Genomic DNA, 55076 nt, shown 5'->3' with positions numbered 1-55076 from the left:
CGGATCTTGAGTTGGACCAGGCGCTGGTCACCTGGCTGCAGGAGCAGGGTTTGCTGAGCGTGGATGTAAGCGTCGAGGGCCAGAACCTGCGCTTTGCCAACGGCCAGATGATTGTCGCCGACCTGGCCAACCCAGCCTGTGTTGCGGCGCTGCAACCTTACCTGCAGCCGTGCACGAGCGGCGTGTGCATCCACGGGGGTTTTTTCCTCGGACCACAAGCCTTCTACCGTCGCTTGCAGCAGCTCAGCGACGAGCGCCGTTCGCGTATCGGCATGACCGGCATCAGCTATATCAACCGCCTGTACGGCCAGGAAGACCTCAAACGTTTGCAGCGCACTCAGGCGCGGTTTATCAACAGCGCCTTTTGCATCACCTTGCTCGGCGCGAGCGCGGCCGACCAGTTGGAAGACGGTCGGGTGATCAGCGGCGTCGGCGGGCAATACGACTTCTTTGCCCAGGCCCATGAGTTGGACGATGCCCGTGCCATTCTGATGCTGCGCAGCTGGCGCGAGGCCGACGGTGAGGTGAGCTCGAATATCCGTTGGCAGTACGCCCACACCACCATTCCCCGCCACCTGCGCGACATCGTGATCACCGAATACGGCATCGCCGATCTGCGCGGCAAGAACGATGCGCAGGTGATCACTGCGTTGTTGCAGATTGCCGATTCACGCTTTCAGGACGAGCTGATTCAGCAGGCGCAGGACGCCGGAAAACTGGCCGAGGATTTTGTGTTGGATGAGGCGTACCGCAATAACACGCCGGAGCGTTTGCAGGCTTGCTACGAAAAGCATCGTCAGCTGTTTGCCGAATACCCGCTGGGGTGTGACTTTACCGAGGAGGAGCAGGACCTGCTGCGGGCGCTGCGCTGGCTGAAGAGCAAACTCAAGCTCAGCGAGATTCTCGAGCTGGGCAAGGCGGCGCTGTTCGATCAGCCGCAGCCCGAGGTGTTCAGCAAACACCTGGAGCGGCTGCAACTGGCGCAGCCGGATGGGCTCAAGGAGCAGCTGTATCAGAAGCTGGTGCTGGCTGGATTGCAGGCCACCTCGCCCTGACTAGGATCAGTGTGGGAGGGGCTTTAGCCGCGATGCTTTTGATCTTAAGAGCGTCGCGGTTGAAGCCCTCCCACCGTAGCCGGTTGGCGTTACTCGAGAAACTCGACCTTGCCGCCTTCCAGCGATTTGATTCGCGCCAGCGACTCGACCCAGTAGCCTTGCTGGTCGAGTTCTTCGCGGCCTTTCTGGAACGACTTTTCGATCACCACGCCGATACCGACGATGGTCGCACCGGATTGCTTGATCAGGTCGATCAGGCCGTGGGCGGCGCGGCCGTTGGCCAGGAAGTCGTCGATCAGCAGCACGCGGTCGCTGGCCAGCAGGTGCTTGGCGGAAACGGCGATGGTGCTTTCGGTCTGCTTGGTGAAGGAGAACACCTTGGACACCAGCAGGTTGTCGGTGAGGGTCAGCGACTGGTACTTGCGGGCAAAAATCACCGGCACACCCAGTTCCAGACCGGCCATGATCGAGGGGGCGATACCCGACGCTTCAATGGTCACGATCTTGGTAATACCCTGATCCTTGAACAGTTCGGCAAAGGCCGAACCGATCTGTTGCATCAGGCGCGGGTCGATCTGGTGGTTGAGAAAGGCATCGACCTTGAGCACCTGGTCGGACAGCACCACGCCTTCTTCGATAATCTTGTTTTTCAGCGCTTCCATCTCAGGGCTCTCATTTCAACTGTTGCTGGGTTTAGTAAAGGATTGGCGGGTGGGCAAGCGCGCCCGCTCACTTTTTCATCATGGCGCGAATATCGGCCAGGGCGGCGTTACCGCGTACCGCTTTGACTTCCACGGGGGTGTCTTCCAGGCCTTCCCAGGCCAGGTCTTCGGGCGGCAATTCATCGAGGAACCGGCTTGGTGAGCAGTCGATGATTTCGCCGTATTGTTTGCGCCGTGCGGCGAAGGTGAAGGCCAGCGTTTGCCGCGCGCGGGTGATGCCCACGTAGGCCAGGCGGCGTTCTTCTTCGATGGTGTCGGCTTCGATGCTGGAGCGGTGCGGAAGAATTTCCTCCTCCATACCGATGATGAACACGTAGGGGAACTCCAGGCCTTTGGAGGCATGCAGGGTCAGCATCTGCACGCCGTCGGCGCCTTCTTCTTCCTCTTGCTGGCGTTCCAGCATGTCGCGCAACACCAGCTTGCCGATCGCGTCTTCGATGGTCATGTCGCCATCTTCGTCGCGCTCCAGGGTGTTCTTCAGCGCGTCGATGAGAAACCAGACGTTACCCATCCGCGCCTCGGCGACCTTGTCGCTGGAGGCGTTCTGGCGCAGCCAGTTCTCGTAGTCGATGTCCATGACCATGCTGCGCAGCACGGCGATGGGCTCGTTCTCGGCGCATTGCTGGCGGATCTTGTCCATCCAGCGCTTGAACCGTTGCAGTCGCTCACTGTAGCGGCTGTCCAGGTGCTCGCCGAGGCCGATTTCATCGGCCGCGTTGTACATGGAAATTTTCCGCTCGGTGGCGTAGTTGCCGAGTTTTTCCAGGGTGGTGGAGCCGATCTCGCGGCGCGGCACGTTGATCACGCGCAGGAAGGCGTTGTCGTCGTCGGGGTTCACCAGCAGGCGGAAGTAGGCCATCAGGTCCTTCACTTCCTGGCGAGCGAAGAAGCTGGTGCCGCCCGACAGGCGATAGGGAATCTGGTGGTGCTGCAGCTTCAGCTCCATCAGTTTGGCCTGGTAGTTACCGCGGTAGAGAATGGCGAAATCGCTGTACGGCCGGTCGGTGCGCAGGTGCAGGCTGAGGATTTCCATGGCCACGCGTTCGCACTCGGCGTCTTCGTTCTTGCAGCGGATCACGCGAATCTCATCGCCATGGCCCATCTCGCTCCACAGCTTCTTTTCGAAGGCGTGGGGGTTGTTGGCGATCAGGGTGTTGGCGCACTTGAGGATGCGGCTTGTAGAGCGGTAGTTCTGCTCGAGCATCACCACCTTGAGCGAGGGGAAATCCTCTTTCAGCAGCATCAGGTTTTCCGGGCGGGCGCCGCGCCAGGCGTAGATCGACTGGTCGTCGTCGCCGACCACGGTGAACTGGTTGCGCTGACCGACGAGCATTTTCACCAGCAGATACTGGCTGGCGTTGGTGTCCTGGTATTCGTCCACCAGCAGGTAACGGACCTTGTTCTGCCACTTTTCCAGAATGTCGGCGTGTTCCTGGAACAGTTTTACCGGGAGCAGAATCAGGTCGTCGAAGTCCACCGCGTTGTAGGCTTTGAGCGTGCGCTGGTAGTGCATGTAGACGATGGCGGCGGTTTGCTCTTTCGGGTTGCGTGCCGCTTCCAGGGCTTCGGGCGGCAGGATCAGGTCGTTTTTCCAAGAGCCGATATAGCCCTTGATCTCGTCGATGCCGTCGTCGCCCGAGTACTCCTTCTGCATGATGTCGCTGAGCAGCGCCTTGATATCGCCGTCATCGAAAATCGAGAAACCCGGCTTGTAACCCAGGCGCGCGCCTTCTTTGCGGATGATGTTCATGCCCAGATTGTGGAAGGTGCACACCGTCAGGCCGCGGCCTTCGGCGCCTTTGAGCAGAGTGCCGACGCGCTCTTTCATTTCCCGCGCGGCCTTGTTGGTGAAGGTCATCGCGACGATATGCTGGGCGCGGATGCCACACTGCTGCACCAAGTGGGCAATCTTGCGGGTAATCACGCTGGTTTTGCCGGAGCCGGCGCCAGCGAGCACCAATAGTGGGCCGCCGACGTAGTTCACGGCTTCTTGCTGCCGGGGGTTGAGTCGGGACATCGTCGTGTATCAAAAGAAGTGGGCGCGCATTTTAGCAGGCCTGATGCAGAATGCCGTAACCGTCTGGATACTGTGACGTACACCTTGTTGGCTGCGTGATGGCCTTGGATATTTCGGCTAATGCAGTACGCTAGTGCCGCATCAGCGGGGGCTGATGGGGAAAGACATCGCACAGGACGTGCGCGAAGAGACGCCGATAACGGCGCGAAAGGGCGGTAGAACCGCCATGTGTGTTGCTTTGGGGGAAGTCGCTTGTCCGCGCGTGTCGAAACCTTGCGTATAGTCCTGCTGGCGGAAACGCCGGAATGGGCCGTGGTATTGCGTGAGCATCTGGCCGCGTCCGGCAACTCGTCGGCGTTGATTACCGCTCCGTCCTGGACGGCCGCCAGCGGTCTGTTCGATGACCAGACGCCCGGCCTGCTCCTGACCACCCCCCGCCTGCAGCCGGAACCGGGCAGTTGCCCGTTGCCCACCGTGCTGTTGCTTGAGCAGGAACCTGAAGAGCCGCCAGTCGGTGTCAGCGACTGGCTGGTGCGCGGCAGCCTGAATGCCGACCAGTTACGCCGTTGCCTGCGTTACGTGCGTGAACACGGTGTACTCAAAGACACCCTGCAGCGTCTGGCCGAACAGGACCCGCTGACCGGCATTGCCAACCGCCAAGGCTTCCAGACCCTGCTCACCGCCCAACTTGCCGAATTCAAAGGCCGTGGCCTGGCGCTAGGGCACCTGGACCTCGACAACTTCCGCCACGCCAACGACGCCCTCGGCCACCAGGCCGGCGACCGCCTGATTCTGCAGGTGGTGGCGCGCTTGAAAGGCCAGCTCTCGGTGGACGATCACCTGGCCCGCCTGGGTAGCGACGAGTTCGCCTTGTTGCTGGATATTCGCCGCGACCCCGAGCGCGCCGAGCGCATTGCTGTACGGATTACCGAAGCACTGTCCGAGCCCTATTGGGTGGACGGCGAAAGCCTGTTGATTGGCTGCAGCCTGGGCGTCGCCCATGCCCGCGCCGATGCCGGTGCCGACCCGCTGATGTGGCACGCGCATATCGCCATGCAGCAGGCCAAGAGTCAGCAGGGCTGCACCTTTCACGTGTTTGATGAGCGCATCAACCGCAATGCCCGCAGCCTCGCCGACCTGGAAAGCGAGCTGCGCCGGGCCTTGCGCCGAGATGAGCTGGAGCTGCATTACCAGCCGCGCCTGTGCCTTAAAACCGGGCATATCCTTGGCCTAGAAGCCCTGGTGCGCTGGCGCCACGCCGAGCGGGGCCTGCTGGCGCCCAACGAATTTGTGCCGCTGGCCGAAGAGAGCGGCTTGATCGTGCCGCTGGGCTACTGGGTGATTTCCCGCGCCCTGCGCGACATGCAGTGGCTGCGCGGCCGCGGCCTGCCGGCGTTGCATATGGCGGTGAACCTGTCGTTCCGCCAGTTCCAGGACAGCCAGTTGCTGCCGACCCTCAGTCGCTTGATCGATGAGCGTGGTGTGGATGCGCAATGGCTGGAGTTCGAGCTGACCGAAACCGCCGTGATGCGCCGCAGCGACCACGTGCAGCAAACCATGAAGGCCCTGGGCAAGCTGGGCGTGCGCTTCTCCCTGGACGACTTCGGCACTGGTTTTTCCTCGTTCGTGCACCTCAATAATCTGCCGATCACCATGCTGAAGATCGACAAGAGTTTTGTCGGCGGCATGGACGATCGGCCGGAGAACCGCCAGTTGGTGCGGGCGATGATCAACCTGGCGCACAACCTCGAACTGGCCGTGGTTGCCGAAGGCGTGGAGAACGCCGAACAGCTGGCGCTGCTGCGCCAGTTCGGCTGCGACCAGGTACAGGGTTACCTGGTCAGCAAGCCTCTGCCGCTGGCCGAGCTGGCGCGTTTCCTGGTGTTTGGCACGCGCCAGGCGATGCTGTCGAGCCCCATGACGGTCTGAGCTTCAGCAGGCGCGCGGTCTTCCATTCAAAACCCAGGGTCAGCCCCAGCGCTGCACAGGCCAAGCCGGCCGCCAGCCCCCACCACACGCCTTGGGCGCCCCAGCCCAGGTGAAACGCCAGCAGCCAGGCCGCCGGTGCGCCCACCAGCCAGTAGCAGACGATGCCCACCACGAAGGTGGTCTTGGCGTCCTTGAGCCCGCGAATGGCGCCCATGGCGATGGTCTGGATGCCGTCGAACAGCTCGAACAGCGCGGCAATCGCCAACAAGCTGACGGCCAGGGCGATGACGTCGGCGAAAGCCGGGTCGCTGGCATCCAGAAACAGATCGACCACCGCTTCTGGCGCCAGCCAGAACAGCAGGGCAAAGCCCAGCATGCACAAACCGCCCACGGCGATGCCCAGCCGCCCGGCTCTGCGCGCTTCTTCCAGGCGTCCGGCACCGAAATGCTGACCGATGCGGAAGGTCACCGCGTAGGAAATACCCACCGGCACCATAAAGGCGACGTACACCGATTGCAGCGCGATCTGGTGCGCGGCCAACTGCGTGCTGCCTAGCGCGCCCATGCACAGCGCAGCAAAGGCGAACAGGCCGGACTCCACTGCATAGGTGCCGCCAATCGGCAGGCCCAGGCGCAGCAGGTCTTTCATCGCGGCGCGGCCCGGTCTTAGCAGGCCGGTAAAGAGGGGGTAGGGGCTGTAAGCGCGATGACGCATTACATGCAGGGCGAGTAGCAATGCCATCAAGGTGCTGACAATAGCGGTTACCAGGCCGATGCCGGCCAGACCCAGGTGCGGAAGGCCGAACATGCCGTGGATCAGCACATAGTTGAGTGCCAGGTTGGCAACGGCGCCGCCAATACTAATGGCCATCACCGGGCCTGCGCGGCCGATGGCGCTGGTAAAGCCACGAAGGGCCATGAACGTCATGTAGCCAGGCAGGGCGAACACCAGCGTCGAGAGAAACTGCCCGGCGCCGTGCACGTTGTTGGGTGTCTGGCCAAACAGCAGCAGAATCGGGCCGAGGTTCCACAGCAGCAAACCTGCCGCCAATGCCAGTGCCCAACCCAGCCATAAGCCGTTTTGGGTGATCTGCAGCACGCCATGGTGATCGTTGCTGCCGTGCCTGATCGCCACCAGGTTACCCACCGCAGCTATAACGCCGACGCAGAAAATCGACACGAACGAATAGCTCGCCGCGCCAAGGCCGCCGCCAGCCAGCGCCGCAGGACCGAGCAGGCCCATCATCACGGTGTCGGTGAACACCATCATCACATGCGCCAGTTGCGCCGCAATCAAGGGGCCGGCAAGGCGCAGGATGGCTTTCAGTTCGGCGCGCGTGGCAGTTGGCATGATGAGTTTGGCTCAAGACAGGTGAGCGCCAGACTTTGCGGTCATGGCGTGAGAAGGTTAATTCTCATGGTTTACCCAGGTGCGCACAAAAGGATAAAAATGATGCTAGGCATGATTTAAACTCATGCCTTGTTTTCTGGAGTAATGCCATGCCACAGCGGCTTCCCGGTTTGTATGCCTTACGCGCCTTTGAGGCGGCGGCCCGTTATGCCTCGTTTACCCGGGCTGCCGAGGAGTTGGCCATTACCCAGAGCGCGGTGAGCCGGCATATCCGCACCCTTGAAGAGCACTTTGGTTGCCGCTTGTTCCAACGCGCTGGGCGCTCGCTACAGCTAACTGAGGCGGCGCGCATGTTATTGCCCGGAATCAGCGACGGCTTTGCGGCCCTGGAGCGCGCTTGCGCCACCCTGAGCGCGGACGACAGCGTGTTGCGCCTGAAAGCGCCCTCCACCTTGACCATGCGTTGGCTGCTGGCGCGGCTGTCGCGGTTTCGCCTGCTGGGCGATGGCATGGAAGTGCAGCTCACCAGTGCCTGGATGGATGTTGATCGGGTCGACTTTCATCACGAGCCCTTCGACTGTGCCGTGCTCTTGGGCAAGGGCGGCTTCCCCGAAGAGTGGGAGTGCGTAGAGCTTTTTGCCGAATGGCTGATTCCCGTGTGCGCCCCGGAAGCGGTTGCCCAGGGGCCATGGGACTTGCCCCGCCTGCAGCAAGCAGAGCTGCTGCACCCCACCCCGGACCGTCGTGACTGGCGCCGTTGGCTGCAGGCCACTGGCCTGACCGAGCAGGTCCCCCTCAAGGGCGGGCAAGTCTTCGACACGCTGGAGCTGGGTATGGTCGCGGCGGCGCGCGGTTATGGCGTGTCGATTGGTGATCTGGTGATGGTGGCCGAGGATGTCGCCCAAGGCAGACTCGGTCTGCCATGGCCCAGCGCGGTAGCCAGCGGCGATAGCTATTACCTGGTCTGGCCCAGGGCCCGGCGCGGGCAAGCGCGTTTTGAACGGTTACGCGATTACCTGCTGGCCGAGGTCGCGGCGATGAAGTTGCCGGACGTCGTACATCTTCGGTAACGTTTCTGTGTTCTATTTCCGACAGAGTACTGGCTAAATGCCGCGTTTTAATTGACGCACGAATTTACTCAAGTATTCTGCGCGCCCCGCCGAACACCTATTCAGCAGGCTGCCTTCCACAAGCGGGCGGCCTTATTTCTGCTTGTATTAGGAAAATGGCCTTCTCACAGCCGTATTACCCGACGGAGATGTAAATGTCCCAGCCCCGCTCTCGCATCGCCTGGCAGCTCGCGTCTGCCCTAGCGGTCATTTTGGTGTTGTTGATTGGTCTGAGCACCTTGTTCGCCTTGCGCTCCTTGAGCAATGCCACCTTGGCTACACGCGAAGAGCACCTGGGCAGCGAAGCACGCCTGCTGGCCGACCAGTTGAGCACCTTCCATGACAGCCTGCGTGAAAGCACCCAGCGCCTGGCGGGGTTGTTCGAGCAGCGTTTTCGCGATGGTTTGAATGTGCACGTCGACGAACGTGTGGCGGTGGGGCCTCTGCAGACGCCCGCGCTGTACCTGGGTGATACGCGTCTGAACAACGAATTCAACGAAGTCGATGAATTCCGCCACCTGACTGCCGGCGTGGCCACGGTGTTCGTGCGCGATGGCGATGAATTCGTGCGCGTCACCACCTCGCTGACCAAGCAAGACGGTAGCCGGGCAATCGGCACGGCATTGGATCACGCCCACCCGGCCTACCAGCGTTTGTTGGGCGGGCAGAATTATGTCGGCCGGGCGCTGCTGTTCGACCGCTTCTACATGACCCAGTACACCCCGGTTACCGATCCGTCAGGCCGGGTGATTGCGGTGCTGTTTGTCGGTTTCGACTACACCGACGCGCAGAACGCACAGTTCGATAACCTCAAACGCTTCCGCATCGGCTCTACTGGCTCGCTGGCCTTGCTCGACGAGCAAAAGCACTGGCTGGTGGCCCCAGCGGGTGCCAAGCAACCTGAGAAGTTCATCGACAGCGTGGTGACGCTGGCAGCTAAACCAGGGCAGGGCGAGTTCTGGGAAGATGGCGAGCAGACCTTCTATAGCGTTGCCATGCCGTTTGCCGGCGGGCCATGGACCGTGTTGGCGAGCATGCCCAAAGCGGAAATCCAGGCGGTGACCTGGCATGTCGGCAGCCAGTTGGCGATCGGCAGCCTGATCACCTTGCTGTTGGCAGTGGGCGCAGTGATCTGGCTTCTGCGGCGCAAGCTGCGGCCGTTGGGCGACTTGGTCGAGCAAGCTCAAGCGCTTGGCAACGGTGATCTCAGCGTGCGTCTGAACATTACCAGCCACGATGAAATCGGCGAGTTGGCTCGCAGCTTCAACCAGATGGGTGAGGCGCTGTCGACCATGGTGTCGCGCATTCGTGGTGCGGCGGAAAACGTCAGCAGCCGTGCCCAGGCATTGGCCGGGTTGTCCTCGGGTGCCTACGAGGGCATCGAGCAGCAATCCGGTGAGATCAGCAGTATGGCGGGCGCGGTGGAAGAGTTCAGCGCGACCTCGCTGAACATTGCCGACAACATGCGCCACACCGAACGCCTGGCCAATGAAAACTCTCAGCAAACCCGGATCGGTCGCACCTCCATGGAAGAGGCTTCGGCCGCGCTGGAGCAGATTTCCAGCTCGCTCAACGGTACTGCCGACGTCATCAACATTCTGGGCCAACGCTCGCAGGAAATTGGCGGCATCGTCAGCGTGATTACCTCCATCGCCGACCAGACCAACTTGCTCGCGCTTAACGCCGCCATTGAAGCGGCTCGCGCCGGCGAACAAGGCCGCGGCTTTGCCGTAGTGGCCGATGAAGTGCGTAGCCTGGCGGGCCGCACCCGCGATGCAACCAATGAAATCTCGGCGATGATCCAGAGTATCCAGGGCGAAACCAGCAGCGCCATTGCCACCATGGAGCAAGGCAAACTGCAGATGCAGGATGGCCTGCAACGCAACGCCAAGGTCGCCCAGGCCCTGACGCAGATTGCAGAGCAAAGCCAGGCCGCCGGTGAGCAGTTCGCTGCCATTACCACTGCAACTGGCGAGCAGAGCAGCACGGCGACCATGCTTAGCAGCAACCTGCAGAGCATCGCGCTGGCCAACAGCGAGCAGCATGAGGTGATCACCAACCTCGCAGAGACCGCCAAGGAGCTGGATAAGCTGGCAGCGGACCTGCGGGCAGAGGTCGGGCGTTTTCAATAGTTCCATGGCAGGCCGGCGCTACGTTGCGCTAAGCCATCAGTAAAAAACTCCCCGGCATCGTCCGGGGATTTTTTATGCCGCTGTAATCACTAGGCAACCCTTAATGATCCGCACGCGGATGGTGTCATTTACCTCGAACCCCGCTTGCTGGAGCCATAGCCCCTTGAGCTGGATCCACGGGATTTGCTTCGGTAGGGCATAGAGATTGTCGCGTTTGCCGGGGCGGGCGTAGTCGGCTGTTACTTTCAGGTGCCGTTCGGTGAAAGCGGGTACTAACGAAACTTCGTGGATGGTCATGGTTGGATCCTCTGCAGCGACTGGATGTGAAGGGAGCCTTGCGGCCCTGCAGCTGCAGTGTGCTCGGCTTAATACTGTATATCCATCCATGTTGTTCTTGTCTTGGTGCGGCAACAACTGAAAAACGGCTGGAGAAATCCCACACGCTTTTGTGGGCGCTCAGCCTTGTGGGGCGCCACGATATTGAAGCGCTTCGGCCAAGTGTGGGCGGGCTATGGCGCTGCTTTGTTCCAGATCGGCCAGGGTGCGCGCGACCTTCAGAATGCGGTGGGCTGCACGTAGTGACAGACCCAGGCGTTCACAAGCGTTCTCCAGCCAGGCTTGGTCGGTAGCCAGTAGCCCGCAGTGCTCGCGCAATCCTGGTAGATCGAGAAAGGCATTGGCCACGCCTTGCCGGCGCACTTGCAGGGCTCTGGCGGCCGCCACTTGCGCCGCGGCGCTAGCGCTATCGGCACCGCTTGGCGGGGCATGCAGTACGGTGGTTTCCCGCGCCACGGTGACTTGCAAATCGATTCGGTCCAGCAGCGGGCCGGACAACTTGCCGCGGTAGCGTTGCAGCTGCTCGGTGCTGCACCGGCAGCGGCCGCTGGGGTCGCCCAGATAGCCGCAAGGGCAGGGGTTCATGGCCGCCACCAGTTGGAAACGTGCTGGAAAATGCACTTTGTCTTTGGCTCGCGCGATGACGATCTGGCCGCTTTCCAACGGTTCGCGCAGCACCTCCAAAACGCGTCGATCGAATTCGGGCAGCTCATCGAGAAACAGCACGCCATGGTGGGCCAGGGTGATCTCGCCGGGTTGTGGACGACTACCGCCGCCGACTAACGCCGGACCCGACGCCGTATGGTGCGGGTGACGAAAAGGGCGCTGCGGCCAGGCGCTCATGGGCGTGTGGCTGGCCACCGACTGGATCGCCGCCACCTCCAGTGCTTCCTGTTCCTCCAGCGGCGGCAGAAGGCCTGGCAAGCGGCTTGCGAGTAAGGTCTTGCCGGTGCCGGGCGGCCCGGTAAACAACAGGTTATGCGAGCCGGCAGCAGCGACCAACAAGGCTCGTTTGGCAGCGGCCTGGCCTTGCACTTCGCTGAGGTCCGGATAGGGCGCACATTGGCGCAACAGGCCTTGGGCCTGATACGGCGCCAGGGTAGTCACGCCATTGAAGTGCGCGGTGAGCTCCAGCAGGTGATCCACCGCCAGTACGCTCAGGCCGGACGCCAGGCTGGCTTCTTCGGCATTGCTGCGAGGCACCACCAAGGTGCGTCCCGCTGCGCGCGCCGCCAGTGCTGCAGGCAATACGCCCTGCACCGGTCTGAGTTCGCCGGAAAGTGCCAGCTCTCCCAGGCATTCCATCTGGGCCAAGGCTGCTGCGGGTACCTGGCCGCTGGCAGCCAGAATGCCGAGAGCAATGGCCAGGTCAAAACGCCCGCCGTCTTTGGGTAAGTCGGCTGGAGCGAGGTTCAAGGTGATGCGACGTTGGGGGAATTCGAAGGCGCAATTCAGAATCGCGCTACGCACGCGGTCTTTGCTTTCCTTGACCGCGGCCTCAGGTAAACCCACCAGAGTGAACGTGGGCAGGCCGTTGGCCAGGTGAGCTTCGACGATGACGGCAGGGGCTTGCACGCCCACTTGGGCGCGACTGTGGACGATGGCCAGAGACATGGATCACTCCTTTGATCACATGCCGCTCAAGCGGAGTGGTTCACTCGCTCGGCGGCGATACCTTTGCTTCCAGATCCGCGACCTTGGCTTCCAGTGCTTCAAGGCGGGCTCGGGTGCGGGCGAGGACGGCCATCTGGCTATCGAACTCTTCGCGGCTGACCAGATCGAGCTTGCTGAAACCACTTTGCAGCAGGGCTTTGAACTGGGTCTCGAATTCACTGCGCGGCAACGGCGTTTCACCATTGAACAGGCGCGAGGCATGGGTGCTTAGGGCGTCGAGCAGGGCTTTAGGCGGCAGCATAAAAGGGTTCCGGAAAAGTCGGCTGGCAGTGTACCACGCAGCATCTAGGCTAACGGCTGAAGGGTTTTGCACGGTTTTGGCGCGTCGCTCACGCGGCGCTTGCACTGTTGTTGCGCGTGACTCGTGTGTGCCCTCTGGTCACGTTGCCGCTTGGGCGCAATAACTCGCTGAATTTCAAGCTTTTCGGCGAGCTGGCAAGGTTTCTGCTTAGTGGCCTATGACGCATGCACCGATGCAGTTCGGATGCGTAAGGCGAAGCGGGGGAGTCGTTTCGTCAGGAGCGATTGGTTGTGTCGAGAGCCCTCCCTGAGGACGTTCGATGCGTTACAAAGCCAGACACTGCGCTTAGACTTGAGCCGGGTTCGTTTTTCCTGGGGCAAGTCCACCAATACGGGAGAGAGTTTCATGAAGTTAGTAACTGCCATCATCAAACCGTTCAAGCTGGACGATGTGCGCGAGTCGCTATCGGAGATCGGCGTGCAGGGCATCACTGTCACTGAAGTCAAAGGCTTCGGTCGTCAGAAAGGCCATACCGAGTTGTATCGCGGCGCCGAATACGTGGTCGACTTCCTGCCCAAGGTGAAGATCGACGTGGCCATTGCTGATGATCAGCTGGACCGCGTTATCGAAGCCATCACCAAGGCGGCCAACACCGGCAAGATCGGTGACGGCAAGATCTTCGTGGTCAATCTGGAACAGGCAATTCGCATCCGTACCGGTGAAACCGGCACCGACGCAATCTAAGCCGCCGAACCCAACGCCCCAGGAGAAAACAATATGACTCTGCGTAAGCTCGCAGGGCTAGGAGCCCTTTTGTCCCTCGTTACCCCCGGCCTTGCAATGGCCGCTGACGAGGTAGTGCTAAATAGCGGTGACACGGCGTGGATGCTCACCGCCACCGCGTTGGTGTTGTTCATGACCATTCCCGGCCTGGCGCTGTTCTATGGCGGCATGGTTCGCTCGAAAAACATCCTGTCGGTAATGATGCAATGCTTCGCCATCACTGGCCTGATCAGCATTCTGTGGGTCGTTTACGGCTACAGCATGACGTTCGATGTCACTGGCATGGAACAGGGCGTTGTTAACTTCAATTCCTTCGTAGGTGGCCTGTCCAAGGCATTCCTCGCCGGCGTAACCCCAGCTAGCCTGACTTACGCTGTGCCGGAAGCTGTGTTCATCACCTTCCAGATGACCTTCGCGATCATCACCCCAGCCCTGATCGTTGGCGCCTTCGCAGAACGCATGAAGTTCTCCGCGATGCTGATCTTCATGGGCGTGTGGTTCACCCTGGTTTACGCACCAATCGCTCACATGGTCTGGAGCGGTAACGGCGGCCTGCTGTGGGACTGGGGCGTACTGGACTTCGCCGGCGGCACCGTGGTGCACATCAACGCCGGTATTGCTGGTCTGGTTGCCTGCGTAGTGATGGGCAAGCGTAAAGGCTACCCAACCACTCCGATGGCTCCGCACAACCTGGGCTACACCCTGGTCGGCGCCGCCATGCTGTGGATCGGCTGGTTCGGCTTCAACGCCGGTTCCGCTGTTGCCTCTAACGGCACTGCCGGTATGGCCATGCTGGTTACCCAGATCGCTACCGCCGCCGCTGCACTGGGCTGGATGTTCGCTGAGTGGATCACCCACGGTAAGCCAAGTGCCTTGGGCATCGCTTCGGGTGTGGTCGCTGGCCTGGTCGGCATCACTCCGGCTGCTGGTACCGTAGGCCCAATGGGTGCTCTGGTTATCGGTCTGGCTGCTGGCGTGATCTGCTTCTTCTGCGCCACCACACTGAAACGCAAACTGGGCTACGACGACTCCCTGGACGCATTCGGCGTACACGGTATCGGCGGTATCGTTGGCGCACTGCTGACCGGCGTTTTCGCAGCTCCGGCACTTGGCGGCTTCGGCACTGTGACCGATATCGGCGCACAGGTTTTCACCCAGTTCAAAGGCGTTGCCTTCACCGTTGTCTACACCGCGATCGTCACCTTCGTGATCCTCAAAGTGCTGGACCTGGTGATCGGCCTGCGTGTCAGCGAAGAGGAAGAGACTGTTGGTCTGGACCTCGCGCAACACAACGAGCGTGGCTACAACCTGTAAGACTTTCTTATAGGCTGCACCCGCACAAAAAATGCCCGGCTCTGCCGGGCATTTTGCATTTTGCGCTACCTTGAATTTACGACCTTTGTCGAGCCCGCTTAGGCTTGAAAACAGCGTTCGCTGAAATAAACTCAAACGCTCTGGCCTGCGCTCTTTGCTTTTTCTGGGAGCACGCTAGAATGCGCGCCGAAACGCCGGAGATGCTTATGTGGCAGCAACGCGAATTCAGCCTGCAAGCACGGCCTCGCGGCTTTCATTTGGTGACCGATGAAGTGACGGCGAAATTGCCGGAACTGCGCAGTTGTCGGGTTGGTCTGTTACATCTGTGGCTGTTGCACACCTCGGCTTCACTGACCATCAACGAGAATGCCGACCCGGCTGTGCGACGCGACTTTGAGCGTTTCTTCAATCGTCTTGCGCCTCAAGCCGACGGCAGTCATGCCGATAGCGGTTACGAGCACAACGATGAGGGCCCGGACGATTTACCGGCGCACTTCAAGGCCAGCGTGCTGGGCTGCCAACTGATACTGCCGATCACGGCCGGACAGTTGGCGCTGGGCACCTGGCAAGGGATTTACCTGGGGGAACACCGTGATTGCGGCGGCCCCAGAAGAGTGCTTGCGACCCTGCAGGGCGAGCCTCTTTGAATTTTTTCTGGCAATGCGCGACAGCGTGCGTTGCTGGGCTATAACTAATCTGCTTTTCGCAAGTCATGAGGTTAAACATGAGCGACGAAGATCTGGAACAAGACGAGCTGGAAGGTGGTGCAGAAGACGACGGCGAAGAGCTGGCGGCTGCTGATGATGGCGTGGCCGATGATGGCGATGACAGCGACAGTGACAGCGATGTCCCGGTAAAGGCTGGCAAGAAAGCCAAGGCTGCCGTCGATATCGATGAGCTGCCGAGCATCGAAGCCAAGCAGAAGGAGCGCGATGCGCTGGAGCGTGCCATGCAGGAGTTCCTGTCCCGTGGCGGCAAGGTGCAGGAAGTCGAGCCCAACGTGGTGGCCGATCCGCCCAAGAAGCCTGACAGTAAATACGGCAGCCGCCCTATTTAAGGTTTAGGCCAACAAAAAGCCCGCCAAATTGGCGGGCTTTTTGTTGGCCTTGCACTTCTGTAGCTCGCTCGATTTCGAGATGTGTCGCGGCTGAAGTCGCACAGATCAAAAGAATCGAGGCTGAAGCCTCCCACAATAAGCCAAGTTTTTCTGTGGGAGAGGAGGACGGCCCTCCGATTCAGCCTCGATTGGTTTTACGCCTCAATAGACGCGTCAGCCCCACTGATCCAGCACGCCTGGCAATTGCGCCAACGCCCGAATCTCTGCATCCGGGCAGCCTTCGCCTTCCCAGCTTTTCCCCTGCGGGTTGAACCAGATTGCCCGCATTCCGGCGTTCTGCGCGCCGCGAATATCGTCGGCCGGATGGTCGCCCACATGCACACCGGCACGTGCTTCTACGCCTGCGTGTTGCAGGGCTGTCACGAACGGCAGCGGGTCCGGTTTGCCGATGCCGAGGTCCTCGGCACACAGGGCGAAGCGGAAATAATCGGCCAGGCCCAGGCGGCGCACGTCGGCGTTGCCGTTGGTTATCACGCCCAGGGTGTAGCGCTCGGTGAGGTGCTCAAGGGTCGGCACCGTGTCGTCGAAAAAAGTGATGCGGTGGCGTGCGTCGAGCATGGCGTGGAAGGCTTGTTCGGCCATGTGCTGTGATTGTTCGGCGCTGTAACCAACCCCCTCCATCGCCAGAAACAACGTGCGTTTGCGCAGTTCGCTGAGGCGATAGCGCAGCGTCGGTTCAGCGGCCAGTACCTGGCTGCGAATTTCCCACAAATGCTCCACTGGCAGCGCCGCCAACAACGGAGCGTTTTCGGCCAGCCAGGTGCGCATGGCGGCCTCGGCGCCAGTGATCACGGGGAGGTTGTCCCACAGGGTGTCGTCGAGGTCGAAGGTGATCAGCTCAATGCTCATGGCTCACTGCTTTTGCGTTTGGCGCGGGGGTGGGCACCGTCGTAGACCGTGGCCAGGTGCTGGAAGTCCAGGTGGGTGTAGATCTGCGTGGTGGCGATGTCGGCGTGCCCGAGCAGTTCCTGGACCGCACGCAGGTCCTGGGAGGATTCGAGCATATGGCTGGCAAAGGAGTGGCGCAGCATATGCGGGTGCAGGTGTTGGCCCAGCTCGCGCACGCCGGCTTGGCCGACGCGTTTTTGAATGGCGCGCGGGCCGAGGCGTTGGCCTTTCGCACTGATGAATACGGCGTCGTCCATCGGGTTGGCCAGGGCGCGTTGCGCCAGCCAGTTTTCGATGGCTTCGCGGGCTTTGCGGCCCAGGGGCAATACGCGGGTTTTGCTGCCTTTGCCGAATACTTCCACCAGCCCGCCGGGCAGGTCCAACTGCTGCAGGTTCAGGCCGGCCAGTTCGGCCAGGCGCAAGCCGGAGGAGTAGAACAATTCGAGCATGGCTTGGTCGCGCAGGCCGATGAAGTCGTCTTCCACCGCACCATCAAGTAGCTGCGCGGTACGGTCGGCATCCAGGGTGCGCGGCAGGCGTCGTTCCCGTTTGGGCGGGGCGATGCCGGTGGCAGGGTCGTGCTGGCAAAGGCCTTCGCCGAGCAGATAGCTGTACAGCCCACGTGTGGCCGAGAGCAAGCGCGCCAGGCTGCGGGCCGACAACCCTTGCTGGTGCAGACGGGCAACGAAGCTGCGCAATTGGCGCACGTCGAGTGTGGCCCAGGAACTGATGCCTTGTTTCTCGCACAGGGCCAGCAGTTTCAGCAGGTCGCGCTGATAAGCTTCGAGGGTATGCGGCGACATCTGCCGCTCGCTGCGCAGGTGTTGCAGGTAGGCATCCAGGGCCGCTTGCATCAAACCGTGCTCCTGCCGACCAGGCGGGTTAGCGTACCGAACGCAGCGGGGTGGCGAAGCGCGGCAATACGCGGGCGAGAACTTCGGCGATGTAGCCGAGGAAGAGGGTCCCGAGGGAGCTTTTGTAGTGCTGGGGGTCTGGGCTGCCGATTGCCAGTACACCGTGCAAGCCTTGGTGGCTGAGGGCAACCACCGCTGCTGAGCCGACGGCGTCACGCTCTTCTTCGCCGAACAGGAAGGCCAGCTCGTGGCTACGCAGCACACCACAAATGGTCTTGCCGTCGGCCAGTAAACCACCGATGGCCTGGTGGGCTTCGGCAAAGCTTACCGAGCGGCCCACGCCGGTTGGGGTTTCGCTGAACAGGGTGAGACTGACGAAGGGCACCTGGAATTCATGGCGCAGGCTGTCTTCGACAGCGCTGACCACTTCTTCCAGGGTGCCGGCGTCGAGCAAGTCGAGGACCAGGCGACGGGTCTTGTCGAACAGCCGATCGTTGTCGCGGGCGACATCCATCAGTTGCGAAAGACGGTGGCGCATTTCGATATTGCGCTCACGCAGCAGCTTGACCTGACGCTCCACCAGCGACACAGACTCACCGCGCTGATGGGGAATGCGCAGTTCGGGAATCAGCTCGTCGTGGTCGACGAAAAACTCCGGGTGGGCCCGCAGGTAGGCGGCCACCGCTTCGGCGTCCAGAGGTGCGATAGGGTCTTGCTGCTTGTCGGTCATAGGCGAACCTGCCCTTCATAAACCCGGACCGCCGGCCCGGTCATCATTACGGGGTGCCCTGGGCCGGCCCATTCAATGAACAGACGGCCTCCAGGCAGTTCGAGTTGCAGGGGTGAATCCATCCAGCCCTGGCTGATAGCGGCTACCGCCGCAGCGCAGGCACCGGTACCGCAGGCCTGGGTTTCCCCGGCGCCACGTTCCCAGACGCGCAGCTTGGCATGCTGACGGTCGATAACTTGCAGAAAACCGACGTTCACGCGCTGCGGGAAACGGGGGTGGTGTTCCAGTTTCGGCCCCAGACTGTGCACGGGTGCATTGGCGACGTCGTCGACGCGCAACACGGCGTGCGGGTTGCCCATGGAGACGGCGGCCAGCGTCACGGCTGTGCCCTCGACATCCACTTGATAGTTCAGCGCCTGGCTGTCGGCCTGGAACGGAATGCGCGCCGGCTCAAGGATCGGTGCGCCCATATTGACGCTGATCTGGCCGTCTGCCCGGACATCCAGCTCGATGATGCCGCCGGAGGTTTCCACGCGGATCTGGCGTTTCATGGTCAGGCGCTTGTCCAGCACGAAGCGCGCGAAGCAGCGCGCACCGTTGCCGCATTGCTCCACTTCCGAACCGTCGGAGTTGAAGATGCGGTAGCGGAAGTCCACCTCAGGGTTGGTCGGGGGCTCCACCAGCAGCAGTTGGTCGAAACCCACGCCGGTGTTGCGGTCGCCCCATTGCTTGGCGTGTTTGGGCTGGATATGCGCGTGCTGGCTGACCAGGTCAAGGACCATGAAGTCATTGCCCAGCCCGTGCATTTTGGTGAATCGCAGCAGCATGACCGTTACTCCGGCAGCAGGCTTTCGCCAGCATAGAGTTCTTGCACGGTCTCGCGGCGACGCACTTCATAAGCCTGTTCGCCGTCGACCAGCACTTCGGCGCAACGGCCACGGGTGTTGTAGTTGGAGCTCATGGCAAAACCATAGGCGCCCGCCGAACACACCGCCAGCAAATCACCTTCTTGCAATGCCAGCTCGCGGCCTTTGGCCAGGAAGTCGCCGGTTTCGCAGATCGGGCCGACGATGTCGTAAGCGCGCGCGGCACCCTCGCGTGGCTGCACGGCCACCACGTCCATCCAGGCCTGGTACAGGGCCGGGCGGATCAGGTCGTTCATGGCCGCATCGACGATGGCGAAGTCTTTGTGTTCGGTGTGCTTGAGGTATTCCACCTGGGTCAGCAGCACGCCGCCATTGGCGACGATGTAGCGGCCAGGCTCGAACACCAGCTTCAGGTCGCGGCCGGCGGTGCGTTCACGCACGGCTTTGATGTAGTCGCTAACCAGCGGTGGCGTTTCGTCTTTGTAACGCACGCCAACACCGCCACCCAGGTCCAGGTGCTGAATCTGGATGCCACGTGCGGCGAGGCGGTCGATCAACGCCAGCAGGCGGTCGAGGGCGTCGAGGAACGGCGGCAGGCTGGTCAGTTGCGAACCGATATGGCAGTCCACCCCCAGCACTTTCAGGTTCGGCAGCTCTTGAGCGCGGGCGTATACCGCTTCGGCATCAGCAATGGCGATGCCGAATTTGTTTTCTTTGAGGCCGGTGGAAATGTACGGGTGGGTGCCGGCGTCGACATCCGGGTTGACCCGCAGGGAGATCGGCGCGATCAGGTCCTGCTCGGCAGCCACCTGTTGCAGGCGCTCCAGCTCATCGGTGGACTCGACGTTGAAGCAATGCACGCCCACTTCCAGCGCGCGGCGCATGTCGTCACGGCTTTTGCCAACGCCGGAGAACACGATTTTGCCTGGCTCGCCACCTGCCGCCAGCACGCGTTCCAGTTCGCCCGAGGAGACGATGTCGAACCCGGCGCCCAGACGGGCCAGCAGGTTCAGAACGGCCAGGTTGGAGTTGGCTTTTACCGCGTAGCAGACCAGATGCGGTACGCCTTGCAGGGCGTCGGCATAGGCATTGAATTGCGCGCTGATGTGCGCCCGCGAGTAAACGTAGGTGGGAGTACCAAAACGCTCGGCAATGGCGGACAACGCCACACCCTCCGCAAACAGTTCGCCTGTGCGGTAATTGAAGGCGTGCATACCGCCTCCTTAATGGGTGTGTTCAGCAGACGGTTGATCTTCGCCTGGCAGGTACAGCGGGCCTTTCTGGCCGCAGCCGCCGAGCAGAGACGAAATAGCGACGAGCGCGATAAGGGCAGTCAGTAGCCGCTTCATGGCGGATTCCTTGTAAAAGCAGTGATTGCGCCCGAGTATACCGGCCCCCCGGCGCCTTGCCTATGCGCCAGCCACTCAACCAGGACTCCCGTGCAGCGGGCTCTGGCGCTATCGTAGGGGGCTATGTTGTTGCCACTTCCGGTCCATTCAGGAGCTACGATGGATACCCCCACGCCCCTCGCCGGCTCAGTCTCGGTCGCCTATTTGCAGGGGCTGCTGGACTATCTGGGCCGCCAGGGCATCGCCGCCGAGACGCTACTGGAACCCTTGCAACTGAGCCCGGGGTTGTTGGCTCAGCGCGACCAGCGGGTGGCCGCCTCGGTGTATCTGGAGTTGATGGCGCGTGGCGTGGCACTGACCGGCGATGAGTTTTTCGGCCTTCACCTGGGCGAGGCGGTGCGCCCCGGTTACTACGGCGTGCTCGGTTACCTGTTGATGAGCTGCGCCACCCTTGGCGATGCCCTGCACCGGCAGGCGCGCTACGCCACGTTGGTGGGCAGCCTGGGGCATGTCGATCTGGCCGATGAACCTGCTCGCCCAGGCCTGGAGCCGCAGGTGGCGCACAGCTGGCAGCCGCTGTTGCCGCAACAGCAGCGCCAATTGAGCGAAGAAACCCTGGCCGGCTGGACCACCTTTGGCCACTGGATCAGTGGTCTGGACATCCCGCCCACCGAGGTGCGCTTCCAGCATCCAGCACCGGCCGATACCACGGAGTACCAGCGCATCTTCCGCTGCCCGGTGCTTTTTTCTCAGGCCGACAACGCCCTGGTATTCCCCAAACGTTTGCTCCAAGCGCCGCTCGGTCAGGCCGATGCGCAGGTGCGGCAAATGCTCGATGGCTACGCCGACCGCCTGCTCAGCGAATTACGCCAAGGTCAGCAGGTTCTCGACCGCGCGCGCCTGGAGCTGGCCAAACAACTGGCAGACGAGGGGCCGGACCTGGAGCGCCTGGCGCAGATTCTGGCACTCAGTCCACGCACCTTGCAGCGCCGTCTGCGCGAGACCGGGTTATCATTCAGCCAACTGGTCGACGAGACCCGTCAGCAGCTGGTACTTCAATACTTGCGCGATCCGACGCTGGAATTGGCTGACATCGCCTTTTTTGTCGGTTTCAGCGAGGCCGGTTCGCTGGCTCGCGCGTTCCGCCGCTGGACCGGGCAGAGTCCCGCCGAATACCGCCGTGCGCTGCTGAGCTGACACCCTATAACTGCTGCAACGCACACTGTGACGTTGCCTTATTTTTTGCCTGAGGTGCCCGTTATGAGTTTGACCGAAGCGCGTTTTCACGACCTGGTGGATGCCACCCAGGAATCGGTAGAAGACATTTTCGATGACAGCGGCCTGGACCTCGACCTGGAAAACTCCGCCGGCATCCTCACCGTGCGTTTCGCCAATGGCACGCAACTGATCCTCAGCCGCCAGGTGCCGATTCGTCAGCTCTGGGTGGCGGCTCGCTCCGGTGGTTTCCACTTCGATTACGACAGCGCCACCGATCGCTGGATCTGCGACACCAGCGATGAACTGCTCGGTGAAATGCTCGCGCGCATCACCCTGGAGCAAGCCGAAGAGGCGATCGAGTTCGATGAGCTCTGAGAACGCCAGCAGCGCGGTGCTGTTCCAGCCGGTCGCCGGCACCCAGGCGCCGGCTGAAGATATCGTGCTGTCGCCTTGCCGCCGCCAATGCTGCCTGGATGATGAGGACGTGTGCGTGGGGTGCGGTCGCCTGCTGTCGGAGATACGTGAATGGAAAGCCGCCGACAGCCCGCGGCGCCGCGAAATTATCGAGCTTGCGCTGACGCGGGTGAAACCCTCGCCTTTTGATCAGTCTTGACCAACGGGTCATGTCTTGTGCTACGGTCAGCCCAACCTCGTCCATACGAGGTGGCTAAAAACCCCGGCTTCGGTCGGGGTTTTTCTTTATTACCGCCTAGGGTTTGTCGCCTTGCACGCCATTGTTGGCGGCGGCATGCCTGCTGATTGTGAGTACCGTATTCATGACTGCTCCTGCGATCACCATTACCCGTCTGGACCTGCAACGCCTGGAACGGCTGCTTGATAACCTGGACGACTTCGGCCCCGGTGCCCAGGCCCTGGAGGCCGAACTGGCGCGCGCCCAGGTCGTCGGCCATGACGAAGTGCCGGCCGGCGTGGTGACCATGAATTCGCGAGTGTTCTGCCGCGAAGAAGGCAGCGGCAAGGAATATCACCTGACCCTGGTTTATCCCCAGGACGCTGGCGGCGAAGGTACCGTGTCGATCCTCGCGCCGGTCGGCAGCGCCTTGCTGGGGTTGTCGGTAGGCCAACACATCGACTGGCCGACGCCGGCCGGCAAGCTGATCCAGCTGACGTTGCTGGCCGTCGAATACCAACCCGAAGCGGCCGGCGCCTATAGTCAGTGATCGACGCGGGTTTTTAGAGTAGCGGCTCATTTACTGACAAGGAGGTCGAAATGCCCAGCTTACCGATGTACTTTCCCCCGGCGTTTTCCCTGTCCCAGGCGTTGCTTTGCGCTGATCTGGTGAACTACGGCTATGCCCAGTACGACCAGTGGGTGACCCAGGGCAAACCGCGCAAGCCTGAAGACTTCACCTGGCAACTGCCGCCACTGGATGGCTGGCAGTTTTCCGTGCCCGTGTGGAGCGTGCTCAGCGAGCTGCACTTTCTCAATGAGTCGGAACCCTTCGGCTTCGCCGCGCGCGACCCTGAGGGTGCGGTGTACCTGGTGTTTCGCGGCACCGATACGGTGCAGGACTGGCTCGATGACCTTGACCTGCCGCAGCGCAGCTACCCCTGGTTAAACGATGTCGGTCTGGTCCACGACGGTTTCCTCAAACTCTATACCTCGTTGCGCGACCTGGCCTTGCAGGCCGTCGACGAACTGCGCCCGCAAGGGCCTCTGTGGGTTTGCGGCCACAGTTTGGGCAGCACGCTGTCGAGCCTGGCGGTACTGGATATGCGTGAGCGCTGGCCGGGCCTGAGCTTGCAGCACTACAACTTCGCCAGCCCGCGCCTGGCCTCACCCGCCTTTGCCAGTTACTACAACGCGCTGGAGGTGCCGACGTATCGGGTGGTGAACGACAGCGATCTGGTGCCCGAAGTGCCGCCGGGGGTCAGCGACAATTGGCTCTACCAGCACCTGGGCCAAGCCATTACTTTTACCGCCAGCTATGCCAGCGTGGCGGGCGATCACAGCTTGGCCGATTGTTACCTGTATGCGTTGAACAACCCGCAGGCGCCGATGAAGAGTTGATCCAATCCCACGTCGGCGTTTTCAGGTCCGGCGCATCGCGGCTGAAGCCAGTTCTGCAGTCGCGTCAGGCGCGCTGCAACGCGCTGTTCAGCGCCGCTTCCAGGCGGGTTTTGTAGCGCAGGTAATGGATGGTCTGCGTCTGGCTTTCGCCGAGTACGCGGGACAGGTCCAGGTCGGTGATGTAGCACGGATAGCGCTCATGGCCGCTGCGTTGCGAGAGGATGTGGCGGGCCACGGCGCTGAACAGTTCGTTGCCGTATTCCAGTTCGGAAAATTCGCGGTGGTTACAAAACAGGGTGACGTGCACGCGGCCCTGTTCGGCCGGTTCGACGATTGCTTGTACGTCATAGAACGGGTGGCTGACGGCCGTCTGCGGTGGCGCGCGGCGCTCGAGGAACTGTGCGCGCATTGGCGCCGGCGGCAGCACCTCGTAGTAGAGAATGTCCAACGCCTCGGTCTGGGTCAGGTCGGCGTCCAACGGCAGCTGCGCATTGCGGCGGTAGAACACGGACTGCAGGAAACGCTGCAGCGGAGTCAGCAGGCTTTGTTCGTCGCGGAACGGCAGGCGCTGCCTCCAGAGCGCATTGCGCTCGTCCAGCACGGTCAGCTCGGCCACTTCTTCGTGCAGACGGTAGAACACCTGGATGCAATCCGGGCGGCCCAGGGGGAGGATCAACGCCAGGTCTTCGCCTTCCAGGGCGTGGCGGTCGAGGTGCAGTGGGCTGTAGCTGTTCTGCTCGCTGCCCAGTTGCTCCAGCAGCGCCGGCAGGTTGTTCAGAGCCACGTGGTCGACTTGCCCTGGCGTGAGTTTCAGCACGTGGTACTGCTGTTGAATCTGTACCAGGTAACGCTGGCCGCGCTCGCCGACAAAATGCGAAAGAATGTCGCGGAACAGTTCTTCCACCCGCTCGGCAATCGCCTGCGCACGGTTGCGGCAGAAGCAGCGCACTTTCAGCGTCGGCAATTTGCCGCCGGGCGGCAGGCTGTTGAGAAAATCGCGCAGGCAATCGAGCAGGGCGTTGGGGCCGTCGTAGCGGCTGACGGACAACTCGTTCCAGCTGTTGAGGCTGACCTGGTCGAGGGTCAGCACCAGGTTTTCCCGTACCCCGGAATAACCCAGCGAATCGGTGCGGCCGGTGGTCATGTGCACATTGAGCTGGCTGTGCTGCTTGAGCGGGTCGATGCCGACGTTGACCAACAGCAGCACCTCGTTCGGCGCGCTGCTGTGCAGCAGGGCGTCTTCGCTCACCGCCGGCAATGGCAAAGGCACGGCCTGTTGCAGGCTGCCGAGCAGGTTGGACAGCTCGAATTCGGTGAGGTCGCTGTCGCCGGGGTGCAGGGCGATGCGTGTGCTGCTGTCGATCACACCATTGCGGTGACACCAGGCCAGCAGCTCGATCAGCTCGCGCGCCCGCTTCAGTGGGGCGAAGTCGCGCCATTCCTGGCCGCCCATGCTGCCGTTGTACAGCGCCCATTGGCTTTCGTCGTTGCCATCACCGTTGGTGTTGAACACCAGGGTCAGGTTGTCTTCGGCCAGGTCCGGGGCGATACCAGGGTTGATGAACTCGATCTTGCCGGCCTTGCGTTCGAAGGCGGCATACAGGCGTCGACCGAGCACGCCGAGGTCGCGGCTGTTAAGCGAACTGGCGGCCTGCTGGGTGCGCGCAAACTGCGACAGAAAGCGGTAGCTGTACGTCAGCTCGTTGACTAGTACCCGGCGTTCGGCGCTGACCTGGCGCACTTTCCATTGGCTGCGGCTGTCGAGCATTGCCAATTGCCGGTGTTGCCAGCCCCAGCCGGCGGTGAGCTTTTCCAGCAGCAGGCGCTGCCAACTTTTGCGCCGGTTGCGCGGCGGGGTGCTGATTTTTTTGTTCACCTTGAGGTACAGGCAGCGACGGATCAGCTCCAGGCGCTCGGTTTCGCCACGACCGCTGAGGTATTCCTCAAGGCGACGGTAGACCACGATGTAGGGGTCGAGCTCGTCGAGGTCGAGCTGGTTGCTGAACACCGCCTGCTTAAAGCGCAGGCTCAGGCATTCGACGTTCGGGTGCTCGCTGGCGTACACCTCGGTGAGCAGCAGCTTGAGCGCCGATTTGTACGGCGACTCGATGCCCTTGAACAGCTGCCACATGCCGGCGCCAATAAACTCACCGGGCGGGATGGTGGCCAGGTGGCCGAGGTCGAGCACCTCGTCAGCGCGGATAAAACGTTTGCTCAGCAACTGATGGGTGTATTCGGCATAGCGTTTTTCTTCGTACACCGGTACCAGCCACCACAGCGGTGTACGCCCGGCCAGCCAGATTGCGGTGCGGTAGAACTCATCCAGCAGCAGGTAGTGCTGGGTGGTGCCGCAATCGTCGGAGGTCAGTTGCGCCTCGCGGTCACCGACGGTGAAACGCGCCGGGTCGATCAGGAAAAAATGCGCCTCGGCGCCCTGAGTCGCGGCCCATGTTTCCAGCAGCGCACATTTGCGCGTCAGCTCCTGAATTTCCTGGGCGGTCAGATTGGGCGCGTGGCAGACCCACACGTCCATGTCGCTCTGCTCGGCCTGCGCCACGGTGCCGAGGCTGCCCATCAAAAAAAGGCCATGGATCGGCATCGGCGGGTTGCCGCGTCGCGCCTTGTAGACAAACGAACGGGTCAGGCGCTGCGCTTCGCTGAGCAGTTCGTCGTCCGGCTCATAGCCGGATAGGCCCGCCGGGGTCAGGCCGGAGACATAGCCAGGGAGCAATGGGTGGTTAACGTGAAACAGCAGTGGCAGCAGCTTGAGCACCAGTTGCTGGCGCGTTGACAGGCCCTGCATGGCGCGGTCCAGACGGCCGCTATTGACCTTGAGAAAGCGCGCGCGCAGCTGCGCCAGAACCTTGCGATCGATCCCCTCGTCGATGTCGGGACGAATTTCCTGGGTGCGCGTCATAGCTAACTCATGCCGGTTGGTGGGGCTAGATTAACAGCCGCGAAACGCCGGTGGCAGAGCCTAAATATCGTCCAGATTGCTAGCGACTTGAGGGGCCAGGCAAAAACAGCCGGGGTTGGCGCTTATCGCCGGTCCGTGGCCGCTTCTGCCTGCGCGGGTCAGCGTTGACTTACGCCGCTTCTTCAACCGTCAGAATGGTCAGCAGGTCCTGGGCATGCTGGGCGGCGTCGAGGCCGAGGCTGGTCAGGTAGCCGCCATCGGGCAGAGTTACCAGGCCTTTGTCGTGCAGGCGTAAGGTGGCCGCAATGGCCGTAGGCGAGGCGATGTGGTGAACCTTGAGGCCTTCCTTGGTGTTGGAAAGGTTGTATAGGGCAAGAATTTCCAGCTCAGCAATCAGTTCAGGGGTAAATGACATGTTGGCTCCAGATTCTTGTAAGTGGCCCCGCTCGTACAGCGAGCCGGTGGCACAGTGAGACCCCAGACAGCGGGCAGAGGGATCGGTGTGGGGAGCGGCCGTTCAAGGGGCGGCGGTCTGCTTGTTCCTCCAGGTGTCGATGATCTGTTGATAGCGGCCATCGCTTTCGATCAGGCGCATGCCTTGGTCGAAACGCTCAAGCAACGCGTCGGCTTCGGGATGGTGACGGGAAAAGGATAGATAAAGATCGGGACGGTGCACGGTCATCACCGGGATAAATTGCCCGCGCAGCTCCGGGTGCTCTTCGAACAGCTGCAAGGCCGTGCCACGAAACGCCAGCATGTAGTCGACGCGTCGGCGTTGCAGCATCAGAAAACCGTTGATGTCCTTGCGCACCAGGATGCGGCTCAGGCGCGTGTCGTTGTCGAAATCAGCACCGTATTCATAACCATTGGTGACGGCCACGGTCTTGCCGACCAACTGGTCGAGGCTGTTCAGCGGTTTGCCGTTGTCTGCGCGTGCCCACAGCAGAATCGATTCGCTGAACAGTGGGTGGTGGGGCAGGCGGTACTCTTCAGCGATTTTCGGGTTGGGCGAGGTGTTGAAGCAGGCGACGATCTGCCCGCGCAGGGCTAACTGCATGCAGCGTGAATAGGGGAAGGATTCCAGCTGGATCTCGGTGCCGGTGGCGGCAAACGCGGCTTTGACGATGTCCACCGACATGCCCTGGATTTCCCCGTCGCGCAGGGCGGTGTAGGGGTACCAATCGTCTTCGGCGCCAATCTGAATGGTTTCAGCCTGAGCGCGAAGCAAACCCAGGGCGGCAAATAGCAGGGCCGCACACAGGGTTGTCCAACTGCTGAAATAGACACGATGGGTCATCGCTACAGACTCAGAAGCCACCCGGGTCGGGGGCGGGTCACAGCATGGTGCTATGACCGTGAGGCTAATCCGCTGCCCTGAGTCAAGGCAAGCGCCGCTTGTTGTCTATTCGTCTTCGTCGCTGCCGGCGGGCAAATCTGGCAGGGCGCGTAGGGCTTGCTCGTACCAGGCGGTGTCGAAGGGACGGTCGGCATCGAGCATGGCGTCGATCTCATGGGCGAGCACCAGGGCCATCAATTGCAGGATTTCTTCGCGCGGGTAACCGACCAGGGTCAGCTTGTTGTAAGCGGCTTTGGCGGCCGGCGGGTTGTCGGTTTCGATCTGGTTTTCGATGGCCTGGGTCAGGGTCGCTTCGGCGAAGGCTTCTTCGCTTTCATCGTGTTCGCTCATGGTGAGCTCCTCGGGAAACAAGGCGGCAGTGTGCCACGGTCTGTGGGCGATGGCGTACGCATTCATGTGGCTGATGGCGCTGGGCGATCCGCTGCGAGCGGTTTATAAGGTGCAACGCCCACTCCACCAGGAACGGAGACAGTCATGCTCAAACTGCACGGTTTTTCGGTTAGCAACTACTACAACATGGTCAAACTGGCGCTGCTGGAAAAAGGCATTCCCTTTGAAGCGGTCGATGTGCACGGCGGTCAGCGCGAAGAGTTTCTGCGCATTAGCCCCCGCGGCAAAGTGCCGGTGTTGCAGACCGAGCAGGGCTTTATCAACGAAACCAGCGTGATCCTCGAATACATCGAAGAAACCCAGAGCGGCAAAGCGCTTCTGCCCAGCAACCCGCAAGAGCGCGCGTATGTGCGCTCACTGATGCGCGAGATCGAGCTGTACATCGAACTGCCGGCCCGCGCCTGTTATCTGGAGGCGTTCTTTGGCGGCAAAGTGGATGAGGCGATCAAGGCCAAGAGCAAAGAAGACCTGACCTTGGGCATCGCCAGCCTGAAACGCCATGGCACGTTCGCCCCGTACCTGGCTGGAGAGCAGTTGAGCCTCGCCGACCTGTACTTCCTCTACAGCCTGGACTTGGCCTGCGTGGTGATGGGCAAGGTTTTCGCCACCGACGTGCTGGCCGATTTTCCGCAGGCCAAGGCGCTGTTCAAGCTGCTGAGCCAGAACCCCAATGTGCAGAAAGTGGCGGCGGACAAGGATGCCGAGATGGAGCAGTTTCTGGCGATGGCGCGCGGCGCCAAGAAGTAGTTTTCAGAAGCTGAAAAGCATCGCGGCTAACCGGCGCGCCGGACCGGCCGCTCCTACGAGATTTCACAATCCGTAGGAGCGGCTTTAGCCGCGATGGGTGTTGCAGGAATTAACGACCAGCCAGCAATGCCTTGCCACGCACCACCGCTGCCCGCACCTGATTCGGCGCGGTGCCGCCGATATGGTCACGGGCATTCACCGAGCCTTCCAGGGTCAGCACGGCGAACACGTCCTGGTCGATCTGGTCGCTGAATTTACGCAGCTCTTCCAGGCTCATCTCGGCCAGGTCCTTGCCGGTTTCCACACCGTATTTCACCGCATGGCCGACGATCTCGTGGCAGTCGCGGAAGGGCAGGCCCTTGCGTACCAAGTAGTCGGCCAGGTCGGTGGCGGTGGAGAAACCGCGCAGGGCGGCTTCGCGCATGATCGCGGTTTTCGGCTTGATCGCCGGCACCATGTCGGCGAAGGCGCGCAGGCTGTCGCGCAAGGTGTCGGCGGCGTCGAACAGCGGCTCTTTGTCTTCCTGGTTGTCCTTGTTGTAGGCCAGTGGCTGGCCCTTCATCAGGGTCAGCAGGCCCATCAAGGCGCCGAACACACGGCCGGACTTGCCACGCACCAGCTCGGGCACGTCGGGGTTTTTCTTTTGCGGCATGATCGAGCTGCCCGTGCAGAAGCGATCCGGCAGGTCGATGAACTGGAACTGCGCGCTGGTCCACAGCACCAGCTCTTCGGAGAAGCGCGACAGGTGCATCATCGCCAGCGAGGCAGCGGCGCAGAATTCAATGGCGAAGTCGCGGTCGGACACGCCGTCCAGCGAGTTGCCGCCGACGGCATCAAAACCCAGCAGCTCGGCGGTGATTTCGCGCTGAATCGGGTAGGTGGTGCCGGCCAGTGCGGCCGAGCCCAGGGGCATGCGGTTGGTGCGCTTGCGGCAGTCGACCAGGCGCTCATAGTCACGCGAGAGCATTTCGAACCAGGCCAACAGGTGATGGCCGAAGGTCACCGGCTGAGCAGTCTGCAGGTGGGTGAAGCCCGGCATGATGGTGCCGGCTTCGCGCTCGGCCTGTTCCAGCAGGCCCTGTTGCAGGCGGGTGATTTCGCTGAGGATCAGGTCGATTTCATCGCGCAGCCATAGGCGGATGTCGGTGGCCACCTGGTCGTTGCGCGAGCGGCCGGTATGCAGCTTCTTGCCGGTTACACCGATGCGGTCGGTCAGACGCGCTTCGATGTTCATGTGCACGTCTTCCAGGTCCACACGCCAGTCGAAGGTGCCGGCTTCGATTTCGCCCTGAATCTGCTTCAAGCCGTTTTCAATCGCGTCGCGCTCATCGCTGGTGAGCACGCCGACCTTGGCCAGCATCGTCGCGTGGGCGATCGAGCCCATGATGTCGTGGCGGTACAGGCGTTGGTCGAAGTTGACCGAGGCAGTGAAGCGGGCAACAAAGGCGTCGACTGGTTCGCTGAAGCGGCCGCCCCAGGATTGGTTGGTCTTTTCGGTGCTCATGGCAATGGCTCGGCTGGTGCGCAAAACGGGCAGACCGCGGTGGGCGGCCGGCGTGGAAAATTGTGCGGATGATAACAGGGTAGCGGGCAAAATCGCCGCGCCGCTTTGTCGTGTCAGCAACCCGCTCTCCAGCGGGCAAACGCCACGGCAATGTAGGGCGGATCACAGTTTTCACTACGAGATGGCCATTTGCTGCTTTATTTAGTCCGTGCAGCGCCAGCCCGCTTGCTGCCACGCATGCCGCCCCGGAAACTGTGCCGATGCGAATCGACTGGCTAAAACCGAAAAAAACCGCACCCGGCGAATTCTTTCTGCCCGAGCTGTGCCTGCCTGAAGCCTTACTGGTGCTGGTGCTGCTGGCCGAGTTGCTGGTGCTGGTGCTGGTGCTGGCCGAACCCATGCAGCCGGGCTTCAACTGGATCCGCCTGGCCCTGACCTCCTTGTTCGTGCAATGGATCGTGCTGCTCTCCGCCGGCCTGATGTGTCGCCTGCGGCCGTTGCTGGCGCGCTTGCCGGCGGCGCTTGCCGGGCTACTCTGTTGCCTGCTGGTGGTGGGTCTGACCCTGTGTTGCACGGCGGTGGCTGACTATTACGACCTGGGCGGGCCGTTGCCGCGCACCGGTGAGGTGAATCTTTACCTGCGCCATGCGCTGATAAGCCTGATCATGTCGGCGCTGCTGCTACGCTACTTCTATCTGCAGAGCCAATGGCGCCGTCAGCAGCAAGCCGAGCTGTCGGCACGGATCGAATCGTTGCAAGCGCGGATCCGTCCGCACTTTCTGTTCAATAGCCTGAACAGCATTGCCAGCCTGGTGGTGATCGATCCGTACAAAGCCGAGCAGGCGGTGCTGGATCTGTCCGACCTGTTTCGCGCCAGTCTGGCCAAGCCCGGCAGCCTGGTGCTGTGGAGCGAAGAACTGGAGCTGAGCAAGCGCTATCTTTCGATCGAACAATATCGCCTCGGCGAGCGTCTACAGTTGGAGTGGCAGGTGGACAATGTTCCGGCGGATCTGCCGATTCCGCAGCTGACCTTGCAGCCATTGTTGGAGAACGCCTTGATCTACGGTATTGCCCCACGTATCGAAGGGGGCGTGGTACGCATAGAAGCAGATTACAAAGACGGGGTGTTCCAGCTGTGTGTCAGCAACCCCTATGAGGAGGGCAGTGAGCACAAACCCTCTCGTGGTACACATCAAGCGTTGGTGAATATAGATGCGCGTCTTGCGGCACTTTTTGGCCCAAGAGCGAGTCTCAGCGTGGATCGCCGTGACGGGCGCCACTTCACCTGTCTACGCTATCCTTGTGCGAGACTCACGCAGGAAGCCCGAGCAATATGAATGTCCTGATCGTCGATGATGAACCCCTAGCCCGCGAGCGCCTCAGCCGTATGGTCGGTGAGCTCGATGGTTACCGAGTGTTGGAGCCCAGTGCCAGCAATGGCGAAGAGGCGTTGACCCTGATCGATAGTCTTAAACCCGATGTGGTGTTGCTCGACATTCGCATGCCGGGTCTGGACGGCTTGCAGGTCGCCGCCAAACTCTGCGAACGCGAAGCGCCGCCGGCGGTGATCTTCTGCACCGCGCACGATGAATTTGCCATCGATGCGTTTCAGGTCAGCGCCGTCGGTTACCTGGTCAAGCCAGTACGCCCGGAGAGCCTGATCGAAGCGCTGAAAAAAGCCGAGCGGCCGAATCGTGTACAGCTGGTTGCGCTGACTCGTCCGGCCGCCGAAAGCGGCAATGGCCCGCGAACCCACATCAGTGCCCGAACCCGCAAAGGCATCGAACTGATCCCGCTGGACCAGGTGATCTATTTCATTGCCGACCACAAGTACGTCACCTTGCGTCATGAAGGTGGCGAGGTGCTGCTGGACGAGCCCCTCAAGGCGTTGGAAGACGAGTTCGGTGATCGCTTTGTGCGCATCCACCGCAATGCGCTGGTGGCCCGCGAGCGTATCGAGCGCCTGCAACGCACGCCCCTTGGGCATTTCCAGCTGTACCTCAAAGGCTTGAATGGCGATGCCCTGATCGTCAGCCGCCGCCATGTGGCCGGCGTGCGCAAGCTGATGAACAACCTCTGACGTCGCCCGCCTGATTGGCTGCTGCGGCAGCTGGTCGCCCTGACGGCGGGTGCACCACCCGCGCGGCTGCCTTACTATGCGCGGGTTAATTCCGTTCGAGAGCCGTCATGTCGTCCCGCGAAATCCGCATCGCCACCCGCAAAAGTGCCCTGGCCCTCTGGCAGGCTGAATACGTCAAAGCCAGCCTGGAAGCGGCCCATCCCGGGCTGATCGTCAGCCTGGTGCCCATGGTCAGTCGCGGCGACAAGCTGCTCGACTCGCCGCTGTCGAAAATCGGCGGCAAGGGGCTGTTCGTCAAAGAGTTGGAAACCGCGCTGCTGGAAAACGAAGCCGACATCGCCGTGCACTCGATGAAAGATGTGCCGATGGATTTCCCCGAAGGCCTGGGCCTGTACTGTATCTGCGAGCGCGAAGACCCGCGCGACGCCTTCGTCTCCAACACTTACGAAAGCCTGGAAGCCTTGCCGCAAGGCGCGGTGGTCGGTACTTCCAGCCTGCGCCGCCAGACTCAGTTGCTAGCCCTGCGTCCGGATCTGCAAATCAATTTTCTGCGTGGCAACGTCAACACCCGCCTGGCCAAGCTCGATGCCGGCGAGTACGACGCGATCATCCTCGCCGCCGCCGGCCTGATCCGTCTGGGCTTCGCTGACCGCATCCGTTCCAGCATCAGTGTGATCGATAGCCTGCCCGCCGGTGGCCAGGGCGCGGTCGGCATCGAATGCCGCAGCGCCGATCGTGAAATTCATGCCCTGCTTGAGCCTCTGCACCACCACGAAACCGCCCTGCGGGTGAAGGCCGAGCGCGCCCTGAACAAGCACCTGAATGGCGGCTGCCAAGTGCCTATCGCCTGCTACGCCGAGTTGCAAGGCGAGCAACTGTGGCTGCGTGGTCTGGTCGGCCAGCCGGACGGCGGGCTGCTACTGCGCGCCGAAGCCACCGGCTCGGTGAAAGACCCACAAGCCCTCGGCGTGGGTGTGGCCGAAGACCTGCTGCGCCAGGGCGCTGCCGCCATTCTGCAAGCCGTTTACGGTGAGGCTAAGCCCGAGTGACGGGCTGGCGGTTGCTGCTCACCCGCCCGGCAGAAGAGTGCGCCGCCTTGGCTGCGACGCTTGCCGAGCAGGGTGTGTTCAGCAGCAGCCTGCCCTTGCTGGACATCCTGCCCCTCGCCGAAACCCCGGAACACATCGCTATCGCGCAGCGCCTCGAACGCTATTGCGCGGTGATTGTCGTCAGCAAGCCTGCGGCGCGCTTGGGCCTGCAGCTGCTCACGCGCTTTTGGCCACAGCTGCCGGCGAAGCAACCCTGGTTCAGTGTCGGTGCCGCCACCGGACAACTGCTCGCCGAGCACGGTGTGTCTGTGAGCTACCCCCCTCAGGGTGACGACAGCGAAGCCTTGCTCGCCCTTCCGGAACTGCAACAGGCCTTGGCTAACGTGGCAGCGCCGCAGGTTTTGATTGTACGCGGGGAGGGTGGCCGCGAAGCCCTGGCCGAGCGCTTGCGCGGCCAAGGTGTGAGAGTCGATTATCTGCAACTCTATCGCCGCCAACTGCCGCACTATGATGCCGGTACCTTGCCCGCGCGCGTTCAAGCTGAACGCTTGAATGCGCTGGTGGTCAGCAGTGGGCAGGGTTTGCAGCACTTGCTGACATTGGCCGGGACTGACTGGCCGGCGTTGGCGCAGCTACCCTTGTTTGTACCGAGCCCGCGGGTTGCCGAGCTGGCAACTGCCGCTGGCGCTCGTGCGGTTGTGGACTGTCGTGGTGCGAGTGCCGCGGCGTTGCTGGCAGCGTTGCGCGGATATACCGCCGCTGCCCTCTGATGCACAGGACGGATACGTGAGCGAAGCAACCTCCCCGAAAGATGACACCCAGCCCGCGCTGAGCGCGCCCATTCCTCCGCGCGTCGAGCCGCTGGCCAGCCCTGCGCCCAAGGGCCGCGGTAATGGCCTGGCGGCGCTGGCTTTGCTGATTGGCGCGGCCGGCGTCGCGGTGGGCGGCTGGAGTGTCTGGCAAGTACGCCTGCTGCAAGGTCAGGATCAACAACAGCTGTCGCAGTTGGAGCAAACCCGCAGTCAGGCACAGCAGTTGGCGCAGCGCGAGCAGGGCCTGACCGAGCGCCTCGCGGCGCTGCCAGACCCGCAGGAGCTGGAAAACCGTCGACGCTTGCTGGCGCAGTTGCAGGGTGATCAGCAGCACCTCAGCCAGCGCGTCGAAAGCGTGTTGGGCGCCAGCCGCCAGGATTGGCGTCTGGCTGAGGCTGAGCATCTTCTGCGTTTGGCCGCGCTGCGTCTGTCTGCCTTGCAGGACGTTGGCAGCGCCACCGTGCTGGTGCAGGGCGCTGACGAAATTCTTCGCGATCAGGACGACTCCGCGTCTTACGCCGCCCGCGAGCAACTGGCGAAAACCCTGGTGGCCTTGCGCGGCATCACCGCCCTGGACCGCACCGGACTGTTCCTGCAACTGGGCGCCATGCGTGAACAGGCGGCACAGTTGAGCACCCTGGTGCCGGCTTTCAGCAGCAAAGGCGAGCAAGTCAATTTCGCCGCCGAGGGTGATGGCCAAGGCTGGTGGGCGGAGTGGCTGGAAAAACTTTCGCGCTACATCCGCATCGACTTCCATGCCGACCAGAATGTGCGTCCGCTGCTGGCGGGGCAAAGCCTGACGCAAGTGCGCCTGGCCCTGACCCTCGCGTTGGAGCAAGCGCAATGGGCGGCTCTTAACGGGAAGCCCGAAGTCTATCGCCAGGCCCTGACCCAGGCGCGCAATGTGCTGGAAAGCTACTTCAACGTGGAAAACCCGGACAGCCAGGCGCTGCTCGCGCGCATCAACGAGCTGGTGAGTCAGCCGGTCGCCGTGGCGATGCCTGACCTGACGGCGGCTACCGATGCAGTGCGTGCCTATGTGCAGCGCCGCGAGAACGCCAGCCAGAAATTGCAGGACGAAAAACAATCGCAGAGCGACCAGCCGGCGGCTGAGGACGATCTGGAGGAAGTCAGCCCATGAGACGTGTGCTGCTGATTATCCTGCTGCTGATTGCGGCGAGTGTGCTGATTGGTCTGGCGGTGGTTGAGCACCCGGGCTACGTACTGATCGCCTACAAAAACTTCCGCTACGAATCGAGTCTGTGGGCGGCTGTGGCTCTGATTGCCGTGGTGTGTCTGGCGGTGTACCTGCTGCGCCTGTTGCTGAGCTTGGTGTTCGTCTCGGGCGGGGTGGTCAATCCCTGGTCGCGGCGTAACCGCAAACGTCGCGTGCAACTGGCCTCTGAACAAGGCTTGCTGGATCTTGCCGAGGGTCGTTGGGCCCGTGCCGTGCGCCACCTGCAACGGGCTGCCGATGGCGACCAGCAACCGCTGATTTATTACCTCGGTGCGGCACGTGCGGCCAATGAACTGGGCGAGTATGAACAGAGCGATGGCTTTCTGGAGAAAGCCCTGGAACGTCAGCCCCATGCTGAGCTGGCCATCGCCTTGGCGCATGCCGAACTTCAGCAAGCGCGCGGGCAAACCGAGGCGGCACTGGAAACCTTGCAGGTGATGCGTGAGCGGCATCCGCACCATCGCCAGGTGCTCAAACATTTGCAGCAGGTGCATCAGCAGCGCGGCGATTGGCCGGCGGTGATTGCGCTGTTGCCGGACCTGCGCAAAGACAAAGTGCTCGGCGATGCCGAACTCAGCGCCCTGGAACAGCAAGCCTGGAGTGCTCGCCTGGCGAGTGCTGCCAGCGAAGGGCTGAACAACGGCGAAATCGCCTTGCAACCGCTGACGCAGGCCTGGCAACACCTGTCGAAAAGCCAGCGCAGCGAACCGCAACTGGTCGCGGTGTATGCCCAGCAGCTGCACGCATTAGGCGCGCCGGAGGAAGCTGAAGAGGTGCTGCGCGCGGCCATCGCCCGCCAGTACGACAGCCGCTTGGCGGAGCTCTATGGCCAAGTGCGTGGGCGAGATCTGGCCAAACAACTGCAGACCGCCGAAGGCTGGCTGAAAGCCAATGCCAGCGATCCGTTGTTGCTGCTCTGCCTGGGCCGCTTGTGCTTGCAGAACCGCTTGTGGGGCAAGGCGCGCGAGTACTTCGAAAGCAGTCTGAGTTTTGCCCGCAGCCCGCAGGCGTGTGCCGAATTGGCGCGGCTGTTGGCGCAGCAGGGCGAGTTGGAACGCAGCAACGAGCTGTTTCAGGAAAGCCTCGGCTTGCTCGATCAGCACTTGCCGAGCTTGCCATTGCCGGAAGCGGTCAGCGCCTGATCCGTCTGCGACGTTTTGTCCCGCAGGCTTGGCGCCGCACCTTCCGGCAGCCTGCGGTAACGGACGTGCGGTGCCAGAAGGCCGATGGTTGCCGCCTGGCACTGGCTTGTAAGGCGTAGGCGCTTTCCTCTAACGTACCGCCTTTCTTTGCCTCCTCCGGAGTTGTCATGTCGCTGGCTAGCCCGCGTTCGCTGTTCTTCCTCGCCTTCCTCGCCTGCGTTGCCATGATGGGCGGCGCGTTGTACCTCGAACACGTAGTCGGCCTGGAACCTTGCCCGCTGTGCATCGTGCAGCGCCTGTGCGTGATCGGCTTCGGCGTGTTCTGTTTGCTCGCGGCTTTGCACAACCCGGGGCGTGGCGGCCGTCGTGCGTATTCGGTTCTAACCTTTGTGGCCTCTGGCGCTGGCGCGGCCGCCGCGATCCGGCAGATCTGGTTGCAGAACACGCCGCCTGATCCGATGGCCTCGTGCATGCCGACCAACTTCGACTACATGCTGCAAGCGCTTCCGTTCCAGAAGTTCGTCGCCTGGGTGCTGCACGGCACCGCCGATTGCGCCGAGGTGAGCTGGACCCTGTTCGGCATGAGCCTGCCGGAGTGGTGCCTGTTGGCCTTTATCGGCATGCTGATTTTCTCCGCTTACCAGTTCTTCCGCCGCGCCTGAGGCCTGCTCCTGCAGCGGCTCAAGGTCGCTGCCTCGCCGCCGTGTGCATTTGCTCAGGCCAAGCTGCATGCGGCATTCGGATCAAACGCTCGTATGAAACTTTCTCTCCCGGTGCCTTGTAGGCGCTAGCGGGCGGGCATAATCTGGCCAGCACAAAGCGTCGGTAAAATGCCGTTGTAAAGCGCCGGATGACAAAAAACCGTCTCGGAGCAGACGTATAACAGCATTACGATCAAGGGGAGTGAAGTCATCATGCTCGAGAGCTGTCAGAACGCCCAAGAACGCTGGGGTGGGGTTCATCTGTTAATCGACCGTTGGCTGCAAGAGCGTCATGAGCTGGTGCGCAGTTTTGACGCGCTGCATGACGAGGGTGCAACGCCTGCGACCAACGAACAGGCCCGGCAACATTTCTGCGAGGTGTTGGTGGACTACGTTTCCGCTGGCCACTTCGAGGTCTACGAACAGTTGACCAATGAGGCCAAAGCATTCGGCGATGAGCGCGGTCTGGAATTGGCCAAGCAGATCTACCCACGCATTGAAGCCATTACCGAAGTGGCGCTGGCCTTCAATGATCGTTGTGACAAAGGTGACTGCAGCGATGCAGTGGCCGTGGCAGCCGAACTGAAACGCCTGGGGCAATTGCTTCACGAGCGTTTCGAGTTGGAAGACTGCCTGATCGAAGTGCTGCACAACGCCCATCAGCAGCAGACCGCGCCCGCGGTGTAAGGCTGCCCGAGAGGCCGCTGCTCAGTCGGCGGCCTCCACCAATTCCAATTCAAATACCAGGGGTGAGTAGGGCGCGATCAGGTCGCCAGCCCCCTCGGCGCCATAGGCTTGTGCCGACGGAATCACCAACCGCCATTTGCTGCCCACGGGCATTTCCTGCAAGGCAATTCGCCAACCGGTAATCACGCTGTCGAGCTTGAACCAGGTCGGCGTAGCGCTTTCATCAAACACACTGCCATCGGCAAAGCGTCCCACGTATTTCACCCGCACACGGCCATTGGCGCTTGGCTTCTTGCCTTGTCCGCGCAACAGTTCGCTGTACAGCACACCGCCGGCCAATTCGTGTACGCCGGCTTTGGCTTTTTCATTGACCATAAAACGCGTCTCGGCCTGCACGGCTTTCTGATCGTCCCGTGGCGCGGCGGCCTGCTTGGCTTCGTGGTCGGCGAGTAGTTGTTCCATGCGCTTGGCATCGAGCTGCAACGGCTCGCCGCGGTAGGCTTGGCGCAGTCCGTCGAGCAGTGCCTGGAGCTGCAAGTCGGGGACTTCTTCGCGCAAACGTTGGCCCAGTTTTACCCCGAGGCTATAGGCCAGATCGTGTTGGTTTTCTTCGGCGTGAACAGAAGTTGCGAGCAAAAAAAACAGCAGAAAAAAGCAACGCGACATGGGCGTTCTCCGAGCGACAAGTGCGGCGATTATGCCAGCCCTTATCGCAGAACTGGCGAGTGGCGAAACACCCGGCTAGTATGGGCCGCACCAACGTTCGCCAGGAGGCGCGTCATGTCGGCCAATAAGAAATCGGTAACTACTCCTTTGCATCTGCTGCAGCAGCTTTCCCAAAGCCTGCTGGATCATCTCGAAAGTGCTTGTTCCCAGGCTTTGGTCGACGCTGAAAAGCTGCTCGCCAAACTGGAAAAACAACGCGGCAAAGCCCAGGAAAAACTGCACGACGCTCGCAGCTTGCTGCAAGCGGCAACCACTGCAGGCAAGAACAAAGCGCAGGCCAAAGCCAAGAAAGCCGTGGGCGAATTGGAAACCCTGCTCGACACCCTCAAAGCCAGCCAGGCTGAGACGCGCAACTACATCGTGCAACTCAAGCGTGATGCCCAGGAAAGCCTGAAATTGGCCCAAGGTGTTGGCAAGGTTAAAGAGTCGGTTGCCAAGACATTGGCCGCTCGCAGCGCCGCACCAAAACCGGTTGCCGCCAAACCGGCTGCCAAGCCTGCCGCTGCAAAAGCAGCTGCCAAGCCAGCCGCAAAACCTGCTGCGAAAGCCCCGGCCAAAGCCGCTGCAAAAGCACCTGCCAAGGCTGCTGCTAAACCCGCTGCCAAAGCACCGGTGAAAGCTGCCGCCAAACCTGCTGCTGCCAAAGCACCGGCCAAGGCCGCTGCCAAACCAGCGGCAAAAGCACCCGCCAAAGCCGCTGCTAAGCCAGCCGCCAAGCCTGCTGCAAAAGCCCCGGTAAAAGCAGCGGCTAAACCCGCAGCAAAACCGGCTGCCAAACCAGCGGCAAAACCAGCCGTGAAAGCCGCTGCCAAACCAGTCGCTAAACCAGCAGCGAAACCTGCTGCCGCAAAAGCTCCGGCAAAAGTCGCTGCCAAACCAGCGGCCAAACCAGCTGCCAAAGCCCCGGTAAAAGCAGCCGCTAAACCGGTTGCCAAGCCAGCGGCAAAACCGGCGGTGAAAGCTGCAGCCAAACCTGCCGCAGCGAAACCCGCTGTAGCGGCCAAGCCTGCCGTCGCCAAACCAGCCGCTGCTAAACCGGCCGCCAAGCCCGCCGCAAAACCTGCTGCTAAGCCAGCGGCCAAACCAGCCGTTGCTGCCAAGCCTGCTGCCCCGGTAAAACCGGCTGCTGCTTCAGCACCGGTCGCTGCACCTGCTGCTCCGGCTGCCGCTGCTCCGGCACCTGTCACCAACGACAGCGGCGTTCCAAGCGCTTCCTAAGTGTGAGTGATCGCGACGCGCAGCAAGTCCAGCGCGTCGCGATCATGCTGGCCGGCCACCGCGGTCAACCAGTCCTCTTGCGTTTCACCCTTCAGCCAGCTGTCCACCGCCTCTTGCAGGCGCTCCAGTAGCTGCCGCTCGGCTTGTAACTCCACACTCTTGATCTGTTCGCGCAAGGCACGCAGCCCTTCGTTGTGGCCGGCTGCTTCGCGCCAGCCTTGGCGTAGCTGGCGCAATGGCGTGATCACCTCTCGCTGCCAGGGCTCGGCCAGTTCACTTAAGGCGGCGGCGCGCGCCGGCGTACAGGCAACGCCACACTGTTGCAGCCAAGCCGCACACAGCAGCAGGCAAACATCGGCACCCTGTTGTTGCAAGCGCAGGCAGGCGGCTTCGATGCCGGGGCGTGCGTAGAAGGTCAGGGCGAAACTCCACAGGTCAGAGGACATGGTGCTTTCCAGGCGATTTGCGAACGAAGCTGGTAGACTCCGCCGCCATTATGATCCGACTACAAAACCTCACTCTACAGCGTGGCCCGCAGCGTTTGTTGGAAGACGCCGAGCTCACCCTGCACGCCGGCCAGAAAGCCGGTCTCATCGGTGCCAACGGCGCCGGCAAATCCAGCCTGTTTGCCCTGCTGCGCGGTGAGCTGACGCCCGACTCCGGCAACTGCTTCCTGCCCGCCGATTGGCGTATCGCCCATATGCGCCAGGAAGTCGATGAGGTCGATCGTATCGCCGTCGACTATGTGCTCGATGGTGATCTGCGCTTGCGCCAGGTACAACAGGACCTGGCCGCCGCCGAAACTGCCCACGACGGTGCCGCGCAGGCGCGTTTGCATGCCGAGCTGGACTCCGCCGACGGCTATACCGCCGATGCCCGTGCGCGCAAATTGCTCGCCGGTCTGGGTTTCAGCAACGAACAGATGGACCGCTCGGTTGGCAGTTTTTCCGGTGGCTGGCGCATGCGCCTGAACCTGGCGCAGGCGCTGATGTGCCCCTCCGATCTGCTGCTGCTCGACGAACCGACCAACCACTTGGATCTCGACGCCATCCTGTGGCTGGAGGAGTGGCTGAAAAGCTACCCCGGCACCATGCTGCTGATTTCTCACGATCGCGATTTTCTCGATGCCGTGGTCGACCATGTGGCCCATGTCGATCAGCGCAAGCTGACCCTTTATCGCGGCGGCTACAGCGCCTTCGAACGCGCCCGCGCCGAACGTCTGGCCCAGCAACAACAGGCCTACGAGAAGCAGCAGGCGCAGCGCGCGCACATGGAAAAATACATCGCCCGCTTCAAGGCGCAGGCAACCAAGGCGCGCCAGGCCCAGAGCCGGATCAAGGCGCTGGAGCGCATGGAAGAGTTGTCCGCTGCCCATGTCGACTCGCCCTTCGACTTCACCTTCCGTGAAGCCGACAAGATTTCCAGCCCGCTGCTGAACCTCTCCGATGGCCGCCTGGGCTATGGCGACAAGGTGGTGTTGGATAAAGCCAAATTGGGCCTGGTGCCCGGCGCACGGATCGGTTTGCTCGGCCCTAACGGCGCGGGTAAATCGACCCTGATCAAGACCCTGGTCGGCGAGCTGCCGGTCATTGGCGGGCGCCTGGTGCGCGGCGAGAACCTGGCGGTGGGCTACTTTGCCCAGCACCAGCTGGACTCGCTGGACAACAAGGCCAGCCCTTTGCTGCACTTCCAGCGCGTGGCACCGACCGAGCGTGAACAGACGCTGCGCGACTTCCTCGGTGGCTTCGACTTCCGTGGCCCGCGTTGCGATGAGCCGGTGCTGAATTTCTCCGGCGGCGAAAAAGCCCGCTTGGCCCTGGCGCTGATTGCCTGGGAAAAACCCAACCTGCTGCTGCTCGACGAGCCGACCAACCACCTCGACCTGGAAATGCGCCTGGCCCTGACCATGGCCCTGCAGGAATTCGAAGGAGCCGTGGTGGTGGTGTCCCACGATCGACACTTGCTCAAGAGCACCACCGACGAATTTCTGCTGGTCGCCGAAGGGCGCATTCAGGAGTTCGACGGCGATCTGGACGACTATGCTCGTTGGTTAGTCGACTACCGCGCGCGCCAGGCACCGGTCAGCGCCAGTACGTCGGCCGCCGACAAAACTGATAAACGCGCTCAGCGCCAAGCGGCTGCGGCGCTGCGCCAGCAGTTGGCACCGCACAAGCGGGAAGCGGAAAAGCTGGAAAAAGAGTTGGGCCAGTTGCACGAAAAGCTGGCGAAAGTGGAAGAGCGGTTGGGCGATGCGGCGATTTATGAAACATCGCGTAAAGACGAATTACGCGATCTTCTTGCCGAACAAGCGAAAATGAAGGCCCGTGAAGGCGAGCTGGAAGAGGCCTGGATGCTGGCGCTGGAACACCTGGAAAGCCTCGAGCAACAACTGGCCCAGGTCGACTAAGGCTTTGAACCTCGCGGGTTCTATCTACCCCTTTTGAGGCAACACTATGGAATGGCTAATGAGTCCAGAGATCTGGATCGCGTTTGCGACCCTGACCGCTTTGGAAATCGTCCTTGGCATCGACAACATCATTTTCATCTCGATTCTGGTCAGCCGGCTGCCCATCGAGCAACAACCCAAGGCTCGGTTCTTCGGCCTGGCCCTGGCCATGGGTACGCGGATTCTGCTGTTGCTGTCGATCACCTGGGTGATGCGCCTGACCGCAGACCTGTTCACCATGTTCGAGCAAGGCATCTCCGGGCGTGACCTGATCCTGTTCTTCGGTGGCCTGTTCCTGCTGTTCAAGAGTACCGCCGAGATTTACCACGGCCTGGAAGGCGCGGAAGAAGAGGCCAAGGCTGGTGGCAAGGTGTATGGCTTCATGGGGATCATCACGCAGATCGCCATCATCGACATCATCTTCTCACTGGACTCGGTGATCACCGCCGTGGGCCTGGTGCAGCACGTGCCAGTGATGATTGCCGCCATCGTGATTTCGGTGGGCGTGATGATGCTGTCGGCCAGCACTATCAGTGCCTATATCGACAAGCACCCGTCGCTGAAGATGCTCGCCCTGTCGTTCCTGATCGTGGTCGGTACTGTGCTGATCGCCGAAGCCTTCGAAGTGCATGTGCCGAAGGGCTACGTCTACTTCGCCATGGCCTTCTCGCTGGCGGTGGAAGCCATCAACATCAAGATGCGCACCGCCCGTGCCCGGGCGGCGAACAAGGATATTGAGCCGGTGCACCTGCGCAAGAACAGCCCGGACGCCTAAGCGGCTTCTGTGCTCCTCAACTGTGTGGCGACTGTGCTAGTCAGTCGCCACACAGCGCGTTACCGTAAGCGCCCCCCTTCTTTCTGAGGTTCGCAGCCATGCTGCTCGAAACCTGGTTGGCGTTTTTCGTGGCCTGTTGGCTTATCAGTCTTTCCCCCGGTGCAGGCGCGATTGCCTCGATGTCGGCTGGCCTGCAATACGGTTTCTGGCGCGGCTATTGGAATGCCCTGGGCCTGCAGTTGGGCCTGGCGTTGCAGATCGCCATCGTTGCCGCGGGCGTCGGTGCCATCCTGTCGGCCTCGGAGCTGGCCTTCAGCTTGATCAAGTGGTTCGGCGTGTTCTACTTGGTGTTCCTCGGCATCAAGCAGTGGCGCGCACTGCCCAGCAACCTGGCCGATGAAGCCGCAGAACGACCGACTGGCCGCCCCCTGAGTTTGGTGCTGCGCGGTTTTCTGGTGAACGTCAGCAACCCCAAAGCCGTGGTGTTCATGCTCGCGGTGCTGCCGCAGTTCATCGACCCCAAAGCACCGCAGCTGATGCAGTACCTGACCATGGGCGCGACCATGATTACGGTCGATCTGATCGTGATGGCCGGCTACACCGGCTTGGCTTCCAAGGTCCTGCGGCTGCTGCGCACACCGCGTCAGCAGCGGTTGATGAACCGTACCTTCGGCGCGCTGTTCGTGGGCGCAGCCGCTTTGTTGGCCAATGTCCGCCGAGTGGCAAGCTGATTTAGCTTCGTCGCTTGAGCTTCTTTTAACGGCGTGATCGGTTCAGATCGCGCCGTTTTTATTTGTATTTCGTTGCAGGCTTCGAGTGAGTCTATCGGCTCGATGAAGTAAAGCTTTGTTACAAGACTTGAGTGAGAACGTTAGGAAGGTAACAATGTCTTCCATTCTTATTTGGGATGGAATCATGTTTGCCTCTCCCCGCTTGTTGCTGTGCCTTCTCTCGCTGCTGTCCGTTTTTAGCCTGAACGTATTTGCTGACCCGGTGGAAGGAACCGCCCAAGCCATTCATTTTCTCGACTACATCGGCGCTGATTACGCCGACGCGGTGAATGCCGGCCAGGTAAGCAATAGCGATAGCTACCAGAAACAACTCGACGCCCTGAGCAGTCTGCAAGGCTTGATCCTGGCCCTGCCGGCCCGCCCGCAACGTGGCGACATCGAGCAAGGCGTCAGCGCCCTGCACGACGCCATTGCCCAACACCAGGACGCCGCTGTGGTCAGCCGCCAGGCCCGTCTGGTCAGCGCCCAAGTGGCGGCGGCCTATGAAGTCAGCCAGGCGCCGGTAATCACGCCAGACCCGACTCGCGGCGCGCCGATCTACGCCCAGCAATGCGCGGTCTGCCATGGCGACGCCGGCCTCGGTGACGGCCCGGCCGGGATCGGCCTGGAGCCCGCTCCATCGAACTTCACCGATGCCAAACGCCTGGGCCGCCTGAGCCTGTACGACCTGTACGGCGCCACTACCCTGGGTATCGAAGGCACCGACATGCCGGCTTTCGCCGACCAGTTGGATGAGCGTCAGCGTTGGGACCTGGCGGTGTATATCGCCAGCTTCAGCGCCGCAGCGCCTGCTGCTGCTCCGGCCGCTGCCGATGGCGCCAAGGCGAAAACCTTCGACCTGGCCGAACTGGCCCGTCAGACCCCGGACGAAATTGCCGCCACCCAAGGCGAGCCCGCTGCTGCCTTGTTCCGCAGCCAGCGCGCCCAGCCACCGGTGGTGCAGCGTGGTCCGCAGCAACTGCTCGACTACACCAGCGTGACCCTCGACAAGAGCCTGGCCGCCTACGGCAGTGGCGACCATGACCAGGCCTACGACCTGTCGGTAGCCGCCTACCTGGAAGGCTTCGAGCTGGTGGAAAGCTCGCTCGACAACGTCGACGCGCAGGTGCGTAAAGACACCGAAAAAGCCCTGATGGCCTACCGTCAATCGCTGCAGGACGGCTTGCCGCTGGAGCAGGCCAAAGAGAAGCTGGAGTTCGCCAAAGGCAAGCTGCAGGAGTCGGCCAAGCTGTTGGGCAGCGATGGCCTGAGCCAGTCGCTGAGCTTTATTTCGGCCCTGCTGATTCTGCTGCGCGAAGGCCTGGAAGCGATTCTGGTACTGGCAGCGATTCTGGCCTTCCTGCGCAACACCGGGCAGCAATCGGCTGAGCGCAGTGTGCACATCGGCTGGGGCCTGGCGATGGTGGCTGGGGTCTTCACCTGGGCGGCCGCGGCCTACCTGTTCGACGTCAGCGGTGCCCAGCGTGAGTTGCTAGAAGGCTGCACCGCGTTGTTCGCCGCCGTGATGGTGCTGTGGCTTGGGGTGTGGATGCACGACCGCCGTCATGCTGCTGCCTGGCAGGACTACATCAAGAGCAGTCTGGTGGGTGGCGGTGGCCGTTTCGGCTTCGCCATGCTGGCGTTCTTCTCGGTGTACCGTGAGCTGTTCGAAGTGATCCTGTTCTACGAAACCCTGTGGCTGCAAGCCGGCCCTGCCGGGCATAGCGCCGTGTTGGGCGGTGCGCTTGCGGCCTGTGTGCTGCTGGTCGGCCTGGCCTGGGTGATTCTGCGTGGTTCGGCACGCTTGCCGCTGGGCCTGTTCTTCGGCATCAACGCCGCGCTGCTCTGCGCCCTGTCGGTGGTCTTTGCTGGCCACGGGGTTAAGGCGCTGCAGGAAGCCGGCGTGTTCGGTACGCACCCGGTGCCGTTCATTGAGTTCGAGTGGCTGGGCGTGCACGCCGACCTGTACTCGTTGTCGGCCCAGGCCATCGCGCTGATAGCCATCGCGATTCTCTATGGCCGCAGCTTCGTCACCGCTAAGGGCCGGCAGCAGGCGCCCAGCGCCAACTGACGGTCGCCGCTAGGCAAACGGGCGAGCAGTGTCACACTGCTCGCCCGTTTTTGTTTTTATCCCACTTAGGAGTGCGCCGATGCGCGTGTGGATCGATGCCGACGCTTGCCCCAAGGCAGCCAAGGACCAGGTGGTGAAGTTCGCCTTGAAGCGCCAGTTCGAGGTGTTGCTGGTAGCCGGCCAAGGCCAGAGCAAACCGGCCTTCGCCTGTGTACGGCTGATCGTGGTGCCGGCTGGGCCGGATGCCGCCGACGACTACCTGGTGGAGCATGCCGTGCCGGGTGAGCTGGTGATTTGCAGCGACGTGCCGCTGGCTGATCGCCTGGTGAAAAAAGGTGTGGCGGCGCTGGACCCAAGGGGCCGGGAGTTCGATGCGGGGAACATGGGCGAGCGCCTGGCGGTGCGCAACTTGTTCACCGACTTGCGCGAGCAAGGCCAGGTCGGTGGCGGTCAGGGGCCTTATGGCGAGCGGGAAAAGCAGGCGTTTGCCAACAGCCTGGACCGCATCCTCACCCGCCTGGCGCGTCAGGCCCTGAGCTGAGGCGACGCTTCGGCCGGCGCCAGCCAGGCCAGCAAGGCTTCCAGCGACAGCGGCCGGCTGAACAGGTAACCCTGGATCAGGTCGCAGTCATTGGCGCGCAAAAACTCCAGCTGCTCAGCAGATTCCACGCCCTCTGCCACCACTTTCAATTGCAGCTTGTGCGCCATGGCGATGATCGCCGAGGTGATCGCCATGTCGTTGGCTTCGGCCGGAATGTCGCGGATAAACGAGCGGTCGACCTTCAGGCTGTTGACCGGCAATTTGCGCAGGTAGGCCAGAGACGAATAGCCGCTGCCAAAATCGTCGATGGAAATCTTCACCCCCAGGCGGCGGATCTCTTCGAGAATCTCCACGGCGGTGTTGAGGTTGTTCATCAGCGCGTTTTCGGTGACTTCCATCACCAGGCCCGCCGAGTCCAGGCCGGTGCGCTGCAGAATTTGCTCGATGGCCGCCGGCAGGACGCGGTTGGACAGGTTCAGCGCGGAGCAGTTGAACGCCACCCGCAGCTCGGGGAAGCCCGCTTTACGCAAGGTCATCAGGTCGCGGCAGGCGCGCTCGGCCACCCATAGGTCCAGCTCGACGATAAAACCATGTTGCTCGGCCAGCGGCGCGAACACCTCAGGGCTGACCGCGCCGCGCTGCGGGTGATTCCAGCGCGCCAGGGCCTCGAGGCTGATCACCTGGCCGGTCTCGCTGGCGACAATCGGCTGGTAATGCACGTGCAGCCCTTCTTCATTGAGGGCGCGGCGCAGGTCCTGCTCCAGGGTCAGGTCCATGTGGGCGCGGCGTTCCAGGTCGGGGCTGAAGCGCAGGCTGCGGTTGCGCCCGTGCTGCTTGCAATAGCCCACGGCGAGGCCGGCGTGTTTGAACAGCGCGTCGTAGTCCGGGCTGTCCTGAGGGAAGAGGCTGAGGCCGATGCTGGCGGTTTGCGTCAGCTGTCCACAGGACAGGCTGAACGGCGTCTGCAGTTGATCGACGATGCGGCTGGCCAGTTGTTCGGCCTGGTAGCCGTGTTCAACCTTGGCCAGCACGCAGAACTCATCACCGGAAAACCGAGCCAGCACGTCTTCGCCACCCAGGGCCGAACGGATGCGTTGCGCCACCAGTTGCAACAAGTGGTCGCCGCTGGAATGGCCGAGGCTGTCGTTGATCCGCTTGAAGTTGTCGAGGTCGATAAATAGCAGCGCCCAACGTTGTGGCGGCTCCACGGCGCTGAGGGCACGGGTGGCCAGTTGGGTGAAGGCGCGGCCATTGAACAGGTTGGTCAGTGGGTCGTACTGGGTGACCACGTTCAGCTGTTGCGCAACCCGCCGTAACTTGGCGTGTTGTTCGCGCAGGCGCTGCTCGGCCCAACTGGCACCGATGCCGGCAACGATGATGAGCAGGGCGATCAGGCCGATGGAAATGGCCATGACGCTTTGTTCGCCGCTTTCTGCTGTCGGGCGCAGCACATAGGCATACAGGTCGGTGGGCACCGCCAGGCTCAATGCGGCCATGCCGGTGAAGTGCATTGAGGCAATCGCCCCGCCCATCACCAGGCTGGCCAGAATCCGCAGCCAGTGCGCGCGCTCGCCGGTCTTGCCGCGGAAATAGAACGCCAGCACCACTGCTGCCAGCGAGGCGCCGATGGCAATCAGTACCGAGACGGTGAACAGCAGCGGGTCGTAATAGAGGGTGGCGGCCGATTCGATAGCGGCCATGCCGCTGTAGTGCATGGTAGCGATGCCGACGCCGGCGGTGACTGCCGCCGCCAGGTACTGCCAGGCTACCAGGCGTTTGCGGCTGATTACCCACATCACCGCATAGGACACGATGATGGCGATCAGCAAGGAGAGCAGGGTGATCTGGAAGTTGTAGCCAATGCTCAGCGGCGCGCTGAACGACAGCATGGCAATGAAGTGCATCGACCAGATGCCGCCGCCCAGGGCAAACGCGCCAACCCAGCGCCACAGTTCGCGGCTGCCCATGCTCCGGCTGCTGCTCACCCGGTTGGCCATCGCCAGGGCGGTAAACCCGGCGGCGCTGGCCACCAGGTAGGCGAGAAACACCAGGCTGGGGTCATGCCGGCAGTCGAGTATTACCGTCTGGTTGGCTGGCATGTCAGCAATGAAGTGCAGCAGTGACATCACGAACTCCAGCCCAAAAGGTTACGCGGTACGGCCCACAGTGGTGGCTAATTGCCATTTTGGCGCATCTTAAAGGGCCGCGCCGGCGAAGGCTATGCTTTTGCTCGCCGGGCATCGGCGCCCGTATTTGAGCCTTCGCTGAACATATCAGCCACAAAGATAGGTGCCAGTGCCGACGGCCACCAGAGTGCCGTCATCGGCATGCAGTTCCGAGCGTACCACCGCTACTTTGTTGCCGGAGCGCAGCAATACCGCCTTGGCGACGAAATGCTGGCCACGCCCGGGGCGCAAATAATCCACGCGCAAATCGATGGTACCCAGCTTCGACAGCCGTGCCATGCGCTCGCTGCTGCTGAGGTTCTGGTGGCGCTCGAAGGCACCGATCAAGGCCATTGCGCCGCCGGTGACGTCCAGTAGCGCCGAGATCACCCCGCCATGCAGGATGCCGTGGACGAAGTTGCCGACCAGGCCTGGCTGCATGGGCAGCGACATCAATACCTGCTCAGTGGACAACTCATCGATGCGAATGCCGAGCATCTGGTTGAACGGAATGCGTTCGAAGAAGCCCTGGACCGCCTGTTTCAGCTCCGGGGTGAGTTCGAAGGTCGGGTCGGTCATCAGGTCTGCGCTCCAGGGATAGAGCGCTAGCCTGCCGCAAAGGCAGCAGCCGGCGCCATAGCCGTAGCGGATTTGCCGGAGAGTTCGGCGGGCATGGCCGCAGGGCGCGATCGGCAAGGCATAAAAAAGGCGACCTTCGCAGGCCGCCTTTTCGTTACCTCAACGCACTCAGCGCAAAATCTGCGGCGCGGTGTCCGGCGGCAGGTTGTTGCGCAACGGCGCTTGCCCTTGCTGCTGGTAACCCGCGCCACCGAGCTGTTGGCTCAGTTGGTTGGCGACGTCTTCGCCCAAGGCTTTGGACACGTCACGCACCACGCGCGGACGGTTCAGCGCCACCTTGATATCGCGGCCATTTACCAGCTTGGTGTCCTGGCCTTCCCCCATCGCCGAGAAGGCCGAGGTGATCTCATAGGTCTTGGTGTTGATCAGGCTGAAGTTGGCCACCAAGGTCAGGCCGAGCACGGCCGAATAGCTGTCGGTATTGGCCAGTTCATTGACATCGCGGGTGAAGTCGATGTCCGAGACAGTGCCAAACAGCACGTAGTCGGCGCCTTTGAAGTGGCCGGCCTTGATGCGCTTGATCACGTCATACACATCGCCCTTGTACGAGTCGGTATACGGCGTGCCTTGCACGAGCTGGAACATGCCGGTACGCAGCAGTTCACCCTTGATGTCGCCGGTGAAGTTGCGCAGTTCGGTCTGCTCGATATAGCTTGTGGCGGCTTCGAACTCGCTGTAGCTAGCGGCGCCGCTGGCGCTGTAGTAACCCTCGCGGTAGGCGCTCTGGGCGGAAACGACGTGGATGTATTGCTCCACCGTCCGCTCATAGGCCAGGTCGATTACCGCGACTTTCGGCGCCGCTTGCGCGCTGCACGCGCAAGCCAGGGCAATCATGCCAATCCATACACGCATCGATTAACGCTCCGTGGTTTTGCGGATTTCTTTTTCGTCCATCCACTCGGCCAGGCCGCTTTCAACATCGACCAACTGCAGGCTGAATTTGTAGAAGACGTCCTTGTAATCACTGCTGCGCTTGACGATCGAGCTGATCGACCCCTCCAGGCGGTACTTGGCAGCGATCATGTTGCCGGTCTTGGCCACTGTGCTCTTCTTGTACATGCCGCTCTGGTTCTGCAGCTTGAGCTGGTCAACCTGGCTCTGCATCTCGGTGTTGTCGCTGGCGAAGCGGGCGGTGCCGGTCTTCATCAGTTGGGTCTTGATGCTGGTGGTGATTTCGCGGGTATCGATGTACTCGCTGGTCTTGTTCTTCACGTCGTACACCTGCACCACCGGGCGGCCTTGTAGTACGCCGGACTGGGCCAGGGAGCGGGTCATGGTTTCGGCGATCATCTGCAGGTCGGTGGAACCGAACTCGTTGGTCACGGTTTCCACCGCTTTGGTGTCGCCGTAGCTGATGTTCTTGCTGCCCAGGGTGGGCGAGGTGTTGGCGCAGCCGCTGGCCAGCAGGGCGATGGCGGCGATCAAGGAAAAACGTACAAACATGGCAAGGCTCTCTGAAACGGCAAATAGGGGACAGGCTTACGGCGTTTTGATTTCCAGGCGGAAATCCACCGCTTGTGCGGTCGGGGCGATGGCTTGAATAAAACTGACCTGCTCGCCGTACATCAACTGGCTCTTCCACACTTCCTCACCACCGACCGGGAAGCCTTCAGCGCCGATCCAGGCGAAGCGGTAATAGAACGTCTGGTTGCTGTAGCTGGTGTTGCTCAGCTGAACGTTGACAGTTTTGAAACCGTTTTCACGGGCGACGCGCATGGAGCCGACCACGATGTTTTTCAGTTTGCCCATGGCCACCACCTTGCTCGCCGAGGAGCCCGGCTCCGGTGGCGGTGGGGTGGCGCAGCCGGCGGCCAGCAAGGCCAGGGCGGCAACGGCGATCAGTTTCAAGCGCATGCAAAGACTCCGTACTTAAGGTTGTTTGATGCTGGCCACGGCGGTCGGGCTGATGCTCGACTGCACCTGGGCGGCGTTGCCGCTGGCAAATACCTGATTGCCCACGGCGCGCAGGCTGAACACCTGGTAGCGCTGCTCGACGTTGATCTTCACCAGCGAGCCGCCGACGCTGCTGGGCAGCGACACCTGGTGCTCGCCTTTCTTCAGACGCAGACGCACCACTTGCGTGGTGTCCGGCAGGGTGCGCCAGGTGCGGGTGTCGGCGCCTTCAAGGACGGCCGAGCCGATACCGACAGCCAGGCCCACCAGCGGGTTGGCATCGTTGATCTGCTTTTGTGCCACGCCTTTGGTGATGGCGCGCACGGTGGTGCGCACGATGATCCCCGGCATGTCGTCACGCAGGGCGCGACGGGACATAGCGGTGGTGCTGTTGAGTGCGGTGAGGTCCAGTTGCTGGCCGTCCACGCCAATCTGCGAGAAGGCAGCGGTGGACGTATCCGGCTTGATCACCGGGAACGACAGCGGGGTGATCACCAGGTTGTTGGAGATCGGCAGTGGCAGCGGAATGCGGATCGAGTCGCGGGCCGGCGCCAGGCCGCTTTGCACCACGATCAGAATGTCGCTCTCATCACCGGCGGCCGGCTTGTCGAGGTTGACCAGCGCCTGTTCCAGCAATGGCGTGTTCGGGCGCAACTCGGCGGCGGTGCGATAGCCTGGCGCGGCGAGGTCTTTTTCGCCCAGGGCTTCGTAGACGTAGCCGGCCAGGTAATGGCTGAAGGCACTCTGGTAGCTGTTTTTCAGGCCGACCACTTCCGGCGCGTCGAGGCTGGCGACCGGATAGCCTTGCAGGTCTTTGTACTGGGTCTTGACCCCTTCCTTCTCGGCCTCTTCCTCGCTCTTGAGGTATTCCTTGTCACGCAGCTCGGCGATCACCGCTTCGCGTTCGTGGGTTTTCTTGATCGCGGTGCGGGCACCGTCGAAATCGTTGGCCGCCAGCAGGTTCAACGCCATCTGGGTGGTCAGCATGACTTTCTCGTAGTCATACCCTTCGTAGCGACGGACCTTGTCGTTGACCAGGAAACTACCGAACTGTGCCAGGTACTTGTCGGTGTCGAGCTTCACCGCATCTTCCCACTGGCCCACCACCTGATCGGCCTGGCCCCAGGCGTTCTGGCTGCCGCCGAGGTCGCCCTTGGCGCGCAACAATTCACCTTTCTCGAAGTAATAGAGCAGGTCTTTTTCGTCGCCGCTGTTGTTCTTTTCCAGCAGGGTCAGGGCGGCGTCGACATTGCCGGTCGCCAGTTGCTGGTTGGTCTGCGCCAGTTCGGAGTCGTAGTTGCGAAACGCGGAGCAGCCGGACAACAGCGTGACTGCGCAAAGCGCGAGCAGAGAGGGGGCGCGGAATGCCATAGAAGGTTTTTCTTCCCTGAAAAATATAGCCGCGGGTGCCGGTCGGGCTGGAGTGACCCATTGGCAGAGGGCGCTGGCTTCCTGCCAATTCATCATAAAAAGAGGAGCTTAAATAGCCATTCGCGATAGCGAGGCGGCGCATTATAGGCGGGCAATGATGGCCATGTAACAGCTTTTTAATTTTTCCGGGCTAAGAAGTGCCATCACACAGGGCGCCGGACTCACTGCGTGGTCTAGCGTTGATCGGCTATTTCCAGCACTCGCGCGGGCTGCCGTTACCGGTGATGCCGGTGGTGCCAGTGCCATTGAGCATCAGGCTGGCGCAGGTGCTGTCGGCGCGTTGCGCGCCAAGTGGGGTGGCCAGCAGCCGGTAACCGCCGTCGCCGTCCTCCACGGTCAGACGGTACAGCCCGTTGGCACTGAGCACTTCGCTGCCCTGGGTGTGGGGAAGCTGCAGTTCGCCAATCGCCGTTTGCTCGGTAATAAAGACCTGATGCTGCGCGTGGTAACGCGCTTGGCGGGCGGCTGCATCGAGGAGCAAGGCCTGCGCCTCGGTGCGGTTGGCGCGCAGCACGAACTGCCGATAGGTCGGCGCCACCACGGCATACAGCACCCCGGCGATGGCCAACACCACCAGCAATTCCAGCAGGCTGAAGCCGCGCAGGCGATGGTCAGGGTGAGACATCGGTCACCACCTTCCAACTTTGCCGGCCATTGGCGCGCGGGCCGCTGGCCAGCGGTGCGCAGTTGACGCTGCCAAGCAGGCAGGGCATGCCGCGCTGCGGATCGACGACTATCTGAAGTGTGGTAGGAGCTACGAGGCTGAAGGGCGGCGCTCCGTTGTCACTGTCTTTGTCGTCGACGCGACCGTCACCGTTGACATCGAATACGGCGAACAGCGGGCGGCTACCCAGGGTTGGGTCGAGCACATACAAACGCTGCTCGGCATCGCTTTGGCACGGTTCGTTGCGGGGGCGGCGGGTGCGCACCACCAGCAGCTCACCCAGCATTTGCGGAGTTTCCAGTAAGCGCTCGGCTGCGGCGCTGGCGGTTGCCGCGCGCAGGTCGATGAACCAGCCCAGCTTGCCTTTGGAAGCGCTCCAATCAATCGGTTCGCGGCTGAGCGTGAGGCGCTCCTGCTCCTCGCCACCGACCGTGATGGTGCCGGCGTTCTGCAAGTGTTGCTGCTGCAATGCATCGCTGCTTACCGTGTCGACGGTCTGGGTGTTCTGACCCTGGGTGAAGCGGTCCCAGATGCCGTACAGACTTTGTCGGGCACGACTTTCAGGGTATGTGGTGCGCACGTTCTGCCCGCTGCCGACCAGCAGCAGATAGCCGTTCTCGGTAGGGTGTCTGACGATCTCGGGCGCCAGGCTGATGGGTTGTGCCGGTGAGTTCGGCGTACTGAACAGGGGGTAGCCACCAAACGACAGGCGAAAGTGCTCGACGCCAGCTGTGGTCGGTGGCGTTGCCGTGGTCAGACTGCCCGGGTTCGGCTCAAACAGGTCGAAGCGCCACAGGTTGCCCAGGCTGTCGCCGGCATAGGCGTAGTCGGCGTTGCCATCGCCATTGGTGTCGGTCACCAGTGGCATGGCCAACCCGGAGGCGGCTCGCGGTGTCGCCAGGCGTTTGATCAGCGCTCCGGTCTGCACGTCCACCAGTAGCAAGGCGGCGCTGTTGCCCACCGGCGCGACACCATTGCCCAACAGCACTGCCCACTGACCGGTATGCAAGCGGGCGATACTTGGCGTGCCGAACAGGTGGCCGAGGTCATTCTCAGGCGTGGCGTGCAGCTCCCAGAGCACACGCACATGTAGCGGGTCGCTGACGTCCAGCGCCAGCATGCCGCGAGCGCCGGCACCCAAGCTGACCAGCAGCACGGTATGCCAGGCATCGGCGAAATAGACATCTTGCGCCAGCAGGGCGCCGTCGACAAAAGAACGGTGCGGGTTGGCCGATCCTTGGCCGTAATCGGCAGCGGTCAGGGAGGGCAGATCGGCGAGCAGCGCCGATGGGATAAGCGCCAGGCGCTCTTCGCCGGTAGCGGCATCGAAGCCATGCAGCATGCCGTCGTTGGCGCCCACATAAACCTGCGGGCGTCGCGGCTTGGCCATGAATGCG

Annotated in this window: 55 protein-coding genes and 1 pseudogene (2 of these 56 running past the window's edge); 29 read left to right on the top strand and 27 right to left on the bottom strand. The window is 62.0% G+C overall.

The features are described 5' to 3' along the window. On the top strand, window positions 1-1055 hold the 3' end of the coding sequence (locus C8K61_RS19825; protein WP_256589491.1) for an acetyl-CoA hydrolase/transferase C-terminal domain-containing protein. It extends 1072 nt beyond the left edge of the window; only the last 1055 of its 2127 coding nucleotides appear in the window; its start codon lies beyond the left edge, outside the window; its stop codon occupies window positions 1053-1055. Window positions 1056-1144: 89 nt separating this feature from the next. Here C8K61_RS19825 and C8K61_RS19820 read toward each other — a convergent pair whose 3' ends face one another. Together C8K61_RS19820 and rep are read right to left on the bottom strand one after the other, a co-directional pair. Continuing rightward, complete coding sequence (locus tag C8K61_RS19820) at window positions 1145-1717, bottom strand: xanthine phosphoribosyltransferase (RefSeq protein WP_108098011.1); 573 nt, start codon at window positions 1715-1717, stop codon at window positions 1145-1147. 67 nt (window positions 1718-1784) lie between these two features. Further along, complete coding sequence (gene rep, locus C8K61_RS19815) at window positions 1785-3794, bottom strand: DNA helicase Rep (RefSeq protein ID WP_108098010.1); 2010 nt, start codon at window positions 3792-3794, stop codon at window positions 1785-1787. Window positions 3795-4046: 252 nt separating this feature from the next. Here rep and C8K61_RS19810 point away from each other — a divergent pair, with 252 nt between their 5' ends. Then, the gene (locus C8K61_RS19810; RefSeq protein ID WP_108098009.1) at window positions 4047-5723 is read left to right on the top strand and encodes a bifunctional diguanylate cyclase/phosphodiesterase; all 1677 of its coding nucleotides are present in this window, start codon (window positions 4047-4049) and stop codon (window positions 5721-5723) included. On the opposite strand, the gene C8K61_RS19805 is transcribed toward C8K61_RS19810, so the two are convergent. Then, window positions 5635-7074 (bottom strand): NorM family multidrug efflux MATE transporter, encoded by a 1440-nt coding sequence (locus tag C8K61_RS19805; RefSeq protein ID WP_108098008.1) that lies wholly within the window; start codon window positions 7072-7074, stop codon window positions 5635-5637. The two genes, C8K61_RS19810 and C8K61_RS19805, sit on opposite strands and share 89 nt — an antisense overlap. Window positions 7075-7223: 149 nt before the next feature. On the opposite strand from C8K61_RS19805, the gene C8K61_RS19800 reads away from it, so the two are divergent. From C8K61_RS19800 to C8K61_RS27300, 3 genes and pseudogenes are all read left to right on the top strand, one after another. Next, window positions 7224-8144 carry a LysR substrate-binding domain-containing protein gene (locus tag C8K61_RS19800; RefSeq protein WP_108098007.1) on the top strand — a complete coding sequence of 307 codons (921 nt, stop codon included), beginning with the start codon at window positions 7224-7226 and terminating at the stop codon, window positions 8142-8144. A gap of 194 nt (window positions 8145-8338) precedes the next feature. After that, window positions 8339-9460: pseudogene (locus tag C8K61_RS27305) on the top strand (Cache 3/Cache 2 fusion domain-containing protein); the annotation flags it as partial. Continuing rightward, a complete protein-coding gene (locus tag C8K61_RS27300; RefSeq protein ID WP_371920011.1) occupies window positions 9455-10315 on the top strand; it encodes a methyl-accepting chemotaxis protein in 861 nt (286 codons plus the stop codon). The pseudogene C8K61_RS27305 and the gene C8K61_RS27300, both read left to right, overlap by 6 nt. A gap of 72 nt (window positions 10316-10387) precedes the next feature. Here the strand turns inward: C8K61_RS27300 and C8K61_RS19790 are convergent, their stop codons facing one another. From C8K61_RS19790 to C8K61_RS19780, 3 genes are all read right to left on the bottom strand, one after another. Continuing rightward, window positions 10388-10612, bottom strand: coding sequence for a SymE family type I addiction module toxin (locus C8K61_RS19790; protein ID WP_158272525.1), 225 nt, complete (start codon window positions 10610-10612; stop codon window positions 10388-10390). 159 nt (window positions 10613-10771) lie between these two features. Next, a complete protein-coding gene (locus tag C8K61_RS19785; protein WP_108098004.1) occupies window positions 10772-12265 on the bottom strand; it encodes a YifB family Mg chelatase-like AAA ATPase in 1494 nt (497 codons plus the stop codon). 40 nt (window positions 12266-12305) lie between these two features. Continuing rightward, a complete protein-coding gene (locus C8K61_RS19780) occupies window positions 12306-12566 on the bottom strand; it encodes an accessory factor UbiK family protein (protein ID WP_108098003.1) in 261 nt (86 codons plus the stop codon). A gap of 405 nt (window positions 12567-12971) precedes the next feature. Between C8K61_RS19780 and glnK the strand changes: the two genes are divergently transcribed. From glnK to sutA, 4 genes are all read left to right on the top strand, one after another. Beyond that, on the top strand, window positions 12972-13310 hold the full coding sequence (gene glnK / locus C8K61_RS19775; protein WP_003457590.1) for a P-II family nitrogen regulator: 339 nt from the start codon (window positions 12972-12974) through the stop codon (window positions 13308-13310). 33 nt (window positions 13311-13343) lie between these two features. Further along, window positions 13344-14663: an ammonium transporter gene (locus C8K61_RS19770; protein ID WP_108098002.1), complete on the top strand. Its 1320-nt coding sequence runs from the start codon at window positions 13344-13346 to the stop codon at window positions 14661-14663. 206 nt (window positions 14664-14869) lie between these two features. Then, window positions 14870-15310 carry a secondary thiamine-phosphate synthase enzyme YjbQ gene (locus C8K61_RS19765; protein ID WP_108098039.1) on the top strand — a complete coding sequence of 147 codons (441 nt, stop codon included), beginning with the start codon at window positions 14870-14872 and terminating at the stop codon, window positions 15308-15310. 77 nt (window positions 15311-15387) lie between these two features. Next, window positions 15388-15720, top strand: coding sequence for a transcriptional regulator SutA (gene sutA, locus C8K61_RS19760; protein WP_108098001.1), 333 nt, complete (start codon window positions 15388-15390; stop codon window positions 15718-15720). A 213-nt stretch (window positions 15721-15933) separates the two neighbouring features. Here sutA and C8K61_RS19755 read toward each other — a convergent pair whose 3' ends face one another. The 6 genes from C8K61_RS19755 to C8K61_RS19730 are packed head-to-tail and all read right to left on the bottom strand — an operon-like array spanning window position 15934 to window position 20467. Then, window positions 15934-16629 (bottom strand): HAD family hydrolase, encoded by a 696-nt coding sequence (locus tag C8K61_RS19755; protein WP_108098000.1) that lies wholly within the window; start codon window positions 16627-16629, stop codon window positions 15934-15936. After that, entirely contained in the window at window positions 16626-17522 is an 897-nt protein-coding gene (gene xerC / locus C8K61_RS19750) for a tyrosine recombinase XerC (RefSeq protein ID WP_108097999.1), read from the bottom strand. Before xerC ends, C8K61_RS19755 begins: the two co-directional genes overlap by 4 nt. 28 nt (window positions 17523-17550) lie before the next feature. Next, window positions 17551-18252, bottom strand: coding sequence for a DUF484 family protein (locus C8K61_RS19745; RefSeq protein WP_108097998.1), 702 nt, complete (start codon window positions 18250-18252; stop codon window positions 17551-17553). Next, complete coding sequence (dapF, locus tag C8K61_RS19740; RefSeq protein ID WP_108097997.1) at window positions 18249-19079, bottom strand: diaminopimelate epimerase; 831 nt, start codon at window positions 19077-19079, stop codon at window positions 18249-18251. Before dapF ends, C8K61_RS19745 begins: the two co-directional genes overlap by 4 nt. 5 nt (window positions 19080-19084) lie before the next feature. Further along, window positions 19085-20332, bottom strand: coding sequence for a diaminopimelate decarboxylase (lysA, locus tag C8K61_RS19735; protein ID WP_108097996.1), 1248 nt, complete (start codon window positions 20330-20332; stop codon window positions 19085-19087). A 9-nt stretch (window positions 20333-20341) separates the two neighbouring features. Further along, window positions 20342-20467: a lipoprotein gene (locus C8K61_RS19730; protein ID WP_108097995.1), complete on the bottom strand. Its 126-nt coding sequence runs from the start codon at window positions 20465-20467 to the stop codon at window positions 20342-20344. A 159-nt stretch (window positions 20468-20626) separates the two neighbouring features. Here C8K61_RS19730 and C8K61_RS19725 point away from each other — a divergent pair, with 159 nt between their 5' ends. The 5 genes from C8K61_RS19725 (at window position 20627) to C8K61_RS19705 (ending at window position 23717) form a co-directional block, all read left to right on the top strand. Further along, window positions 20627-21664, top strand: coding sequence for an AraC family transcriptional regulator (locus C8K61_RS19725; RefSeq protein WP_108097994.1), 1038 nt, complete (start codon window positions 20627-20629; stop codon window positions 21662-21664). A 63-nt stretch (window positions 21665-21727) separates the two neighbouring features. After that, window positions 21728-22060, top strand: coding sequence for an iron donor protein CyaY (gene cyaY, locus C8K61_RS19720; RefSeq protein WP_108097993.1), 333 nt, complete (start codon window positions 21728-21730; stop codon window positions 22058-22060). Then, window positions 22050-22298, top strand: a complete 249-nt coding sequence (locus C8K61_RS19715) for a DUF1289 domain-containing protein (protein ID WP_108097992.1) — start codon at window positions 22050-22052, stop codon at window positions 22296-22298. Before cyaY ends, C8K61_RS19715 begins: the two co-directional genes overlap by 11 nt. A gap of 163 nt (window positions 22299-22461) precedes the next feature. Beyond that, window positions 22462-22866, top strand: a complete 405-nt coding sequence (gene rnk / locus C8K61_RS19710) for a nucleoside diphosphate kinase regulator (protein WP_108097991.1) — start codon at window positions 22462-22464, stop codon at window positions 22864-22866. Between the two features lie 50 nt (window positions 22867-22916). After that, complete coding sequence (locus C8K61_RS19705; protein ID WP_108097990.1) at window positions 22917-23717, top strand: lipase family protein; 801 nt, start codon at window positions 22917-22919, stop codon at window positions 23715-23717. Between the two features lie 64 nt (window positions 23718-23781). Here C8K61_RS19705 and C8K61_RS19700 read toward each other — a convergent pair whose 3' ends face one another. The 4 genes from C8K61_RS19700 to C8K61_RS19685 all read right to left on the bottom strand — a co-directional run bounded on the left by C8K61_RS19700 (window position 23782) and on the right by C8K61_RS19685 (window position 28321). Continuing rightward, on the bottom strand, window positions 23782-26634 hold the full coding sequence (locus tag C8K61_RS19700) for a class I adenylate cyclase (RefSeq protein ID WP_108097989.1): 2853 nt from the start codon (window positions 26632-26634) through the stop codon (window positions 23782-23784). A 169-nt stretch (window positions 26635-26803) separates the two neighbouring features. Next, complete coding sequence (locus tag C8K61_RS19695; protein WP_108097988.1) at window positions 26804-27049, bottom strand: TIGR02647 family protein; 246 nt, start codon at window positions 27047-27049, stop codon at window positions 26804-26806. Between the two features lie 102 nt (window positions 27050-27151). Continuing rightward, window positions 27152-27931, bottom strand: coding sequence for an ABC transporter substrate-binding protein (locus tag C8K61_RS19690; protein ID WP_108097987.1), 780 nt, complete (start codon window positions 27929-27931; stop codon window positions 27152-27154). Between the two features lie 105 nt (window positions 27932-28036). Continuing rightward, window positions 28037-28321 (bottom strand): hypothetical protein, encoded by a 285-nt coding sequence (locus C8K61_RS19685; protein ID WP_108097986.1) that lies wholly within the window; start codon window positions 28319-28321, stop codon window positions 28037-28039. 144 nt (window positions 28322-28465) lie between these two features. On the opposite strand from C8K61_RS19685, the gene C8K61_RS19680 reads away from it, so the two are divergent. Then, a complete protein-coding gene (locus C8K61_RS19680) occupies window positions 28466-29128 on the top strand; it encodes a glutathione S-transferase family protein (RefSeq protein ID WP_108097985.1) in 663 nt (220 codons plus the stop codon). Window positions 29129-29237: 109 nt separating this feature from the next. Here C8K61_RS19680 and argH read toward each other — a convergent pair whose 3' ends face one another. Beyond that, the gene (gene argH / locus C8K61_RS19675) at window positions 29238-30632 is read right to left on the bottom strand and encodes an argininosuccinate lyase (RefSeq protein ID WP_108097984.1); all 1395 of its coding nucleotides are present in this window, start codon (window positions 30630-30632) and stop codon (window positions 29238-29240) included. A gap of 260 nt (window positions 30633-30892) precedes the next feature. On the opposite strand from argH, the gene C8K61_RS19670 reads away from it, so the two are divergent. The 8 genes from C8K61_RS19670 (at window position 30893) to rsd (ending at window position 38340) form a co-directional block, all read left to right on the top strand. Continuing rightward, window positions 30893-31969, top strand: coding sequence for a sensor histidine kinase (locus C8K61_RS19670; RefSeq protein ID WP_108097983.1), 1077 nt, complete (start codon window positions 30893-30895; stop codon window positions 31967-31969). Further along, window positions 31966-32712 (top strand): LytTR family DNA-binding domain-containing protein, encoded by a 747-nt coding sequence (locus tag C8K61_RS19665; protein ID WP_108097982.1) that lies wholly within the window; start codon window positions 31966-31968, stop codon window positions 32710-32712. The genes C8K61_RS19670 and C8K61_RS19665 overlap by 4 nt, the downstream gene beginning before the upstream one ends. A gap of 107 nt (window positions 32713-32819) precedes the next feature. Further along, on the top strand, window positions 32820-33761 hold the full coding sequence (hemC, locus tag C8K61_RS19660; protein ID WP_108097981.1) for a hydroxymethylbilane synthase: 942 nt from the start codon (window positions 32820-32822) through the stop codon (window positions 33759-33761). Continuing rightward, the gene (locus C8K61_RS19655) at window positions 33758-34531 is read left to right on the top strand and encodes a uroporphyrinogen-III synthase (RefSeq protein WP_108097980.1); all 774 of its coding nucleotides are present in this window, start codon (window positions 33758-33760) and stop codon (window positions 34529-34531) included. The genes hemC and C8K61_RS19655 overlap by 4 nt, the downstream gene beginning before the upstream one ends. A gap of 16 nt (window positions 34532-34547) precedes the next feature. Continuing rightward, window positions 34548-35714, top strand: a complete 1167-nt coding sequence (locus C8K61_RS19650; RefSeq protein WP_108097979.1) for a uroporphyrinogen-III C-methyltransferase — start codon at window positions 34548-34550, stop codon at window positions 35712-35714. Then, on the top strand, window positions 35711-36952 hold the full coding sequence (locus tag C8K61_RS19645) for a heme biosynthesis HemY N-terminal domain-containing protein (RefSeq protein ID WP_108097978.1): 1242 nt from the start codon (window positions 35711-35713) through the stop codon (window positions 36950-36952). The genes C8K61_RS19650 and C8K61_RS19645 overlap by 4 nt, the downstream gene beginning before the upstream one ends. A gap of 167 nt (window positions 36953-37119) precedes the next feature. Beyond that, entirely contained in the window at window positions 37120-37614 is a 495-nt protein-coding gene (locus C8K61_RS19640) for a disulfide bond formation protein B (protein WP_108097977.1), read from the top strand. A gap of 252 nt (window positions 37615-37866) precedes the next feature. Beyond that, complete coding sequence (rsd, locus tag C8K61_RS19635) at window positions 37867-38340, top strand: sigma D regulator (protein WP_108097976.1); 474 nt, start codon at window positions 37867-37869, stop codon at window positions 38338-38340. A gap of 21 nt (window positions 38341-38361) precedes the next feature. On the opposite strand, the gene C8K61_RS19630 is transcribed toward rsd, so the two are convergent. After that, a complete protein-coding gene (locus C8K61_RS19630; RefSeq protein ID WP_108097975.1) occupies window positions 38362-39006 on the bottom strand; it encodes an FKBP-type peptidyl-prolyl cis-trans isomerase in 645 nt (214 codons plus the stop codon). A gap of 114 nt (window positions 39007-39120) precedes the next feature. Between C8K61_RS19630 and C8K61_RS19625 the strand changes: the two genes are divergently transcribed. Continuing rightward, the gene (locus C8K61_RS19625) at window positions 39121-40284 is read left to right on the top strand and encodes an AlgP family protein (protein WP_108097974.1); all 1164 of its coding nucleotides are present in this window, start codon (window positions 39121-39123) and stop codon (window positions 40282-40284) included. Here the strand turns inward: C8K61_RS19625 and C8K61_RS19620 are convergent. Next, on the bottom strand, window positions 40281-40730 hold the full coding sequence (locus C8K61_RS19620) for a TIGR02444 family protein (protein ID WP_108097973.1): 450 nt from the start codon (window positions 40728-40730) through the stop codon (window positions 40281-40283). The genes C8K61_RS19625 and C8K61_RS19620 overlap by 4 nt on opposite strands. Window positions 40731-40780: 50 nt before the next feature. Here C8K61_RS19620 and C8K61_RS19615 point away from each other — a divergent pair, with 50 nt between their 5' ends. From C8K61_RS19615 to C8K61_RS19595, 5 genes are all read left to right on the top strand, one after another. Further along, window positions 40781-42691 (top strand): ATP-binding cassette domain-containing protein, encoded by a 1911-nt coding sequence (locus C8K61_RS19615; protein ID WP_108097972.1) that lies wholly within the window; start codon window positions 40781-40783, stop codon window positions 42689-42691. Window positions 42692-42737: 46 nt separating this feature from the next. Beyond that, entirely contained in the window at window positions 42738-43505 is a 768-nt protein-coding gene (locus C8K61_RS19610; RefSeq protein ID WP_108097971.1) for a TerC family protein, read from the top strand. A 98-nt stretch (window positions 43506-43603) separates the two neighbouring features. Beyond that, window positions 43604-44236, top strand: coding sequence for a homoserine/homoserine lactone efflux protein (rhtB, locus tag C8K61_RS19605; protein WP_108097970.1), 633 nt, complete (start codon window positions 43604-43606; stop codon window positions 44234-44236). 184 nt (window positions 44237-44420) lie between these two features. After that, window positions 44421-46346, top strand: coding sequence for an FTR1 family protein (locus C8K61_RS19600; protein WP_108097969.1), 1926 nt, complete (start codon window positions 44421-44423; stop codon window positions 46344-46346). Between the two features lie 79 nt (window positions 46347-46425). Then, a complete protein-coding gene (locus tag C8K61_RS19595; RefSeq protein ID WP_108097968.1) occupies window positions 46426-46887 on the top strand; it encodes a YaiI/YqxD family protein in 462 nt (153 codons plus the stop codon). Here C8K61_RS19595 and C8K61_RS19590 read toward each other — a convergent pair. The 8 genes from C8K61_RS19590 to C8K61_RS19555 all read right to left on the bottom strand — a co-directional run. Beyond that, window positions 46872-49013, bottom strand: a complete 2142-nt coding sequence (locus tag C8K61_RS19590; RefSeq protein WP_108097967.1) for a bifunctional diguanylate cyclase/phosphodiesterase — start codon at window positions 49011-49013, stop codon at window positions 46872-46874. The genes C8K61_RS19595 and C8K61_RS19590 overlap by 16 nt on opposite strands. A gap of 147 nt (window positions 49014-49160) precedes the next feature. Then, complete coding sequence (locus C8K61_RS19585) at window positions 49161-49631, bottom strand: thioesterase family protein (protein WP_108097966.1); 471 nt, start codon at window positions 49629-49631, stop codon at window positions 49161-49163. A gap of 168 nt (window positions 49632-49799) precedes the next feature. Beyond that, the gene (locus C8K61_RS19580) at window positions 49800-50543 is read right to left on the bottom strand and encodes a penicillin-binding protein activator LpoB (protein ID WP_108097965.1); all 744 of its coding nucleotides are present in this window, start codon (window positions 50541-50543) and stop codon (window positions 49800-49802) included. Window positions 50544-50546: 3 nt separating this feature from the next. Then, complete coding sequence (gene lpoB / locus C8K61_RS19575) at window positions 50547-51134, bottom strand: penicillin-binding protein activator LpoB (RefSeq protein WP_108097964.1); 588 nt, start codon at window positions 51132-51134, stop codon at window positions 50547-50549. A gap of 36 nt (window positions 51135-51170) precedes the next feature. Then, window positions 51171-51545, bottom strand: a complete 375-nt coding sequence (locus tag C8K61_RS19570; RefSeq protein WP_108097963.1) for a YcfL family protein — start codon at window positions 51543-51545, stop codon at window positions 51171-51173. 15 nt (window positions 51546-51560) lie between these two features. Next, entirely contained in the window at window positions 51561-52955 is a 1395-nt protein-coding gene (locus tag C8K61_RS19565; RefSeq protein ID WP_108097962.1) for a COG3014 family protein, read from the bottom strand. A gap of 247 nt (window positions 52956-53202) precedes the next feature. Continuing rightward, a complete protein-coding gene (locus C8K61_RS19560; RefSeq protein WP_108097961.1) occupies window positions 53203-53640 on the bottom strand; it encodes a type IV pilin protein in 438 nt (145 codons plus the stop codon). Then, on the bottom strand, window positions 53627-55076 hold the 3' portion of the coding sequence (locus C8K61_RS19555; RefSeq protein WP_108097960.1) for a pilus assembly protein. Its footprint extends 569 nt past the window's final position; the window shows 1450 of its 2019 coding nt (coding positions 570-2019); its start codon lies beyond the right edge, outside the window; the stop codon is at window positions 53627-53629. Before C8K61_RS19555 ends, C8K61_RS19560 begins: the two co-directional genes overlap by 14 nt.

It is taken from the genome of Pseudomonas sp. GV071 (genome assembly GCF_003050835.1).
GTDB lineage: Bacteria > Pseudomonadota > Gammaproteobacteria > Pseudomonadales > Pseudomonadaceae > Aquipseudomonas.
Note: the sequence above shows the minus strand (reverse complement) of the source record. Positions and strands in the feature narration are given on the sequence as shown.

Excerpts from the sequence above, each read along its gene's own strand:
- C8K61_RS19820 (WP_108098011.1), bottom strand. The coding sequence starts at position 1,717 with ATGGAAGCGCTGAAAAACAAGATTATCGAAGAAGGCGTGGTGCTGTCC.
- rep (WP_108098010.1), bottom strand. The coding sequence starts at position 3,794 with ATGTCCCGACTCAACCCCCGGCAGCAAGAAGCCGTGAACTACGTCGGC.
- C8K61_RS19805 (WP_108098008.1), bottom strand. The coding sequence starts at position 7,074 with ATGCCAACTGCCACGCGCGCCGAACTGAAAGCCATCCTGCGCCTTGCC.
- C8K61_RS19800 (WP_108098007.1), top strand. The coding sequence starts at position 7,224 with ATGCCACAGCGGCTTCCCGGTTTGTATGCCTTACGCGCCTTTGAGGCG.
- C8K61_RS27300 (WP_371920011.1), top strand. The coding sequence starts at position 9,455 with ATGGGTGAGGCGCTGTCGACCATGGTGTCGCGCATTCGTGGTGCGGCG.
- C8K61_RS19790 (WP_158272525.1), bottom strand. The coding sequence starts at position 10,612 with ATGACCATCCACGAAGTTTCGTTAGTACCCGCTTTCACCGAACGGCAC.
- C8K61_RS19785 (WP_108098004.1), bottom strand. The coding sequence starts at position 12,265 with ATGTCTCTGGCCATCGTCCACAGTCGCGCCCAAGTGGGCGTGCAAGCC.
- C8K61_RS19780 (WP_108098003.1), bottom strand. The coding sequence starts at position 12,566 with ATGCTGCCGCCTAAAGCCCTGCTCGACGCCCTAAGCACCCATGCCTCG.
- glnK (WP_003457590.1), top strand. The coding sequence starts at position 12,972 with ATGAAGTTAGTAACTGCCATCATCAAACCGTTCAAGCTGGACGATGTG.
- C8K61_RS19770 (WP_108098002.1), top strand. The coding sequence starts at position 13,344 with ATGACTCTGCGTAAGCTCGCAGGGCTAGGAGCCCTTTTGTCCCTCGTT.
- C8K61_RS19765 (WP_108098039.1), top strand. The coding sequence starts at position 14,870 with ATGTGGCAGCAACGCGAATTCAGCCTGCAAGCACGGCCTCGCGGCTTT.
- sutA (WP_108098001.1), top strand. The coding sequence starts at position 15,388 with ATGAGCGACGAAGATCTGGAACAAGACGAGCTGGAAGGTGGTGCAGAA.
- C8K61_RS19755 (WP_108098000.1), bottom strand. The coding sequence starts at position 16,629 with ATGAGCATTGAGCTGATCACCTTCGACCTCGACGACACCCTGTGGGAC.
- xerC (WP_108097999.1), bottom strand. The coding sequence starts at position 17,522 with ATGCAAGCGGCCCTGGATGCCTACCTGCAACACCTGCGCAGCGAGCGG.
- C8K61_RS19745 (WP_108097998.1), bottom strand. The coding sequence starts at position 18,252 with ATGACCGACAAGCAGCAAGACCCTATCGCACCTCTGGACGCCGAAGCG.
- dapF (WP_108097997.1), bottom strand. The coding sequence starts at position 19,079 with ATGCTGCTGCGATTCACCAAAATGCACGGGCTGGGCAATGACTTCATG.
- lysA (WP_108097996.1), bottom strand. The coding sequence starts at position 20,332 with ATGCACGCCTTCAATTACCGCACAGGCGAACTGTTTGCGGAGGGTGTG.
- C8K61_RS19730 (WP_108097995.1), bottom strand. The coding sequence starts at position 20,467 with ATGAAGCGGCTACTGACTGCCCTTATCGCGCTCGTCGCTATTTCGTCT.
- C8K61_RS19725 (WP_108097994.1), top strand. The coding sequence starts at position 20,627 with ATGGATACCCCCACGCCCCTCGCCGGCTCAGTCTCGGTCGCCTATTTG.
- cyaY (WP_108097993.1), top strand. The coding sequence starts at position 21,728 with ATGAGTTTGACCGAAGCGCGTTTTCACGACCTGGTGGATGCCACCCAG.
- C8K61_RS19715 (WP_108097992.1), top strand. The coding sequence starts at position 22,050 with ATGAGCTCTGAGAACGCCAGCAGCGCGGTGCTGTTCCAGCCGGTCGCC.
- rnk (WP_108097991.1), top strand. The coding sequence starts at position 22,462 with ATGACTGCTCCTGCGATCACCATTACCCGTCTGGACCTGCAACGCCTG.
- C8K61_RS19705 (WP_108097990.1), top strand. The coding sequence starts at position 22,917 with ATGCCCAGCTTACCGATGTACTTTCCCCCGGCGTTTTCCCTGTCCCAG.
- C8K61_RS19700 (WP_108097989.1), bottom strand. The coding sequence starts at position 26,634 with ATGACGCGCACCCAGGAAATTCGTCCCGACATCGACGAGGGGATCGAT.
- C8K61_RS19695 (WP_108097988.1), bottom strand. The coding sequence starts at position 27,049 with ATGTCATTTACCCCTGAACTGATTGCTGAGCTGGAAATTCTTGCCCTA.
- C8K61_RS19690 (WP_108097987.1), bottom strand. The coding sequence starts at position 27,931 with ATGACCCATCGTGTCTATTTCAGCAGTTGGACAACCCTGTGTGCGGCC.
- C8K61_RS19685 (WP_108097986.1), bottom strand. The coding sequence starts at position 28,321 with ATGAGCGAACACGATGAAAGCGAAGAAGCCTTCGCCGAAGCGACCCTG.
- C8K61_RS19680 (WP_108097985.1), top strand. The coding sequence starts at position 28,466 with ATGCTCAAACTGCACGGTTTTTCGGTTAGCAACTACTACAACATGGTC.
- argH (WP_108097984.1), bottom strand. The coding sequence starts at position 30,632 with ATGAGCACCGAAAAGACCAACCAATCCTGGGGCGGCCGCTTCAGCGAA.
- C8K61_RS19670 (WP_108097983.1), top strand. The coding sequence starts at position 30,893 with ATGCGAATCGACTGGCTAAAACCGAAAAAAACCGCACCCGGCGAATTC.
- C8K61_RS19665 (WP_108097982.1), top strand. The coding sequence starts at position 31,966 with ATGAATGTCCTGATCGTCGATGATGAACCCCTAGCCCGCGAGCGCCTC.
- hemC (WP_108097981.1), top strand. The coding sequence starts at position 32,820 with ATGTCGTCCCGCGAAATCCGCATCGCCACCCGCAAAAGTGCCCTGGCC.
- C8K61_RS19645 (WP_108097978.1), top strand. The coding sequence starts at position 35,711 with ATGAGACGTGTGCTGCTGATTATCCTGCTGCTGATTGCGGCGAGTGTG.
- C8K61_RS19640 (WP_108097977.1), top strand. The coding sequence starts at position 37,120 with ATGTCGCTGGCTAGCCCGCGTTCGCTGTTCTTCCTCGCCTTCCTCGCC.
- rsd (WP_108097976.1), top strand. The coding sequence starts at position 37,867 with ATGCTCGAGAGCTGTCAGAACGCCCAAGAACGCTGGGGTGGGGTTCAT.
- C8K61_RS19630 (WP_108097975.1), bottom strand. The coding sequence starts at position 39,006 with ATGTCGCGTTGCTTTTTTCTGCTGTTTTTTTTGCTCGCAACTTCTGTT.
- C8K61_RS19625 (WP_108097974.1), top strand. The coding sequence starts at position 39,121 with ATGTCGGCCAATAAGAAATCGGTAACTACTCCTTTGCATCTGCTGCAG.
- C8K61_RS19620 (WP_108097973.1), bottom strand. The coding sequence starts at position 40,730 with ATGTCCTCTGACCTGTGGAGTTTCGCCCTGACCTTCTACGCACGCCCC.
- C8K61_RS19615 (WP_108097972.1), top strand. The coding sequence starts at position 40,781 with ATGATCCGACTACAAAACCTCACTCTACAGCGTGGCCCGCAGCGTTTG.
- C8K61_RS19610 (WP_108097971.1), top strand. The coding sequence starts at position 42,738 with ATGGAATGGCTAATGAGTCCAGAGATCTGGATCGCGTTTGCGACCCTG.
- rhtB (WP_108097970.1), top strand. The coding sequence starts at position 43,604 with ATGCTGCTCGAAACCTGGTTGGCGTTTTTCGTGGCCTGTTGGCTTATC.
- C8K61_RS19600 (WP_108097969.1), top strand. The coding sequence starts at position 44,421 with ATGTTTGCCTCTCCCCGCTTGTTGCTGTGCCTTCTCTCGCTGCTGTCC.
- C8K61_RS19595 (WP_108097968.1), top strand. The coding sequence starts at position 46,426 with ATGCGCGTGTGGATCGATGCCGACGCTTGCCCCAAGGCAGCCAAGGAC.
- C8K61_RS19590 (WP_108097967.1), bottom strand. The coding sequence starts at position 49,013 with ATGTCACTGCTGCACTTCATTGCTGACATGCCAGCCAACCAGACGGTA.
- C8K61_RS19585 (WP_108097966.1), bottom strand. The coding sequence starts at position 49,631 with ATGACCGACCCGACCTTCGAACTCACCCCGGAGCTGAAACAGGCGGTC.
- C8K61_RS19580 (WP_108097965.1), bottom strand. The coding sequence starts at position 50,543 with ATGCGTGTATGGATTGGCATGATTGCCCTGGCTTGCGCGTGCAGCGCG.
- lpoB (WP_108097964.1), bottom strand. The coding sequence starts at position 51,134 with ATGTTTGTACGTTTTTCCTTGATCGCCGCCATCGCCCTGCTGGCCAGC.
- C8K61_RS19570 (WP_108097963.1), bottom strand. The coding sequence starts at position 51,545 with ATGCGCTTGAAACTGATCGCCGTTGCCGCCCTGGCCTTGCTGGCCGCC.
- C8K61_RS19565 (WP_108097962.1), bottom strand. The coding sequence starts at position 52,955 with ATGGCATTCCGCGCCCCCTCTCTGCTCGCGCTTTGCGCAGTCACGCTG.
- C8K61_RS19560 (WP_108097961.1), bottom strand. The coding sequence starts at position 53,640 with ATGTCTCACCCTGACCATCGCCTGCGCGGCTTCAGCCTGCTGGAATTG.